Consider the following 57,417-nt stretch of genomic DNA (forward strand, 5'->3'; position numbering starts at 1 on the left):
TTCAACGTGCTCGGACCGCTCACCAACCCGGCCCAGCCGCGCGCGGGCCTGGTGGGCTGCGCGTTCGCCGATCTGCTGCCCAAGATCGCCGGGGTGTTCGCCGCGCGCGGCAGCAGTGCGCTGGTGGTGCGCGGCAACGACGGACTCGACGAGATCACCACCTCCGACACCACCGACGTCTGGGTGGTCTCTGGTGGCCGCATGCGCGAGGCCACCATCGATCCCACCCGGCTCGGGTTCCCCCGGGTCGACCTCGATGCGTTGCGCGGCGGGGACGCGCAGGTCAATGCCGGGGTGGCGCGCGACGTACTGGCGGGAACCGCGGGACCGGTGCGTGATGCGGTGCTGGTCAACTCCGCCGCCGCCATCGTGGCCTACGACCTGTCCCAGGGCGCGGGCGATCCGGACGCCGATCTCGACGATCAGCTCGGCGCCGCCGTCGAACGCGCCGCCGAGGCCATCGACAGCGGGCGCGGCGCGGCGCTGCTGGAACGCTGGGCGAAACTCACCAACACCCTCGGCGACGCCTGATACCGCACCGCCGCCGGCCCCGCCCGGACCATGATCGGCGGGCCGGTGCGAAACGCCGTCTTGCCCGGACCGGCAAACCGTCGATCGGCGCTATACAGTTGCGCGGTCGTCCAGGCACATCGACGTGCCCTGATGCGACGACTCGGCGCATACCCATCCGGCGATCGCCGTCCCGCCCCGGCGGGGCAGCGTCATCGCCCGCGCCTCACTGACAACCGTCGATCGTGGTCTGGAGGTAGGCATGAATCACGGTGCGCCCGTGGTGTCCGGCACTCTGCTCGCCGCGTTGGTGGTGGCGCTGAGCGCGGGGCCCGCTGCCGCCGCGCGTGGTGGGCTCGTCGTCGACGGCACCGTGCACCACGATCCCGTCGGCTGTCTCGAGGTCAGCGGCGGCGCGCGCACCCTGAAGGTGGAAAACCACACCGACGTGCCGGTGACCGTGTACTACGGGCGCGGTTGCCGCGGCGATATCACCGCCACGCTCACCTCGCGCGAGATCCGCACCGTCGTCGGCACCTCGATCCAGGTCCCGTAGCTCACTCCCCCAGCGAGAATCCCGCCTCGACATCGGCGCGCGAATAGGACTTGAACGCGATGTGCGTGGTGGTCCGCACGACACCCTCGGTCTTATCGATGCGGCCGGTCACCACCTCGGCGATCTGCTCGTGGTCGCGGACCCGGACCACCGCGATGAGGTCGACATCGCCCGCGCAGGAATAGACCTCGCTGACGCCCTCGATATCGGCGACCGCCTGCGCGGTTTCCGGGATGCGGGCGTTGGCGGCGTTGATCATGACGATGGCGGTAATCATGGACTCAGCCTAGGCGGTGCCGGACCGGCCGACCCTCCGTTGGCCGCGGCACGGACTCGGGGTGTCCCAGCGGCCCCCACAGGTTCGCGGCGCGCTCAGCCCGACATGCGCTCGTAGGTGTCGGCGGCGGACTCCCCCGCCACCGCCGCCTCGGCCGCCGCCGCCCAGGCCAGCCTGCGCCCCGCGCCGTGCATCGGTTCCCGGTAGCCCTCGCTGGTGCGCACGATCCGCACCCCCGGCCGGGCCAGCCAGCGCGCCACCAGGCCCACCTCCTCGGGCGAGCCACCGCGCAACGGCGACAGATCGCCGTCGCAGACCACGGTTTCCGCCGCCGCCACGATCCGCTCCACCACCGGCATCGGTGCCACTCCCCTGACTGCCGTGCCCGCGCCGGCCAGGCGTCCGTGGCGGATCACCGCGAACTCCCACCCGCCCGCGCCATCGGGATGGGCGGCGACGAGTTCGGCGATCCGGGCGACGGCGGCCAGGCGCTGGGTGCGATACAGCGCGCGGATCACCGTCACCGTACGGTCGCGCAAACGCGCGGCGGCCTCGAAATGCTCGGCGCGGGAACAAGTTCGAATGCGTTCGAGCATCGCGCGCAGAGCCGCGTCGTCGGTGCCCGCGAACAGCGCGCGCACCGCATCGGAAGCGGGCGCGTATTCCTTACTATTACGGGTCATTCCGTCGGCCGCCGCCGGGCAGCCGCCGACCACCGCGGGCGGGCAGTCGTGAATCGCGGTGCGCGACAAACGAGTTGTGCAGGTGCGCAGGCCGCTGAATTCGGCGATGGTGGCGGCGACATCGGCGGCGTCGGCCCTGGCGCCGAACGGGCCGAGTGCGTCGACGGTGGGATTGCGCACGATGGCGAAGCGCGGAAACGGCTCCTCGGTGAGCGTGATCCACCAACCGCGTTTGGGGAATTTCGAGCGTCGGTTGTACGGCGGGGCATGCGCGACCAGCAGCCGCAGCTCGCGCACCCCGGCCTCCAGCCCGTGCGCGCATTCGACGTGATCGACGCGGGTGGCCAGCGCGACCATCTCCTTGATCCGGCCCCGGGTCTCCGAACCGGTGAAGTAGCTGCGGACGCGGCGGCGCAGATTCACCGCCGTCCCTATATAGAGGACTTCATCGGACGGCCCCCGGAACAGATACACGCCGGGCCGCGCGGGTAGATCGGCGGCAAGCCCGCGTTTGGCGCGCTGGCCCGAGCTCACATCGGGCAGGTAGTCGATCAGCTCGGTGAGGCTGTGCACGCCCTGATTGCCCACCCGCGCCATCAGCGCGTGCAGCACGTCGACGGTGGCGCGGGCGTCGGCGAGGGCGCGGTGGGTCGGCTCGGTGCTCGCCCCGAGCACCCGCGCCAGCACGCTCAATCGCACCGACGGCGCCTCGTCCCTGGCGAGCACCCGCCGCGCCAGGCGCACGGTGCACACCACCTGCGCCGCGGGCCACGGCGTGCCGCAGCGCGCCGCGGCCGCACGCAGGAACGCCATATCGAATCGGGCATTGTGCGCGACGAGCACCGCGCCCGCGGCGAACTCGAGGAACCCGGGCAGCACCGCCTCGATCGGCGGTGCTGCGCACACCATGGCGGTGGTGATACCGGTGACGTGGACGACCGCGGGCGGAATGGCGCGGCCGGGATCGACGAGGGTGGCGAATTCACCGAGCACCTCACCGCCGCGCACTTTGACCGCGCCGATCTCGGTGATGGCGTCGGTGTCCGGGCTGGTGCCGGTGGTCTCCAGGTCGACCACCACGAAGGTGGTGTCGTAGAGCGGGGTGTCGAGCTCGTCGAAGGCCAGTTGCGCGGCGCGGCGGCGCGGGACGGAGTCGGACACGGCGTGCAGCGTATGACCGGGGTCCGACAGGTTCGGCCCCGGTGCGGAGCGGGATTTTCCGTCTTCGCGCGCGCGTGAAGGCAGCGCGGAATTTCCGAATTACACGGACGAGCTTTTCGTTCTGGTACCCCCGAAACGATCTTCGATGCGCAAAAGCGGCGTAGCTCACAGCGAAAGCGCTGAGGTATCAATCTCCGGGCGTGTCGGATTCGCGCTATGCGACCAGAGGCCGGGCGGTCCCGCCCCACACCTCGAACACGCTGTCCGACGCCCCGCGACCACCCCGCTACCTCGCGCGGATAGCCCGTGAACTGCACGGAACGGCCCCCGCCTGGTGATCGGCCACTTTTACTGTTACTTCTAGTAACGCCTGGTCGGCCTTCGCGTTCCTGCGGAAATCGACGCGTCGTTATCGTTTCGTGATTGTTGTGACGCATATCGCAGGCTGCTCGCGCCGAATTGTTGACCGTCGCCGTTTCGCATGTTCGCGGCTTTACAAACCACCGTGATCGGTTCGTAACCTCATCGAGACCTCACGGAGTCCGACCCACCACCCCGGTGCGGCGTCGTGAGGCAGATTGGGAGTACCGCATCATGGCGTCCACCACCGTCAAACGACAGGCCAAGCGTGCCGTTGCGGCCGGAGCCGTCGGCGCTGCCACCATCGGCGCGTTCCTGCTTCCCGCCGCTCCCGCGGCGGCGGCACCGGTCACCGTCCCCGGTGTCGGCACCTTCGACGTGCCCGACAACATCGTGAACCAGATCCCCGGCGGCCTGCCCGCCGTGCCGGGCATCGAGATCCCCGCACCCGCGCCGCTGCCCTTCACCGCGCCGACCAAGACGCTCGGCCAGTCCGCGCTCGACGCCGCGATGAGCAAGATCGGCTCGCCGTACGTCTACGGCGCCGCAGGCCCGAACGCCTTCGACTGCTCCGGCCTCGTGCAGTGGTCCTACCGTCAGGCCGGCCGCGAGGTGCCCCGCACCAGCGGCGCCCAGCTCGCCTCGGGCACCCCGGTCTCGATGGACCAGCTCCAGCCCGGCGACGTGGTGTCGTTCTACGGCGGCGGCCACTCCGGCCTCTACGCCGGCGACGGCAACGTGGTGCACGCCTCCACCGCGGGCACCCCGGTGCAGGTCGCGCCGATCTCCTCCATGCCGGTCGCGGGCGCCGTCCGCTTCTGACCGCACGACCGGGGCCCGCATCGTCACGACGGTGCGGGCCCCGGCCGGTCCGGCGGCTGTGATCGGTTCGTGCTCTACTGGACACCGCAGGTCGCCGTTCCGTAACCTAATCGAGACCTTTCCGCGGCTTCACACGAGAACGGGGCACGGCAGGCAGTGGCAGCACATCACCGCAGTCGAGGGATGAAACGCCTGGCAGGGGCGGCGATCACGGCAGCGTTTCTCACCGTGGCGCTACCCGGCGGCGGTCCGGCGGGCGCCGATCCGGCCACCGCGCCCACCACTGCGAGCGCCGCCGTGCAGCGCATGATCGACCTGTCGCGCGAATCCGAGCAGCTCAATCAGCAGGCGCTCGGCGCTCAGGCCGATTTCGATGCCAAGCTCGCCGCGCAGCGCGATGCCGAAGCCGCGCTCGCCACGGCCACCGATGCCGTCACCGCCGCGCGTGACGAGGTCCGCAAATATCAGCCGGTGATCGACCGCACCGCCATCGCGGCCTATCAGGGCGCGCGCACCAATCGCCTGTTCTCGGTCCTGGTCAGCGATTCGCCGCAGCAGCTACTCGATCAGATGTCCACCCTCGATGTGGTGGCCACCCAGACCTCGACCCAGCTGCAGCACTACAAGAAGGCCACCGACGCGGCCACCGCGGCCGAATCGGCCGCGCGCACCGCCGCCGACAATGCCCGTACCGCCGCCGAGAAGGCCGACGCCGTGCGCGGCGATCTCGAACGCAAACGCGCCGACCTCCAGGGCGCGATCACCCAGGTCATCGAGGCCTGGGGCAGGCTGTCGGCGCAGGACAAATCGGCGCTGGCCGGATCGCCGTTCCCACCCGGCTTCGATCGCGATTCGCTGCTGCGCGGACTGGTGCCGGGCAGCGGCACCAGCGCGCTGGCCGCCGGGCTCACCCGGGTGGGCGATCCCTATGTCTGGGGCGCCACCGGCCCGGACCAGTTCGACTGCTCCGGTCTGGTGCAGTGGGCGTTCAAACAGGTCGGCAAGGATGTGCCGCGCACCAGTTCGGCGCAGGCCTCCTTCGGCACGCCGGTCGCCAAGGACGATCTACGTCCGGGTGACGTCGTCTTCTTCTACCCCGACATCTCCCATGTGGGCATCTACGCGGGCAACGGACTGATGCTGCACGCCTCCACCTTCGGCGTTCCGGTCGCCGTCGCACCCATGGGTTCCACGCCCTATCACTCGGCTCGGCGATACTGAGCACCGATGAACGGTGTGCGGCGCGTCCGTGATTGGCTGTCGCAGCGACGGCGCTTCGAGTTCTGCCTCACCACCGTCATGGTGATGCTGCTGACCGGCACCTGCGCCGCGCTGCTGCTGCTCCCCGATTCGGTGGTGGCGCCGCTGCGCGCGGCCCGCGCGGGCACGACCACCGCCCCGGTCGCCGGCCAGCACCCCACCGGTGACGCGCGACTGGCCGAAATCCAACGCATCACCGAACCATTCGGACCACTGGTGAGCAGGCAGGTGCCCACTGGCGGCGCCCTGCCCGCGCTGGTCGTCGGCCATCCGCAGCACCAGCGCGAAGTCGACCTGCTCGCCGATGAGCTCACGGCCGCGAGCACCGCCGTCACCGACCTGTGGGGCCAGGACTGGTCCCGGTCGCCCGTGGTGGTCGTGTCCGCCACGCCCGCCGAATTCGCCGCCCTGGTCCGCGCCACCACCGATCTGCCCGTCGAGATCGCCGCCGCCACGGTCTCGGATCCGTTCGCTCCGGGTTCGCAACCGACCGGCCAGCGCGTCGTCTTCGGTCCAGACGCCGGGCGCCGCCTAGACCCCGACGGTCTGCGCACCCTGCTGCGCCACGAACTCACCCACGTCGCCACCAGGGCCGCGACGGTCGACGGCTCCCCACAGTGGCTGCTGGAGGGTTTCGCCGAGTACGCCGCCCACCGCGGCCTCGGCCACTCCTTCACCGATATCGCCCCCACCCTCGCCACCCGGCTGGCCACCGGCACCGTCCCCGCCGACCTCCCCACCGACCCCGAGTTCACCGGCCCCGACGCCGCCACCGCCTACGAACTGGCCTGGTCGGTCTGCGCCTACCTCGCCGACACTCACGACGACGCCCGCCTCGTCGCCCTCTATCGCCGCCTCGCCACCGGCCCGCAGACCCCCGTCACCGAAGACGCGGCAATGCGCGAGATCCTCGGCGTCGGCCGCGCAGAACTGATCACCGCCTGGCAAACCTGGTTGCGTGCCCGCACGGCATGAGACACGCCCGCACCGCCGGGTCCTGCACCGAGCACCGACGCCAGTCGCGGAGTCCGCCAGCGTCACCGGCTGCACAACGGCGACGCGTGGTCGCCCGCGCTGCTGGACGCAGCGCCGAACAAACACAGTAGGTTGTTGGGTATGGCTCGAACTCTGCTGGTTACCAATGATTTCCCGCCGCGTCCCGGGGGTATCCAGTCGTATCTGCAGGCATTGGCCGGGCAGCTGCCGCCGGATGATCTGGTGGTCTATGCGCCGCGGTGGCGGGGCGATAGTCATGTGAAGTTCGATGCCGAGCAGAAATTCCAGGTGGTGCGCCATCCGACCACATTGATGCTGCCCACCCCGCTGGTGATGCGGCGCGCGGCGAAACTGTTGCGCAGCGAGAACTGTGACACCGTCTGGTTCGGGGCGGCGGCGCCGCTGGCGTTGATGTCGCCGGTGCTGCGCAAGGCGGGTGCCGAACGCATTCTGGCCAGCACGCACGGGCATGAGGTCGGCTGGTCGATGCTGCCCGCGGCCAGGCAGGCGTTGCGGGTGATCGGTGAGCAGACCGATGTGGTCACCTACGTCAGCAAGTACACCCGGGCCAGGTTCTCGGCGGCGTTCGGCCCGAACGCGGCGCTGGAGTATCTGCCGCCGGGTGTCGATCCGGATGTGTTCCGTCCCGATCCGGCCGCGCGCGCCGAGTTGCGGCAGCGCTACGGGCTCGGTGATCGGCCGACGATCCTGTGCCTGTCGCGGCTGGTGCCACGCAAGGGCCAGGACGCGCTGATCGTGGCGATGCTCCAGATCCGGGAGCGGGTGGACGGTGCGGTGCTCGTCATCGCGGGTGGTGGCCCGTACGAGGAGAAGCTGCGCGCGCTCGCCGAGGCGCTCGGCGTCGCCGATTCGGTCGTGTTCACCGGACGGGTGCGTTCGGACGAGCTGGCCGCCCACCACACCCTGGCCGATGTGTTCGCCATGCCCGCCCGCACCCGCGGCGCCGGCCTGGACGTGGAGGGCCTCGGCATCGTCTATCTCGAGGCTTCGGCCTCCGGTGTCCCCGTCGTGGCCGGACGTTCCGGCGGCGCACCGGAAACCGTCATCGAGGGCAAGACCGGCCGCGTGGTCGACGGCCGCAAGATCGACCAGATCGTCGATGCCCTCGTCGGGATCCTCGCCGATCCCGAGGCCGCGGCCCGCATGGGTGCGGCCGGCCGCCAATGGGTCGAACAGCAATGGCGCTGGGACACCCTCGGCGCACGCCTGCGCCAACTGCTGAGCTAGCGGTCCGCGGCGCGCTGTACGCTCAGGCGCGTGAGCAGTATCCAGGTCGCAGATCAGACGTTCGTCGCCGCCTCCGGCGCGGCGGTCGGTGAGTTGCTCTCGGCGCCGGGCAGATGGCGGCGCTGGTGGCCGGATCTGACGTTGGACGTGCGAGAAGACCGTGGCGACAAGGGAATCCGCTGGACCGTCGGCGGCGCGCTGACCGGCAGCATGGAGGTGTGGCTGGAACCTTCGCTGGACGGGGTGATCCTGCACTATTTCCTGCATGCCGAGCCGACGCGCCCGATCGAGCCGCGCAAACTGGCCGCGGCCAACCATGCGCGCCGGGTCGCGGGTAAGAAGATGTCGTTCGAGGTGAAGTCCCGGTTGGAGGCCGATCGCCCGGCCGGGGTCGCCCCGCAGCTCACGTCCTGACGTTTCACCGCCAGCATCGTCGCCGGAAAGGAACCGTTCACCGTCATGGCCGACCGGACCCAGAGATCGATCGTCATCGCGGCCCCGTCGCAGCAGGTGATGTCCGTCATCGCCGATCTGGCCTCCTACCCGGAGTGGGTGTCGGCGGCGAAGTCGGTGGAGGTGCTCGAATCCGGTCCCGACGGTCGCGCCCGCACCGCGCGCTTCGTGCTCGACGCCGGCGTCGTCAAGGACACCTACGTGCTGTCCTACACCTGGCGGCCGGACGGTAAGGCCGTCACCTGGACCCTGCTCAGCGGTGACCTGCAGAAAGCCCAGGACGGCAGCTACGAATTGGTCGATCTGCCCGACGGCGGCACCGAGGTGATCTATCAGCTCACGGTGGACCTGAACATCCCGATGATCGGCATGTTCAAACGCAAAGCCGAGAAGGTGATCACCGACACCGCGTTGAAGGAGCTGAAGAAACGGGTCGAAGGCTGACCGGGCACGGCGCCGGCCGGGGCGGAGGCCACCGCACTCGCGTCGAGCTGTTCATCGGCAAGGGCGGCGTCGGCAAGACCACGCTGGCCTGTGCGACCGCGATGTCCTACGCGCGGGCGGGCGCGCGGGTGCTGGTCGCATCGCTGGATCAGGCCCATTCGCTCGGCGACGCCCTGGGTTTCCGTTTCCCGCACGATCCGGGCACCGTCGCCGGCATCACCACGGTGGTGCCCGGTCTCGAAGTGATCGAGATCGATTCGCTGGCTCTGCTCGAGGACCGGTTCCGTGAGATCACCCGGCTGTTGTCGGCCGATACCGGCCACGATCACGGCATCGATCTCGGTGCGCTGGATCCGGCCGAACTCACCGGATTGCCCGGCGTGCAGGAACTGCTGATGCTGGTGGAGATCACCGAGTACGCCGGCGAGGACGAGTGGGACGTCATCGTGGTGGACTGCCCGCCCTCGGCCGACATGCTCCGCATCGTCACCGCGCCCGACACCCTGCTCGGCTATCTGGACCGGGTGTGGCCACCGCACGCGCGGGCCATGAGCAGTATCGGCACCGATCTGCGGCGGGTGGTGCTGGCGACGACCGTGCAGCGCATCGTCGCGGCGGTGACCGAGGTGCGTGATCTGCTGGCCGATCACGAGCGCACCGGCGCACGCCTGATCACCGTCGCCGAGCGGGTGGCGGTGGCCGAATCGGCGCGGGTGCGTTCGGCGGCGGCGCTGCTGGGCTTGCGACTGGATGCCGTGGTGGTGAACAAGGTGCTGCCCGCGGTGCCCGAACCGAGCGGCCCGGCCGACGCCGCGCATCCCGCGGTGCACTGGTATCAGAACCGGCGCGCCGAGCAGCACGATGTGATCGCCGGGCTGCGCCGGGCGATGCCCGAGGTCCCGGTGCTGGTGGCCGCGCACACCGGGCCGGAACCGGTGGGTGTCGGTTCGCTGGCGGCGCTGTCGTACGCGGTGGATGAGGCCGCGCCGGCCGCCGCCCCCACCGGCGGCGCGGCGCGCGGCGAGGCCGCGGAACTCGACACGGGCCCGGTCCTGGGCAACAATCCGGCGGAGGGCGGCACACGTTCGGGCGAACCGATGGTTCGGTTGGAATCGGGGGCCGGGCTGCATTCGGTGTACGCGATGCGGATGCATCTGCCGGTCGCCGACCCGGCGACGTTGCGGCTGGGACGAGTGGAGGACGATTTGATCGTGGGAGCGGACGGGGTCAGGCGCCGGGTGCGGCTGGCGCCGGTCTTGCGGCGGTGCACGGTCGCCGCCGCCGAACTCGACGGCGGATATCTCATCGTCCGCTTCCAGCCCGACCCGGAGGTGTGGCCGCTGTGACCGCCACCGCCGAACCCGACGGTCTCGCCGAATTCGCCGCCGAACTCAAACTGCTCGCCGAAGCCGTCCTGGAACGGGTCGAACCGGTACTGCGCCGGGCCGCGGCCGACGGCAAACCCGAATGGGACAACTGCAGCTGGTGCCCGGTGTGCGCGGCGGCGGCCCTGGTGCGCGGCGAACAGCACGATGTGCTCTCGGCCATCGCCGATCACGGCACCGCGATCGTCACGGTGTTGCGGGAGGCGCTGGCGGGTGTGCCGGTGGAGCCGGTGATGCCCGACGGCACGGAACCCGGTGTGCGGCATCGTCATCACGCCGATGCCGTCCGCGACGACATCCGCAGCGGCGGAACGCCCGCGGGCAGTGCGCCGAGCACACCCGCCGGCGCCGACGAGACCGGCGGCACCAGCGGCCGTTCCGGCGCACCACAGCCCGCGACCGGTCCGAGTTCTGCCGTATCCGGGTCCGACGCCGATCAGCGCGCGAGCACCGCGGACGCGGGCGGGGGCAAGCGCACTCGATCCCGCTACGTCGGCATCCCAGTGACGATCAAGACATGACCGGACCGGCGGCGGGTTCGCACCCACTGACCGTCGGAATCGACGTCGGCGGCACCAATATTCGTGCCTCGGTGGTCGACAGCGAGGGTTCGGTGCTCGACACCGTGCAGGCCCCCACCCCGCATTCGGCGCGCGCGCTCGAGGAGGCGATCGACCGCGCGGTGCGGGAACTCGCCGGCCGCCATCGCATCGACGCGGTGGGCCTCGCGGTGGCCGGATTCGTCAACGGCGATCACACCACCGTCCGGTTCGCGCCGCATCTGCCCTGGCAGGACGCGCCCGTCGCGCAGCGGCTCACCGACCGGCTCGGCCTCCCGGTGCTGCTGGAACACGACGCCAATGCCGCGATGTGGGCCGAATACCGGTTCGGTGCGGCGGCGGGCGGACACAACGTGGTGCTTGTCGCGATCGGCACCGGCATCGGCGCCGCTCTGCTGATCGACGGCAAGCTCTATCGCGGGACGCACGGCATCGCGCCCGAACTCGGGCATCTGCAGGTGGTTCCGGCCGGCCGCGCCTGCGCGTGCGGCAAACGCGGCTGCTGGGAGCGCTACTGCAGCGGGACGGCGCTGGCCGATACCGCGATCGAATTGCTCGCCACCGATCCGGGCCCGTCGTTGCTGGCCAGAGAGGTGCTGCGGGATCCGGGTTCGCTCACCGGCCGTCGGGTCGCGGGCGCGGCCCAGGACGGTGATCCGCTCGCACTGCGCGCCATGACCGATTTCGCCCGCTGGCTCGGCCTCGGCCTGGCCTTCGTCGCCGACATCTTCGACCCGGACCTGGTCGTCATCGCGGGCGGGGTGAGCAGTTCGGCGCCGCTGTTCCTCGACGACGCCCGCGAGGAGTACGCCGCCGCGCTCACCGGCCGCGGGCACCGGCCACTCGCCCGTATCCGCACCACCCAGCTCGGGGAAGCCGCGGGCATGATCGGCGTCGCGGAGATGGCTCGCGCCGCCCTCGCCGCACCCGGCGGGGACATCTCCTCGGTCGCGCACATCAGCCGCTGAGCATTCGCCGAGCACCGCGGCGGGCACACCCGCAGCAAACCGCGTCGGTGGCTCCCCGCGCGCACCGCCGGACTCGGCCCGGTGTCACGGAAGGCCCGTCAGCACCCTGCACCAGGCCGCACCGCGCCGACGCGGTGTGGTGAGATTCGCCTCTGCGCTTGGATGTGATCTGCGTCCAGCGGTAAAGTCGGCAACCGAGAGGTGCCCGCCTACGATCCCGCTCCCGGGGGTAAGGACGTCATGTTCTACTGGCTGCTGAAGTACGTGCTGATCGGCCCGCTCATCCACATCTACAACCGGCCAACGGTAGAAGGCGTGGAGAACATTCCCGCCGACGGCGCAGCCATCCTCGCCGGTAACCACCTCTCCTTCGCGGACTGGTTGTTCGCGCCGCTGATGAGCCCGCGCCGGATCAACTACCTGGCCAAGGCCGAATACTTCAACACCCCCGGATTCAAGGGCAGGCTGCAGAAGTTCTTCTTCAGCGGCACCGGCCAGTACCCGATCGACCGCAGCGGGGCCAGCGCCGCCGAGGACGCTCTCAACGCCGCCCGCAAACTCATCGATCAGGGTCGGCTGGTCGGCCTCTACCCGGAAGGCACCCGCTCCCCGGACGGCCGCCTCTACAAAGGCAAGACCGGTATGGCGCGCCTGGCGCTGGAGACCGGTGTCCCCGTCATCCCGGTCGCGGTGATCGGCACCGACGAGGTGAGCCCGCCCGGACCGTTCCGCTGGCGCCGCCGCAAGGTCACCGTCAAGTTCGGTGCCCCCATCGATTTCTCCCGCTACGAAGGCATGGGCGGCAACCGCTTCGTCGAACGCGCCGTCACCGACGAGGTCATGTACGAACTCATGCGGCTGAGCGGCCAGGAGTACGTCGACGTCTACGCCGCCAGCCTGAAGAAGGGCGTCCCGTCCGGCTCGGCGCCCGAAGCCACCCGCATCCCCGAAACCGCCGCGAGCTGAGTCCAACCCGCTACCCCTCGGTGTCGTGCTAGCGCCGAAAAGGCCGACGTGCCCGGCCTTTTCGCCGAATGAGCTCGGTCACAGCCCAGCCGCAGGAACGGCATCGACGTCGTGCTCGAAGCCGATGAACGCGGCAACTTCCATGCGGCCGCCGGGCACCGGCTGAATACGCTTCGCCTTGCGCGGAAGTCGTTGACCCAGCCGACGACGCGCGTTCACATTGCGTTGCCCCGGCTGCGTCATGGTCGACGCCATGGTTGTTCTCCGCCCTGGCAACGGATTCCCTCGGCGCGCACTGCTGCGCACCTCCGCGCTCGGCCTGGTCGCCGCACCGGCGCTGGCGGCCTGTTCGAACGACGCGGGGCCAGGGCTGGTCCGGCAGCGGCCGACGCTCACCCATGGCGTCGCCGTCGGTGATCCGCGCAGCGACGGCGCCCTTATCTGGGCACGGTCGGACCGCCCGGCGACGCTGATCGTGGAAACGGCCGCCACCGAATCGTTCACCGACGCCAGACGATTCACCGGACCGCTGCTCACCCCCGACTCCGACGGCACCGGCCGCCTGCGCGTCTCCGGGCTGCCCGCGGGCGAACTCGTGCACTACCGCGTCACCCTGGAAGGCGAGGACGGCGCCACCTCCGAACCACTCGCCGGCGTCTTCCGCACCGCCCCGCTCGCACCTGCCGATATCCGGCTGCACTGGTCCGGTGACGTCGCGGGCCAGGGCTACGGCATCAACCCCGATCTCGGCGGCATGCGGATCTTCTCGACCATGGCCGCCCGCGACCCACACCTGTTCCTGCATTCCGGCGACGTCGTCTACGCCGACGGGCCGTTGCAGGAAACCGTGGCCCTGCCCGACGGCCGGACCTGGAAGAACATCGTCACCGAGGCCAAGAGCGCGGTCGCGGAAACGCTCGATCAATTCCGCGGCCAGTACGCCTACAACCTCTCCGACGACAACGTCCGCCGCTTCAACTCCTCGGTCGCCCAACTGGTCCAATGGGACGACCACGAAACCACCAACAACTGGTCACCCGGCGGCACGGTCGCCGCCGACAAGGGTTACACCGAGCGCGATATGAACACCCTCGCCGCCCGCGCCTGGCAGGCCTTCCACGAGTGGAACCCGCTCGACCCGCACGAGGCCGCCGACGGCAGGCTCTACCGCTCGATCTCCTACGGCCCACTGCTGGACGTGTTCGTGCTCGATATGCGCACCTACAAAGACGCCAACGGCGCCAACACCGCTCCCGACGGCCGCATCTTCGGCCCGCAACAGACCCGCTGGCTCATCGACGGCCTGCGCGCCTCCACCGCCACCTGGAAGATCATCGCCAACGATCTGCCGCTCGGGGTCGTGGTGCCCGATGGCAAGACCGCGTTCGAAGGCCCGGCCAACGGTAAACCGGGCGCACCCGCCGGCCGCGAATCCGAGATCGCCCAGGTGCTCTCGGCGATCAAACGCGATCGGGTGACCGGCGTGGTGTGGCTGACCGCCGACGTCCACTACACCGCCGCCCACCGCTACTCGCCGGACCGGGCGGCGTTCACCGATTTCGACGAGTTCTGGGAATTCGTCTCCGGACCCCTCAACGCGGGTGCGTTCGGACCCAACACCCTCGACCCGACCTTCGGCCCGGAAGCGGTGTTCGTGCACGCCCCGCCGCAGCCCGACACCTCCCCGCTCGACGGCGCCTACCAGCATTTCGGCGAGGTGCTGATCGACGGCCGGTCAAGGGAACTGACGGTGAATTTGTGCGATGCGAGCGGATCGGTGCTGTTCAGTCGGCGGCTGCCGGCGCCGGGCCGATGAAGGGGGTGGATCGGGCGCGCACGAGGGGACGCGCTGTGGTTAGCTTGCGTGCCATGAGCACGCCGCACACTGTCGCCGCCGAAGAACATCTCCCTCGTGACACCGCGGATGTCGTTCGCACCGTGCGCGATTCGCGTCAGCGCGCCGAGCCGCTCACCGTTTGCGGTGGTGAGCTGGCCGATGACGGCGTGTCGGTGCCCGATCAGCGTGCCGTGGTGTCGATGCGCCGGATGAACTCGGTGCTCGATATCAACCTCGGCCGCGGCACGGTCCGGGTGCAGGCCGGTGCCCGCCTGTCCGAGATCGACCGGCGCCTGGGTGCGCACGGACTCGGCCTGCCGATCGTCGGCGACCACCGCGATATCACCGCGGGCGGATTCGCCTCGGTCGGCGGGGTGAGCACGGCCTCGCACAAGTACGGCATGTTCATCGATCAGATCGTCGACCTCGAGTACGTCGACCCGGACGGGCGCATCGGCACCTGCGGGCGCGACCATCACACCGAGCGTTTCCACCGCATCCTGGGCGCAGGCGGGCGCGCGGGCATCATCACCGCGCTGACCCTCGACACCGTCGAGGTCGACAAGGACCACAGCTGGCTCAGCACCACCGCACACCGCTTCCTGGATTTTGATTCCTTCGTCGAGTACGCCCACGGTCAGGTCGCGCGGCCCGGTGAGGCGGTGTTGCAGGTGGGCCGCTGGGTCGATACCGCGCCGCTGAAGGTGTCGCGGCCGGTGGGCACCGGGCACGTGCAGTTGGGCACCGTGCGGTTCGGGCAGTGGTCGAGCCTCTACCCCACCGCCCCCACTCGTTCGCTGCGCGCACGCCGCGAGGTGGGCACCAGGGCCCGCAAATCGCTCGGCGTGATCGCCTCGGCCGCCGGCGGGCGCGCGGGCATGCCGGTGCGCAACGCCGCCGCAGGCGCGGTCATGCTCACCCCGAAGGTGCTCACCCTGCGTGACGCCGAATACCTCGCCGACACCGTCATCAGCTCCTCCGAACGCGGCCCCGCCTACCGGGTCGGCGTGTTCGCCCCGCTGTCGAGCTACACCTCGGTCTTCTACCGCCTGCACGACCTGTTCGCCGGCCACCGCGAACGCACCGGCTGCTTCACCGTCATCTCCGCCATGACCTACGGCGTGCGCTCGGCGTTCCTGCGCGCCGAATCGGCCGCTCGCGGCCTGTCTCCCGAAGACCACGGCCTCATCACCTTCACCTGCCGGCTGCGCCCCGCGTCCCTGCCCTCCGAACAACTCCGCGACATCGTCACCACCATCGACGAAATCTGCCGCTCCGAACACGCGTTGCGCTACGAATCGGCGGAGTAGCCCGGACGACCTCGCGGCGGCAGCCGAGACGGTCCCGCCCCGGATATGCCTATCGTGGCGGGGTGGATGTGTTCGACGAACTGCTGCGCAATGTCCGGGGTAACGGGTCGGTGTTCGGGCAGCCACAGGTGGCGCCGATGGGGTCGTTGCGGCTGGGGGAATCGGCGTACCTGACGTTGTGCGCGCCGATGCGTGGCAGCGGGGTGCTGGACGCCGGTGCGGGGCAGCCGCGGCGAATCGTGGCCGGGCAGACGGCGATCGTGTGCGGGCCCGAACCGTTCACCTTCACCGACGCACCCGAACCCGGCGCGGACAGCTCCGAGCCGACCGTGCTGATGGTCGGCTCCTACGACATCCGGGCCGAGGTGCCGCACCGGCTGTTGCGGGTGCTGCCGCGGGTCGCCGTCGTCACCGATGCCGAGGACTGTGGGCCACTACGCGACTACCTGCAGGCGCAGCTGTCGCTGTCGGGGCCGGGCAGGCAGATCGTGCTCGACCGCCTGCTGGACTGGCTGCTGGTGTGCACCTTGCGCGACTGGTTCGACCGGCCGGAGGCCGAGCCGCCCAGCTGGTACCGGGCGCTCGGCGACGCTGTGGTCGGCCCCGCGCTGGCCGCGATGCACGCCGACCCGGCGCGAGCCTGGTCGACCGCCGAACTCGCGGCGACGGCGGGCGTCGCGCGCACCACGTTCACCTCCCGCTTCACCGCCGCGGTGGGCCAGAGCCCGGCCGCCTACCTCACCGAATGGCGGCTCACGCTGGCCGCCGACCTGCTCGCGCACACCGAGTTGACGGTGGCCGCGATCGCCCGCCGGGTGGGATACGCGGACGCGTTCGGGTTCTCCAGCGCGTTCAAGCGGGTGCGCGGGATCAGCCCGAGCGCCTATCGGCGCAGCACGAGCGGCGCGTCCGATATCCCGGTCGCCCCAGGCGATTACCCGCGCCAGGCGTCGGCCTCCGCCGCGGCGAACGCGGCGAAGGTCCGCGGGTCACGCCCGAGCGCGCGGCGTACACCGTCGGCGACCACCGCGTCCGAGCTGGTGCGAATCGAGCTCAACGCACCCGACCAGAGTTCGATTTCCGCCGCGGAGACGCCCTGCCCGGCCAATTCCCGCTCGAAATCGGCGACCTCCACCGGGAGATAGTTCGCACGCCGCCCCGAGGCGGTCGCGATCTGGGCGAGGGCCTCCTCGATGCTCAGCGGCGCGGGCCCGGTCAGGTCGTAGACCTGACCGTCATGCCCGGTCCCGGTGAGCGCGGCCACGGCGACGTCGGCGATATCGGCGGCATCGACGAAGGCGGACTTCCCGTCGGCCGCGGGCAGGGCGAGCTCGCCCGAGAGCACGCCGCCGAGGAAGGCCCCCTCGGAGAAGTTCTGCATGAACCAGCTCGGCCGCAGCACCGTCCAGGCCAGGCCGGATTCGCGCAGCGCCTGCTCCCCCTCCAGATGGGACCGCCCACCCGCGTAGTCGGCGCCGAAATATCCGGGTGTGTCGACGCCACGGGCAGACAACAGCACCATCCGTTCGACTCCCGCGGCGGCGGCGGCACGCACGAGCGACGGTGTCGGCGAGGGCGACACATCCAGCGGCACCACGAACACCGCCCGCACCCCGTCGAGCGCGGCTTCCCAGGTCTGCGGATCGGTCCAGTCGAAGCGGGTCGCACCGGATCGGGAGGCGACGCGGACGTCGTCTCCGCGCGCCCGCAGCCGCGCCGCGACGCGCCGCCCCACTTTGCCGGTTCCACCGATGACGAGCACTGTGCTGTTTTCCATACCCTGATCCTCACCCGCCCCGAGGGACGCGGGCCATGTCCGAGGCGCCGGAACAGATAGGCGCCTGACGGCGATCGACATTCCCCGGAAATGGCGAACGCCCCACCGGCCGGAACCTGGTGGGGCGTTCGCTACGAGGCAGTGTCAGTGCTTCTCGGGACCCATGTGGTACTCGAACACCAGCCCGCCCGCGGCGATGAGGATGCAGACGACGCCGATGCCGATCAGCCAGAACTGGAAGAAGGCCAGTCCGAGGGCGGTGATGGAGCCCGCGGCCGCCAGGGTGATGGGCCAGAAGCTGCCGGGCGAGAAGAAGCCGAGGTCGCCGGCGCCGTCGACGATCTCGGCGTCCTCGTAGTCCTCCGGGCGCAGGTCGAGGCGCCGGGCGACGAAGCGGAAGTAGGTGCCGATGATCAGCGACAGACCCGCGGTCAGCACGATGGCGGTGGTGCCCGCCCATTCGACGCCGGTGCGCGACTGTGCCGTGAAGAAGCCGTAGACGATACCGACGATGACGAAGAACACCGTCAGCAGTTCGAAAATCCGCGCTTCGATCTTCATGTCAGATCAGTCCTCAGTTGCTCTCGGCCGCGCTCTTGACGGTGCGGTCGGTGTTGAACGGCCGGGTGGAGGTGGCCACCGGCGATTCACCGATGGACTCGAGCGCCTGGGCGTTGGTCATGCCCTTGTCGCGCGCTTCGATGTAGGCCTGGAACTTCTCCGGCGAGACCGCGCGGACCTCGAAGTTCATCATCGAGTGGTAGGTACCGCACATCTCGGCGCAGCGGCCGACGAACGCGCCTTCCTTCTCGATCTCGGTGATCTGGAAGACGTTGTCGGAGTGGTTTTCCTTCGGGTTCGGCATCACGTCGCGCTTGAACAGGAACTCCGGCACCCAGAAGGCGTGGATGACGTCGGCGGCGGCGAGCTGGAACTCGATGGTCTTGCCGGTCGGCAGCACGAGCACCGGGATCTCGTTGCTGGAGCCGATGGTCTCGATCTTGTCGTAGTGCAGGTAGGACAGGATGTCGTTCTCGGGCTTACCGTGCACCGGGCCCGGCTGCGGGTGGCCGTGCTCGGGGTCGATGCGCTCCTCGTAGGCCTTCAGCTGCTCCTCGTTGAGGGCCTCACGCTCGGTGTCGATGCCGTTGTAGGTGAAACCGTTCTTCAGGTCCACGGTGCGGTAGCCGAACTTCCAGTTCCACTGGAAGGCGGTCACGTCCACGACGACGTCGGGGTTGTCGACCTTTTCGTGCACGTAGTTCTGCACGACGACGGTGAAGTAGAACAGCACCGCGATGATGACGAACGGGATCGCCGTGTAGGTCAGCTCCAGCGGCACGTTGTAGCCGGTCTGGCGCGGGAACTCCGGCGAGTCCTTCTTCTTGCGGTGGAAGGCGATGGTCCAGAAGGTCAGGCCCCACACCAGCACACCCATCAGCAGGGCGGCGACGACCGACCAGGTCCACAGCTCGCGCATGCGGGTGGCCTGCGGCGTGATGCCCGATGGCCAGCCGAACCGCAGCCAGACATTGTCGATCGAGCAGCCCGAGACGAGCATCGCGGTGATCCCCAAGGACACCGCCAGCCCGGCCCGCCGAAGGACACGGCCCTGCCGCCCCCGGGCGGGGTGTGCCCCGATCTCGTCGCTCGCCTTGTGCGCCACGCTCACGCCTTCCTGGTCGCCACACATTCCGACACTGCACCGTCCGCTGGGGACGGCACGTCAACAGCTTGTCCGAACCTCACCGCGGATACCGGCGCTTTCGCGCACGGAGCACCACGGGACGGCCCGAGTACTACGCAGCGTAGACCAAACCTGGTCTTGGTTCCGCGTCGGGTCGGCTTCGACACTCCGTGGTGCGGTGCGCATCCGCGCCCGTACGCGCATCTGCCCAGCACGCGGGCGTTCGGCGACACCGCGACCCGTTGCGCACCCGCTACATCGCCGTGTTCGTCACCGGCGACATCACCGGACGCGCCGCCGGTCCGGCGCCGGAGTCGCACCGCGGCGCGGCGGCCGATTCCCGGGGTCGGCGCCGTCCGCGTCCGAGCCCTGAACAACGCGATCGGCGGCCGAGTGGGGCATACTCGGTCACTAGATTTTCGCCAGGGAATCCCCCGCCGCGCGCGAACCGAATCGGCGCGGTCCCGACCACAGGAAAGAGGTTGCCGGCACCGTGTGTGGACTGCTCGGATTTCTGACGTCTGACAAAGCAGCGCCCGACACGGTGGAGCAGGTGTACGACGCCCTGCACTGCGGCCGCCACCGCGGCCCGGACGAGCGCGGGACCTGGCACGACGAGCACGTGATCTTCGGTTTCAACCGGCTGTCGATCATCGATATCGAGCATTCGCATCAGCCGCTGCGCTGGGGCCCGGCCGACAACCCGCAGCGTTATGCCCTCACCTTCAACGGTGAGATCTACAACTACCTGGAGTTGCGCGAGGAGCTGGCGCGCGAGCACGCCGCCGAGTTCCCCGACGGCGCCATGTTCGCCACCGAGGGCGACAGCGAATCCATCGTCGCGGCCTTCCACTATTGGGGCCCGGACGCGGTGCGCAGGCTGCGCGGCATGTTCGCGTTCGCGATCTGGGATACCGAGACCGAGCAGCTGTTCCTGGCCCGCGACCCGTTCGGCATCAAGCCGCTGTTCCTGGCCACCGGCCCCGGCGGCACCGCGTTCAGCAGCGAGAAGAAGAGCTTGCTGGAGTTGCTGCCTGCGATCGGCACGGGCGATGAGCTGGATCCGCGCGCGCTCGAGCACTACACGGTGCTGCAATATGTGCCCGAGCCGGAGACGCTGCACGCGGCCATCCGCAGGCTGGAGTCCGGTAGTTACGCGATGGTCCAGCCCGGCGAGGAGCCGAAGACGGTCCGCTACTTCGAGCCGAAGTTCCGGGTGAAGCCGTTCGCGGCCGGCTCCGAGCAAGCGCGGTACCGGGAGATCGCCGCGGCGCTGGAGGACTCGGTCGCCAAGCACATGCGTGCCGATGTGACCGTCGGTTCGTTCCTGTCCGGCGGCATCGACTCCACCGCCATCGCCGCGCTGGCCATGCGGCACAACCCGAATCTGATCACCTTCACCACCGGGTTCGAGCGGGAGGGCTATTCGGAGGTCGATGTCGCCGCCGAGAGCGCCGCAGCGATCGGGGCCCGCCATATCGTCAAGGTGGTCTCCCCCGCCGAGTTCGCCGCCGCCATCCCCGAGATCGTCTGGTATCTCGACGATCCGGTGGCCGACCCAGCACTGGTGCCGCTGTATTTCGTGGCCAAGGAGGCCCGCAAGCACGTCAAGGTGGTGCTCTCCGGCGAGGGCGCCGACGAGCTGTTCGGCGGCTACACCATCTACCGGGAACCGTTGTCGCTGAAGCCGTTCGAGCGACTGCCGCGCGGGCTGCGCAAGCTCGCCGGCAAGCTGTCGGACCGGATTCCGGAAGGCACCCGCGGCAAGAGCCTGCTGCACCGCGGATCGCTGACGTTGGAAGAGCGCTACTACGGCAATGCCCGCAGCTTCAACGACGCCCAATTGCGTGCGGTGCTGCGCGATTTCCGGCCCGAATGGACCCATCAGGACGTCACCGCGCCGATCTACGCGAAATCGCGCGGCTGGGATCCGGTGGCCCGGATGCAGCATCTGGACCTGTTCACCTGGCTGCGCGGCGACATCCTGGTCAAGGCCGACAAGATGACGATGGCGAACTCGCTGGAGCTGCGCGTGCCGTTCCTGGATTCGGAGGTCTTCGCGGTCGCCGAGCGGATCCCGTTCGAGCAGAAGATCACCAAGGACACCACCAAGTACGCGCTGCGCCAGGCCCTCGAAGGCATCGTGCCCCCGCATGTGCTGCACCGCGCGAAGCTGGGTTTCCCTGTGCCGCTGCGGCATTGGCTGCGCGGCACCGAACTCTACGACTGGGCCCGGCAGCAGATCGCCGAATCGCAGACCGATCACCTGCTGGACAAGGCCGCGATCACGAAGATGCTCGAGGCGCACCGGGCAGGTACCTCCGACCACAGCCGCAGGCTCTGGACGCTGCTGGTGTTCATGGTGTGGCACGGGATCTTCGTCGAGGATCGGATCAAGCCGGAGATCCAGGAGCCGACGTATCCGGTGTCGTTGTAGTCGCCGACCGCTGAAATCGCCGAATGCCCCGCTCTGTTCGAGCGGGGCATTCGTGTGTCAGAAGTTCCGGTGGGACCGAATCCCGCCGCCACAGCGGGGCGATTTCGATCCCTCGATCGCGCCGACGCGGCGATCGCGCGAACCGCATTGCGAGCTGGTGCGGACATCGACGACACGCTCATGCGAGAGTCGGCGTCTCGAGCTGGCGTGGCGGGAGCCGTCTCTCAGCGCAGCAGCGGTTCCAGTTCGGCGGCCGATTCGGGGCCGTAGGCCTGGGTCAGGCGCTTGAGGGCGTCATCGGGGTCGAGGCTCCATTCCTGGGTGCCGACGGTCTCCAGCACCAGGACCGCCACCAGCGAGCCCAGCTGGGCGGCGCGTTCCAGGCTCAGGCCTGCGGTGTGGCCGGTCAGGAAGCCGGCGCGGAAGGCGTCACCGACACCGGTCGGGTCGACCTTGGCGTTCTCCGGCACCACACCGACACGAACCTCGGTGCCGTCGCGGTCGACAACGAGCACCCCGTTCTTGCCGAGGGTGGTGACCCGGATGCCGACGCGCGCGGCCACTTCCTCCTCGGTGAGCCCGGACTTCTGCTTCAGCAAGCCCCACTCGTATTCGTTGGTGAACAGGTAGGCGGCGCCGTCGATGAGCTGAACGGTTTGATCGCCGTCGAGGCGGGCCAGCTGCTGGGAGGGGTCCGCGGCGAAAGGAATGTCGAGTTCACGGCATTCGGCGGTGTGCCGCAGCATCGCCTCGGGGTCGTTCGCGCCGACCAGCACCAGGTCGAGAGTGCGGTCCTCGACCAGACCCGCGATGGAGATGTCCCGGGCCTCGCTCATCGCGCCCGGGTAGAAGGAGGCGATCTGGGCCATGTCCTCGTCGGTGGTGCAGACGAAGCGCGCGGTGTGCGCGGAATCGGAGATACGCACGGCCGAGCAGTCGACACCGTGGGATTCCAGCCACTGCCGGTACTCGCTGAAATCGGCACCGACGGCGCCGAGCAGCAGCGGGTTCCGGCCGAGCAGGCCCATGGCATAGGCGATGTTGCCGCCGACCCCGCCGCGACGGATCACCAGATCGTCGACGAGGAAGCTCAGCGACACATGGTCGAGCTGATCGGCCAGCAGGACGTCGGCGAACCGCCCGGGAAAGCGCATGAGATGGTCGGTCGCAATGGACGCGGATACGGCAATGGACACGTAGCTGAACCCCTCTGGAGGCGGCAAAAGGCGAAGACCTGGACCGGAGTCCGGGTCTTCACCGTATCAACTACGTGTCCGTTGAAGGAACAACTGAGATCAGTTGAACGAATCGCCGCAGGCGCAGGAACCGGTGGCGTTGGGGTTGTCGATGGTGAAACCCTGCTTCTCGATGGTGTCGACGAAGTCGATCGAGGCACCCTGCACGTACGGGGCACTCATCCGGTCGACCGCGAGGGTGACGCCACCGAAATCGACGGTCAGATCGCCGTCGAGCGAACGGTCGTCGAAGAACAGCTGGTAGCGCAGGCCCGCGCAACCACCCGGCTGCACGGCGATCCGCAGTGCCAGGTCGTCACGACCCTCCTGGTCCAGCAGCGCCTTCGCCTTCGCGGCGGCTGCGTCGGTGAGCGTCACACCGTGGACTTCGGTCTCGTTCTGCACTGTCATGAACTCTCCTAAGGACAGCTGTGGTCATCCCGTGAACAGCGCACGGCTCGTCGGGAGTCAACACCACCGGGCGGGCTGCTATTCCCATCTTGCCACCTTCTCCGCCTGCACTGGACTCGACCCGGGTGACCCCGCCCACGTGTGTCGGGCAGACCGCATTTCCGGCCGTGGCATATATCGAATAGCCTGGTTGCTGTGAAATTGTTCCGCCGCGGCGACTCCAGCACCACCGACGAGCCCGCCGACCGCACGACCGCGGACGGCGATCCCGCCGCGAGTTCCGCGCGGCAGGCCGCCACCGCCACCGCGGGTAAGGGCCGTCCCACCCCGAAACGTCGTGATGCCGAAGGCAGGCGTCGCGGCCCGGTCGCACCCGCCCCGCTCACCGCGAAAGAGGCCCGTGCCCGGCGCAAAGCCACCAGGGGCAACAAGGCCGAGCGCAAGTCGGCCGCCGCCGAGCGCCGCGCCGCCGCCCAGGACCGGCGCGCCCGCATGCTGGCCGGCGAGGACAAGTACCTGCTGCCGCGCGATCAGGGCCCGGTGCGCGCGTTCGTCCGCGATATCGTCGACGCCCGCCGCAACCTCGTCGGCCTGTTCATGCCGATGGCGCTGGTGCTGATCCTGTCGATGTTCGCCGCACCTGCGCTGCAATCGATCGTGACCTTGGCCATGCTGGTCATGATGCTGTTCATGGCCATCGAGGGCGTGATGCTCGGCCGTATCGTCAACAACCGGGTCCGCGAGCGGTTCCCCGATTCCACCGACACCGGGTTCCGGCTCGGGTGGTACGCGTTCGTGCGCGCCTCACAGATCCGCAAGATGCGGGCACCGAAGCCCCGGGTGGGTCCGGGCGACGCGGTCTGAGGATTCGCCATACCGTCAGCGGTGCGGCGCTCGTGATCGCATTGCCGCGAGTTCCTCGCGTGCCCGTTGGACATCACGATCGATGACGTCCGTCGAGCCCACTCGCCCGAAGCCGAGCCATCCGATCGCCGCTACGAACGCTGCCAATGCCACCAGGGTTATCACCAATCCAGCCATGGCAGTAATTGTTCGCCCGCCGATATACGGCCGAAAGTGGCAGTACTGACATCCTTCATCAATATTCGGCCAGATAAACTGACGGCATGCTGTCGAAGGTCGCCGTCGTGCTCTCCGAACGGCTGGCCATGTTCGAGTTCGGGGTGATCTGCGAGGTCTTCGGCCTCGACCGCACCGCCGACGGCCTGCCCGGATTCGACTTCCGGGTGTGCGGGCGGGATCCCGGTACACCGCTGCCCGCCACCTCGCCGGGCATCACGGTCACGCCGGAATACGGACTCGGCGAACTCGCCGCCGCCGATCTGGTGGCGATTCCGGCCTTTCCCGCCACCACCCACCATGACCCCGTCGTCGTCGACGCCGTGCGCGCGGCCGCCGACGCCGGCGCCATCGTGCTCACCGTCTGCTCCGGCGCCTTCCTGGCGGGTGCCGCGGGTTTGCTCGACGGACGCAAATGCACCACCCACTGGCGCTACGTCGACCAACTCGCCGCGCAATTCCCGGAAGCGACCGTCGACCCGGACGTACTGTTCGTCGACGAAGGCAACCTCATCACCAGCGCGGGCACCGCCGCCGGCATCGACGCCTGCCTGCATCTGGTGCGCCGCGAAATCGGCAGCGCCGCGGCCAATGGCATCGCCCGCCGCATGGTCGTGCCGCCCCAGCGCGACGGCGGCCAACGCCAATTCATCGAACGCCCCGTCCCCGAATGCGCCTCCGACAGCCTGCGCGAGACGCTGGAATGGATGCAGCACAACCTCGACCACCCGCACACCGTGGAGTCCCTCGCTGCTCGCTCGACCATGTCCACCCGTACGTTCGCCCGCCGCTTCGCCGCCGAAACCGGCACCACACCGGTCAAATGGCTGACGACGCAGCGCGTCCAGCTCGCCGAACATCTCCTCGAGGACACCGACCTCGGGCTCGAGCAGATCGCCACCCGCGCCGGATTCGGTTCGGCCGCCCTGCTGCGTCACCACTTCCAGCGCGTGGTCGGGATCGCGCCGACGGAGTACCGGCGCCGGTTCGGTGGTGGGACGCGGTAGTGCTGCGGTTCGCGCCGCGTCGGCAGCCGCGCCGGACCGCACCCGTGATCACCGAAGTGTCCGGGACCACGACATCGGCGCGCCGAATCGACGCTGTTGCTGAACTGAGCCCCTGTCGAGCAGGAGGCTTCCGAGCGGCGTTCGCGGCGTTCACGCCCTCATACGAGTTGGTAGCGTGCACGGGTGTCACCCACGCCGCAATCGTCTCCCGCGCGGCGCACCCTCGTACTCGGGGGCGCGCGATCGGGGAAATCGGCATACGCGGAATCGCTGGTTGGGGGTGGTCCGGTGCGCTATATCGCGACAGCGATCCCTGACCCCTCGGATGCCGACTTCGCCGAGCGCATCGCCGAGCATCGCGAGCGACGCCCCGCCGACTGGCTGACCATCGAAAATGCCGACGCCGCAACAGTTCTCGCCGACCCCTTCCCCGGCGCCACGCTGATCGACGACATCGGCACCTGGCTCACCGCGCGCCTCGACGCCCGCAGCGCCTGGGAGCAGCCGCGCGGTACGGTCTCCCCCGACACCGACGCCCTCGTCGCCGCCGTCGCCGCGTACCGGGACCGGCTCGTCATAGTCAGCCCGGAAGTCGGCATGGGCGTCATTCCGGCCACGCGTTCCGGGCGCCTGTTCCGCGATGAGATCGGCACCCTCAACCAGCGCCTCGCCCAGGTGTGTGACGAAGCGGTCCTCATCGTCGCGGGGCTGCCGCTGCGTTTGGGATGAGCCGCCTCGTCGCCGCCGGCCTGGTGCCGCCGCATGTTCGGCGATTATCAGCACCCACCGGCTAGTGGCTCAGGTGTGCGACGACGTAGTTCCCACCGTCTCGGAGCTGCCACTGCCATTGGGGCGAGGGAGCGCCGTCCCGGTAGCCGCTCCGGTCAGGCTCGGCCAGATGGGATCGGCGCTCTCGATCAGCAGTCGGCAAGGCCTGCGACGAGGCCGTAGTCGACGCCGCTGGGCGCGACCCCCGCACCGCAACGGGCGGTGGGCGACAGATGATCACCGCCGGGCAAGATGGTGCGCAGTGATGGATGCGCGACCGGAGGAGCTCGGCACAGTGGAACAGGGATTCGGAGTGGTTGCGGCGCCGGACGCACAGGTTCGGGCGGCGGCGCAGCTGCGGCAGACCCGGCTCACCAAACCCGGTGGGGCGCTGGGACGGTTGGAAACCCTGGGCAACTGGGTCGCCGCATGCCAGGGCGTCTGCCCGCCGAAGCAGTTCGAGCGCGCGCGGGTCGTGGTGTTCGCCGGGGATCACGGGATCGCACGGCACGGCGTTTCGGCGTACCCGAGCGAGGTGACCGCGCAGATGGTCGCCAACTTCCTCGGCGGCGGGGCCGCGGTGAACGCGGTGGCGCGGGTGGCCGACGCGACGGTGCGGGTGGTCGATATGGCGGTGGACGCCGACACCGATCCGGGCATCTCCCAGCACAAGGTGCGCCGGTCCAGCGGCAGCATCGACCGCGAGGACGCCCTCACCGCCGACGAGGTCACCGCCGCCCTGGCCGCGGGGCGCGCCATCGCCGACGAGGAGATCGATGCGGGCGCCGACCTGCTCATCGCCGGCGATATGGGCATCGGCAACACCACCCCGGCGACCGTGCTGATCGCCACCCTCACCACGACCGAGCCGGTGGCGGCGGTCGGGCGCGGCACCGGCGTCGACGACGCGGGCTGGATCCGCAAGGTCGCCGCCATCCGCGATGCCATGCGCCGCGCGCGGCCGGTCGCCAAGGATCCGGTCGATCTGCTGCGGGTCGCGGCGGGGGCCGATATCGCGGCCATGGCGGGTTTCCTGGCGCGGGCCGCCGCCCGCCGCACCCCCGTCATCCTCGACGGACTCGTCGTCACCGCCGCCGCGCTGGTCGCCGAAGACCTCGCCGCCGGCGCACGCGAGTGGTGGCTGGCCGGGCACCGCTCCACCGAACCCGCCCACGCCCTCGCCCTCACCAACCTGCGCCTGGAGCCGCTGATCGATCTCGAGATGCGCCTCGGCGAAGGTTCCGGCGCCCTCACCGCCCTGCCGATCCTGCGCGCCGCGGTGGCCGCTCTCGCCGACATGGCCACCTTCGACGAGGCCGGGGTAAGCACCTCGGATGCCGCATCCACCGTCGACCTGCATAAATGACGAGCCGACCGCGCCCCCACACGCTGAAACGGCCGCCGCCGCGCCGATGGGCCGCCACCGCCAACCTTCTTCGCGTGGGCTCGCCTCATCCCCCGGCGGCAACCTTGTCGGGCACCGGTGATCACCGACCATTCCGCAGTCACCTGAGCACCCGGCTCTCGACGGAGCCGACCCCATGATCGGGCCGCGCCTGGCGTTCTCCTGGCTGACGGTTCTCCCGGTGCGCGGACCCGACACCGTCGACCGGAAGGCCGCCGGTATCGCCATCGCCTGGGCCCCGGTCGTCGGGGTCGTGCTCGGTTCGCTGGCGTGTGCGGTGCTGTGGCTGGGCACGACCGCCGGCGCGAGCGCGCCGGTTGCCGGGCTGCTCGCCGTCGGAGTGCTCGCGCTGAGCACCCGGGGCATGCATCTGGACGGGCTCGCCGACACCGCCGACGGACTCGGCAGCTACGGCCCGCCCGAGCGGGCCCGCGAGATCATGAAGAGCGGCAGTGCCGGACCGTTCGGCGTCACCGCCATCGTGTTCGCCATTGGCCTGCAAGCCTTCTCCTTCGCCGCGCTCGCCGACGCGCAGCGCTGGTTCGCGGTGGTCCTGGCCGTCGCGCTCGGCCGGGTCGCGGTGGTCGCCGCCTGCCGCACGGGAATCACCGCCGCGCCGGGCACCGGGTTCGGTGCACTGGTCGCGGGCACCCAATCACCGATCACCGTGGGGCTCTGGGCGCTGGTCGCGGTGCTCGCCACCTACTTCGCCGTCCCCGATCACCGCTGGCTCGGCCCGCTCGTCGTGCTGCTCATCGCGCCGGCGGTACTGCTCCTCGTCCGTCACTGCCTGCGCCGGTTCGGCGGGCTCTCCGGCGACGTCCTCGGCACCGCGATCGAAACCACCACCGCCCTCACCGCCCTCGGCTTCTCGCTGGGAACCTGATCGGTCCGAGCGCACCGCCCACGAGGCCCGACCGTCCCAGTCACTCAACCGCCGTCTACCTGCGCCGATCGCGCCAACTGAGGTCGCGGCACGTCAAAACGACCCACTGACCCGACACCGTCGGCACCCTTGGCCCTACAGTGACGGGTATGTCAGCCGAGCGCCTGTACTTTCGTCAGCTGTTGTCCGGACGGGATTTCGCCGTCGGTGATCCCATCGCGACACAGATGCGCAATTTCGCCTATCTGATCGGCGACCGGGAGACCGGTGAGTGCGTGGTGGTCGATCCGGCGTATGCCGCCGGTGAGCTGGCCGATATCGCCGAGAACGATGGACTGCGGCTGACCGGGGTACTCGCCACCCACCATCATCCCGATCACGTCGGCGGCACCATGCTCGGCTTCACCCTGCGCGGGGTGCGTGAGTTACTCGAAAAGACCAGCGTCGCAGTGCATGTCAACAACCAGGAACTTCCGTGGGTCGCCAATGTCACCGGGATCGCGCCCAGCGAGCTCACCGGTCACGACCACGGCGACAAGGTGAGCGTCGGCGCGTTCGACATCGAGTTGCTGCACACCCCCGGCCACACGCCCGGCAGCCAGTGCTTCCTGTTCGACAACCGCTTGATCGCCGGCGACACGCTGTTCGTGGACGGGTGCGGGCGCACCGACTTCCCGGGCGGTGATTCCGAGGCGATGTTCCGCAGCCTGCGCTACCTGTCCGAGCTGGACGGCAATCCCACGGTCTACCCCGGCCACTGGTACAGCCAGGACCCGAGCGCCGCACTCGACACGATCCGCGCGAACAATTACGTGCTGCGGCCGACGTCGCTGGCCGAGTGGCAGGCGCTCATGCCCGGCTGAGCAGCGCTCCGGCCGGTGCCGCACGCAGCGCTCCGGCCGGATTCGGCCGCACCGTCACAGACGGCGCATCCACTGGTGGATATCGGCGAAGGTACCGCGCTGGATTCCGGTGAGGGTCTCGCGCAGCGCCATGGTGACCTCGCCCGGCTCACCGCCGCCGATGGCGAACTCCTCGTCACCGGAACGCACCCAGCCGACCGGCGTGATGACGGCGGCCGTGCCACAGGCGAAAACCTCGGTGATTTCACCGGATTCGGCGCCCTTACGCCATTCCTCCACCGAGATCTTGCGCTCTTCGACCTGGTAGCCGGAGTCTGCGGCGAGGGTCAGCAGCGAGTCGCGGGTGATGCCCGGCAGCAGCGAACCGGACAGTTCCGGCGTCACCAGACGAGCCTCCGAGCCGGACCCGAAGACGAAGAACAGGTTGTTGGTGCCCATCTCCTCGACATAGCGGCGCTCGCAGGCATCCAGCCACACCACCTGGTCGCAGCCCTTCTCGGTGGCCTCGGCCTGGGCCAGCAGCGAGGCCGCGTAGTTGCCCGCCACCTTCGCCTCGCCGGTGCCACCGGGCGCGGCGCGCACGTATTCGGTGGACAGCCACACCCGCACCGGCTTCACACCGCGCGGGAAGTAGGCGCCGGCGGGCGAGCCGAGCAGCAGGTACTTGTAGGCCGCGGCGGGCTTCACGCCGAGGCCGGACTCGGTGGCGAACATGAACGGCCGCAGATACAGCGACTCCTCGCCGCCTGCCGCGGGCACCCAGCGCTCGTCGACCTCGAGCAGCTGGCGCACCGATTCGATGAACAGCTCCTCCGGCAGTTCCGCCATCGCCATCCGGCGCGCGGAGCGACGGAAGCGGGCGGCGTTGGCGTCGATCCGGAAGCAGGAGACGCCGCCGTCGGGCTGCCGGTAGGCCTTCAACCCTTCGAAGATGGCCTGCCCGTAGTGGAACACCATGGTCGCCGGATCCATCGACAGTGGGCCGTAGGGCTCGACGCGGGCGTTGGTCCAGCCCGCGGCCTCGGTGTAGTCGATGGAGACCATGTGATCGGTGAAGTACCGGCCGAACCCCGGTGCCGTCAGTATCTCCTGTACCCGCTGCTCCGGAAGCGGCGCCGGATGCGGAATACGGGTGAACTGTGCAGCAGCGGTCATACCGCGATCTTATCGGTCGAGGTTTCGCCGCTTTTCGGCGCGTTTGTTTGCGCCTTGCGGCAGTCGGTCGGAGCCCGCTATTTCGCCTTGACTTCGACGAACGGCGGTCGGACCACCTCGCACCGCAGCCTGCGCCCGCGCACGTCCACCTCGACCTCGGCGCCCGGTTCGAGCGCGGCCTCGGTATCGAGCAGGGCGAGCGCGATACCCACCTTCAGCGACGGCGAGAACGTTCCCGAGGTGGTCTCGCCCACGACCGCGTCCCCGAGCAGCACCTGCTGGCCCTGCCGGAGCACCCCACGATCGAGTGCCTTCAGCCCCAACAGGATTCGCTTCGGCCCGGCCGCCTTCTCCTGCTCCAGCGCCGCCTTGCCCCAGAACTGCGGCTTCTTCCAGCCGACCGCCCAGCCGACGCGCGCCTGCACCGGGGTGATCTCGGTGGACAGCTCGTGCCCGTGCAGCGGGTAGCCCATCTCGGTGCGCAGCGTGTCGCGGGCGCCGAGCCCGGCGACCTGACCGCCGGCGGCCTGGACCTCGCGCACCAGTACGCGGAACAGCGGTTCGGCGTCGGCCCAGCGCGGCAGCAGCTCGTAGCCGTGTTCGCCGGTGTAGCCGGTGCGGCAGACCCGTACCGGCCGCCCGTCCCACTCGGCGTCGGCGTAGGCCATGTATTCGAGGTCGGTCGGCAGGCCGAGCGCGGTGAGCACCTCGGTGGAGCGCGGGCCCTGCACCGCGAACACCGCGTAGTCGCGGTGCTCGTCGGTCACCGTGATGGCGTCGGGAGCCACCTTCCGCATCTCGGCGACCACCGTCGCGGTGTTGGCGGCATTGGGGACCAGGAAGATCTCGTCGTCGCCGACGTAGTAAGCGATCAGATCGTCGATGACGCCGCCGTCCTCGGTGCAGCACAGGGTGTACTGCGCCTTGCCCGGCTGGATCCGCCCCAGATCGTTGGTCAGGGTCGCGTTGACGAACTCCGCGGCGCCCGGCCCGCGCACCGTCGCCTTGCCCAGATGGCTGACGTCGAACAGCCCGACCGTGGTCCGCACCGCCTGATGCTCGGCCACCGTCCCCGCATACGACACCGGCATCTGCCACCCACCGAACGGCGCGAAACTCGCCCCGAGTTCGACGTGGAGATCATGGATCGGCCCTTGCAACAGGTCAGCGTCGCTCACCCGGCGAGCTTAACCCGCGCGAGATGCCCGCCCGCCCGGTGCATCGGCACGGCCGTTCGGACACCCCCATCCGTTCGACAAGAGCCAGGCCGCAGTCCGCCAGATCGCCCACCGCACGCTCGGTGCGGCCATCGTGATGATCGAGGCGCTGCCGTGACCGACGCCCGCGCGGGCAGAGCGGGCAGAGCGGGCAGAACAGCGACCGGCAGGCACCGGCCGAGCCGCAGCCCCCGGCCGTCCGGCTGCGCGATCAGGGGCGGAACCACATCGGGATCAGCGTCGGCCCGTTCTCCGGCAGCGGATGGGTGGTGCCGGTGGCCTCGAATCCGCAGCGCTTGTACAGCCGCGACGAGCGTTCGGTGCTGGCCTCCAGGAAGGCTGGCACCTGCTCGGGCGAGTACACCGTCAACCGATCGCCGATGATCGCGGCGCCTGCACCTTTACCGCGATGTTCGGGCACGGTGACGATCACCTGGAGGTACCGATGCGGGAATTCCCGCGGGTGTTCTTCGGCGAGCAGCGCCGTCAGCGTTTCCAACCGGCGCGCGATGCTGAGGTCCGGCGCCTGCTGCCGCATCGCCCGCGCCTCCTCCGCATCGGCCAGGAACCGCTCCGGCGAGGTGACGTGCTGCCAGATCGACACCGCCCAGATGTCGTCGCCGGAGCCCGCGATCCAGATCTCGTCCTCTTTCAGGCCGCGGTCGATGATCATCGGCACGTGCTGGTCGATGAACGGTTCGATCGGATGCCCCTCCAACACCCACGCGGTCACCGCCTCGTCCGAGCACTTGCCGAACGCCTCGATCACCGGATCCCGATCCGCCTCGGTCGCCCGACGCACCGTCAGCGTGTCACTCATGACTACTTCCTCCCGCTGTGAACAGTGTCTTCGGTTGCCAAAGTAGAGCGACACCAACGCCCTTGCCATCATTTCGTCACACTGCCTACTGTGTGGAAATGGCGGCTTCGACGACATCCGACGCCGGCACGCACATAACGCGCAGGCCCGGCCGCGCACCATCCGCGCGCGGCCGAACCGATCGGACGACGGCAAGCGGCCCGCTCCCGAGGGCATCGGGCGGCGTTGCCGGGGCGATCACGGAACACGCCGACCGTGCGCCCTCGGACGCGTGCGTGACCTGCGGAGCTGCCCTCGCCCATCCGGCCCGCGGTCGCCGTCGCCGCTATTGCTCGCGCGCCTGCCAAGCCCGCGCCTACCGGGCGCGACGTGACGCGCTCACGCCGGCGCATCGCGCCGCACCCACCCGCCGCCGCGCCTCGGGCACACCGCTGACCGCCGTCACCATCGCCCGGACCGCGGTCGATCTGGCCGACCGGTTCGGCCTCGACGGCCTGTCCACTCGCCGGCTGGCCGGCGAACTCGGCGTTGCCACCGCCGCGCTGTACCGCCACTACGCCGACCGCGAGGCCCTCCTGGCCGCGATGACCGAACTGGTCTTGGCCGAGGTACCGCCCCCGCCACCGGAGCTGACCGGATGGCGCGAGCTCGTCGCTCATGAAGCACACCAGGAATGGCAGCTCTACCAGCGTCATCCATGGTTGCTTCCGGTACTGGCGCGCACCAGGCCACCGGTCGGTCCCGCCCTGTTCGACATGCTGGAGCGCACGTTCAGCGCGCTGGACCAGCCGTCCATGACGCCGCACGAGATCCTGTCGATCTACCTCGCCCTATCCGGCGTGGTGCAGGGCATCGCGCTGATGTGGAGTGCGGAGTACGTCGAACGCGCGCTGGACCCGGATGCCCATCCCGCTGAGCAGGTGCACGCCGACGTGGCCGAGCTGCTCGATCCGGCCGCACGCCCGGTGATGCACAAGCTGTTCGGCGACACGGGTCCCCCCGATATCGATTTCGACGGCGTGATCGAGGCGGGCATCGACCTGCTGCTCGATGGTGTCGCCGCCCGGTACCGGCGAAACTCCGCGCCCTGATCACCCGCGGCGCTGCCGTGGATTCGCCCGAGGTCGCGCTCGCCGATCGAGGCGCCGCCGCTAGCCTGAGGCCATGACCGCTGTCGCTGATCGCCCGCTGGGCCCCGAACTGCATCGCACCGAATCCATCGGCCCCGACACCGATGTCCTCGTCATCGGGCTGACGTCCTCCGAGGATGGTCCGGCCATCGTGCCCGAGGACCTGTTCAGTGACGTGCTCGGTCCCGAGGTGCGCGCGGAACTGCTCGACCAGCTCGGCGCCGTCGGCGCCAAGGGCAAGGCCGAGGAGCTCACCCGCATTCCCGCGCCCGCCGCGCTCGACAACGTCGCCAGCGTGCTCGCCGTCGGTCTCGGCAGCCCCGACAAGCTCGACGCCGAGCAGATCCGCCGCTCGGCCGGTGTCGCCGCGCGTTCGCTGTCGGGCACCGAACTGGTGTCGACCACCCTGTCCGGGCTCGACCTCGCCGCCGCGGCGGAGGGCTTCTACCTGGGCGCCTACTCGTTCACCCCGTTCCGCTCGGACAAGACGGCACCCAAGCCCGACGAACGTCCGGTGGTGCGCGTCGAATTGCTGGTGCCCGACCCGGGTTTCGGCATCACCGAGTTGTTGCGCGCGCAGCTGGTGGCCGAAGCGGTCGCCACCGCACGCGATTTCGTCAACACCCCGCCCAGCCACCTCTACCCCGCCGAGTTCGCCGCGCGCGCCCAGGTGCTGGCCGAAGCCGCCGGGCTCGAGGTCGAGGTGCTCGACGAGAAGGCTTTGGAGGCAGGCGGTTACGGCGGCATCATCGGCGTCGGCAAGGGCTCCTCGCGCCCGCCGCGCCTGGTGCGGCTCACCTACGAGGGCGGCCCGAAGAAGGTCGCGCTGGTCGGTAAGGGCATCACCTTCGACACCGGCGGTATCTCCATCAAGCCGGCGCAGAACATGGAGAACATGACCTCGGACATGGCCGGCGCGGCCGCGGTCGTGGCCACCGCGCTGCTCGCGGCGCGGCTGAGCCTGCCGATCACCGTCACCGCGACCGTGCCGATGGCCGAGAACATGCCATCGGCCACCGCCCAGCGTCCCGGCGATGTGCTCACCCAGTACGGCGGCACCACGGTCGAGGTGATCAATACCGACGCCGAGGGCAGGCTCATCCTGGCCGACGCCATCGTCCGCGCCGGCGAGGACGAGCCGGACTACCTCATCGACGTCGCCACCCTCACCGGTGCGCAAATGGTCGCCCTCGGAACCCGCACCCCCGGCGTGATGGGCACCGACGATTTCCGCGATCGCGTCGCCCGCATCTCCCGCGAGGTCGGCGAGAACGGCTGGGCCATGCCGCTGCCCGCCGAACTGCGCTCGGACCTCAACTCCAAGGTCGCCGATCTGGCCAACGTCACCCCGCATCGGTGGGGCGGCATGCTCGCGGCCGGGCTGTACCTGAAGGAGTTCGTGCCGGAGGGGGTGCAGTGGGCGCACGTCGACATCGCGGGCCCGGCCTACAACACCGGAGGCCCCTTCGGCTACATCGATAAGGGCGGCACCGGCGTTCCGGTCCGCACGCTCATCGCGGTGCTCGAGGACATCGCCGCGGAGTAGTGGGCACGACCTGCCGGGGCGGCGTCCCAGACGCGCACGCCGCCCCGGCAGGTATGCCTTTCGCCCGCATTGGAGCGACAATTCAGCGACTTCGAGCGACAGTCGCGCGAGTTGTCGCTCCAATGCGGGCGAAACCTACTTCCTGTCCCCGGCCGCGCGCAGCTCCCGGGCCGCCGATGCGGTGATCATGCTGGGACAGCACGGGAATCCTGGTTGCGTCGGTCCCCGGGAGCTACGTGGATCGACGGCCCCGCGCCCTGCCGGCGCCCGGGCGACAGCCGGCCCCGCGACCAGTCGGCCCCTCGGACAACAGCCGATCCCACACCCTCCCGGCCCCTCGGACAACAGCCGATCCCACACCCTCCCGGCCCATCGGACAACAGCCGATCCCACGCCGTATCGGCCCCTCGGACACCAGCCGGTCCCGTGACCCACGCCCGTCGGCCATGCACTCCGCTAGAGATCCTCGAGATCCCGTTCGATCTGACGTTTCCGCTCGATCCGCCGCCGCGCGTCGTAATCACGCATCCGCTGCGGGTAACCGGTCTTGTGCACGTCGTAGACGGGAATACGCAGGTCGCGGGCGAGATTCCGGGCGCCGCGCTCACCGATGGCCCGGCGCGTCCATTCGCCGTCGGCGGCCACCAGCACCACGGTCACGTCGGTGATCGTCGTCTTCGGTTCGATGAAGCCCTCGACGCCGGTGTGAGTGCGTACCCACTCGGCCAGATAGCGGGCGTCATTTCCGTACCCGCGAGTAGCTTTCACCTGCTTGCGCGCACCCCGGCGGAAACGATCGAGCAAACCCACGCGCGCTGACCTCCTCGTCCCCCGCCGGAACCGTCGTTGTTACCGGTAAGTCCATATTGCCAGTTCCCGGCTGAGGGACGCCCTCTGCGACGTCGCGAGCCCATAAGTGCAAGGATGGTTCCCGGTACAAGAACCACACGGACCCCCGGAGCCACGCGCGGCCGGTATTTCGCCACGACCCGCGGCGAGCTACCACCGGGGTACGAACTGTTGTAGACCCGTCGAGCAGTCAGAGGAGTCAACGGACATGGCCTTCTCCGTCCAGATGCCCGCTCTTGGTGAGAGCGTCACCGAGGGAACGGTGACCAGGTGGCTGAAGCAGGAAGGAGACACGGTCGAGGTCGACGAGCCGCTGCTCGAAGTCTCCACCGATAAGGTCGACACCGAGATCCCGTCCCCCACGGCGGGTGTGCTGTCGAAGATCGTCGCCCAGGAAGATGATGTCGTCGAGGTCGGTGGCGAACTCGGCATCATCAGCGATGCGGGCGAGGCCGCCGCTCCGGCACCGGCCGAGGCCCCCGAACCCGCCGCCGCCCCGGAACCGGCCCCCGAACCCGCCGCGCAGGCGCCGGCCGAGCAGGCTCCGGCCGAAGAGGCCCCGGCTCCCGCCGAACAGGCTCCCGCCGCGCAGACGTCCGGCGACGCCGCCTCCGGCACCCCGGTGAACATGCCCGAACTCGGCGAATCCGTCACCGAGGGCACCGTCACCCGCTGGCTCAAGGCCGTCGGTGACGAGGTCGCCGTCGACGAGCCGCTGCTCGAGGTCTCCACCGACAAGGTCGACACCGAGATCCCGTCCCCGGTCGCGGGCACGCTGCTGGAGATCACCGCGCAGGAAGACGACACCGTCTCCGTCGGCGGACAGCTCGGCGTCATCGGCAGCGGTTCGCCCGCCGCCGCGCCGGCTCCGGCACCTGAGCCCAAGCCCGAACCCAAGCCCGAGCCTGCTCCGGCGGCTGCCGCCCCGCAGCCCGCACCGGCCCCGGCTCCGGCTCCCGAACCCAAGCCCGCACCGGCCCCGCAGCCCGCGCCGGCTCCGCAGCCCGCACCCGCCGCACAGCCCGCGCCCGCCCAGGCTCCCGCCGCCACGGCACCCGCCCCCGCCGGCAACGGCGCCACGCCGTACGTCACTCCGCTGGTGCGCAAGCTGGCCGAGGAGAACGGCGTGGACCTGTCCACGCTCACCGGTTCCGGTGTCGGTGGCCGCATCCGCAAGCAGGACGTGCTCGCCGCCGCCGAGGCGAAGAAGGCTCCGGCTCCGGCCGCCGCCGCACCCGCCAAGGCTGCTCCGGCCGCGAAGGCGCCGGCCGCCGCGAAGCCGGAACTGGCGCATCTGCGTGGCACCACTCAGAAGGCCAACCGGATCCGGCAGATCACCGCGACCAAGACGCGGGAATCGTTGCAGACCACCGCGCAGCTGACCCAGGTGCACGAGGCCGACGTCACCAAGATCGCGGCCCTGCGGGCGCAAGCCAAGGCCGCGTTCAAGGAGCGCGAAGGCGTCAACCTGACGTTCCTGCCGTTCTTCGCCAAGGCCGTGGTCGAGGCGCTCGGTGTGCACCCGAACGTCAACGCCAGCTATGACGAGGGCACCAAGGAGATCACCTACCACGCCGCGGTGCACCTCGGCATCGCCGTGGACACCGAGCAGGGCCTGCTCTCCCCGGTGATCCACAACGCCAGCGACCTCTCGCTGGCGGGCCTCGCGCGCGCGATCGCCGATATCGCCGATCGTGCCCGCAACGGTGGTCTCAAGCCCGATGAGCTGGCCGGCGGCACCTTCACCATCACCAACATCGGCAGCCAGGGCGCGCTGTTCGACACCCCGATCCTGGTTCCGCCGCAGGCGGCCATGCTCGGCACGGGTGCGATCGTCAAGCGTCCGGTCGTGGTCACCGACGAGACCGGCAACGAGTCGATCGGCGTGCGCTCCATGTGCTACCTGCCGCTGACCTACGATCACCGCCTCATCGACGGTGCCGACGCGGGCCGATTCCTCACCACCATCCGGCATCGGCTCGAAGAGGCGGCGTTCGAGGCTGACCTCGGCCTGTAACCGGGAAGGTCACGCATGAAGGTCGTGATCGCCGGCTCGTCCGGATTGATCGGGACGGCGCTCGTCGCGGCATTGCGCCGCGACGGGCACCAGGTCGTCCGCTTGGTGCGCCGTCCGGCCGCCGCGGCGGACGAGTACGTGTGGGATCCAGCCCGCGCCGATCTGGACGAGCAGGCGTTGCGCGGCGCCGATGCCGTGGTGAACCTGTGCGGGGCGAGCATCGGCACCCGCCGCTGGACCGGCAGCTACAAACAGGAGCTGCGCGACAGCCGGATCACCCCGACCGACGTGCTGGCCGCCGCCATCGCCTCCGCCGGGGTGCCGGTGCTGATCAACGCCAGCGGCGTGCACATCTACGGTGGCGAGACCGGCGACCGCGTGGTGGAGGAATCCACCCCGCCGGGCACCGGTTTCCTGGCCACCCTGTGCCGGGATTGGGAAGCCGCGACGCTGCCGGCCAGCGCCGCGGGCACCCGCACCGTGCTGTTGCGCAGCGCCGTGGTGCTGGCCCGCAACGGCGGCATGCTCGGCATGCTGAAACCGCTGTACCAGCTCGGGCTGGGTGGGCGGCTCGGTAACGGGCGCCAGTACACGCCGTGGATCTCGCTGGACGACGAGATCGGCGCGATCCTGTTCGCACTGACCAACGACGCGATCTCGGGGCCGATCAACTCCGTGGGCCCCGCGCCGGTAACCAATGCCGAGTTCAATCGCGCGTTCGGCCGCGCGGTGCACCGGCCCACGCCGCTGGTGGTCCCCGCGTTCGCGCTGCGCGCGGTCCTCGGCGAATTCGCGCAAGAGGGAATCCTGCACGGCCCGCGCGCGATTCCCACCGTGTTGGAGGCGGCGGGATATCAGTTCCAGCACCCCACCATCGGTGCGGCGCTCGCGGCGGCGGTAGGCGGTAACCACCGATGACGCTGGACACGCGCTCTGCCACCGTCATCCGCGACGCCACCGACGGTGACCTGCTGGCGATCCTCGATATCCACAATCGCGCCATCGCCGAAACCACCGCGATCTGGGACGAGGAACTGGTCGGCCTCGACAACCGGCGGGCCTGGCTGCGCGAGCGCACCGAGGCCGGGCGTCCGGTGCTGATCGCCGAGGTCGACGGCGAACTGGCCGGTTACGCCAGTTACGGAACGTGGCGGCCGAAGTCCGGATACCGGCACACCGTGGAGAATTCGGTGTACGTCGCCGACCGTTTTCATCGCCGCGGTATCGCTTCGGCGCTGCTCACCGAGCTGATCGCGCGAGCGCGCGCCGCGGGCGACGTACACGTCATGGTGGCGGCCATCGAGGCGGGCAACACCGGGTCGATCGCGCTGCACGAGCGTTTCGGCTTCCGTACCGTCGGCGTGCTGCCCCAGGTCGGCATCAAGTTCGGCCGCTGGCTGGACCTCACCCTCATGCAACTGACGATCGGTCTCGGCGATCCCGCGTCGTGGCCCGCCGGCAGCGACGACACGCCCGCGTCCGACCCACAGCGACTGGCGTAACGTCGTGACCGTGAACCACACGCGCTCCGTCACCCGGTCGGCTCGCTTCGACACCACACCCGTCGTCGTCGAAAACCTGGGACTCATCGACTACCACCAGGCCTGGGATCGCCAACGCGAGATCGCCGCCCAGCGCGCCGAGGGAATCGGCGCCGATCATCTGCTGCTGCTGGAACACCCGTCGGTGTTCACCGCGGGCCGCCGCACCGAAGCCGAGGACCTGCCCATCGACGGCAGCCCGGTGGTCGAGGTGGACCGCGGCGGCAAGATCACCTGGCACGGGCCCGGACAGCTGGTCGGTTATCCGATCATCCGGCTCGCCGAACCCGTCGACGTCGTCGACTACGTGCGTCGCCTGGAAGAAGCGCTCATCACCGTGTGCACCGGTCTCGGCGTCACCTGCGGCCGCGTCGAGGGCCGCTCCGGGGTCTGGTTGCCGGCCGCGGGCCCGCTCGCCGAACGCAAGATCGCCGCCATCGGTGTGCGCGTGCAGCGGGGCGTGGCCCTGCACGGCATCTCGCTCAACTGCAATTCCGGGATGGAAGGGTTCAGCGCGATCATCCCGTGCGGCATCCGCGACGCCGGCGTCACCACCCTCTCGCGCGAGCTCGGCCGCGACGTCACGGTCGACGAGGTGCGCCCGCTGGTGGCCGAGGCGATTGTTGCCGCGTTGAACGGAGAAATTCCCGTTCACCCGCACGATATCGAACATCTCACACCCGGGGATACGGCAGGCGCATCCGCCGATCCCACCGGCGTAAGGTCGAACTCGTGACCTCAGCACAAGCACCGGCAGGCCGAAAGCTGCTGCGCATCGAGGCGCGCAACGCGGAGACCCCGATCGAGCGCAAGCCCAAATGGATCCGCACCCGCGCCACCATGGGCCCCGAATACTCCGAGCTCAAGGGCTTGGTGAAACGCGAAGGCCTGCACACCGTCTGCGAAGAAGCCGGCTGTCCGAACATCTTCGAATGCTGGGAAGATCGCGAAGCCACCTTCCTCATCGGCGGTGAACAGTGCACCCGCCGCTGCGATTTCTGCCAGATCGATACCGGCAAGCCGGCCGCACTGGACCGCGACGAGCCCCGCCGCGTCGCCGAGAGCGTGCAGGCCATGGGTCTGCGCTACTCCACCATCACCGGCGTCGCCCGCGACGACCTCGACGACGGCGGCGCCTGGCTCTACGCCGAAACCGTGCGCGCCATCAAGGCGTTGAACCCCAACACCGGCGTCGAACTGCTGATCCCCGATTTCAACGCCAAGCCCGATCAGCTCGCCGAGGTCTTCTCCTCGCGCCCGGAGGTGCTGGCGCACAACCTGGAAACCGTGCCACGCGTGTTCAAGCGCATCCGCCCGGCCTTCCGCTACGAGCGTTCGCTGGAAGTGCTCACCGCTGCCCGCGAGGCCGGCCTGGTCACCAAGTCCAACCTGATCCTCGGCATGGGCGAGACCCCCGACGAGGTCACCCAGGCCATGCGCGACCTGCACGAAGCCGGCTGCGACATCCTCACCATCACCCAGTACCTGCGCCCCTCCCCTCGGCACCATCCCGTCGACCGGTGGGTGAAGCCGGAAGAGTTCGTGGAGCACTCGAAGGTGGCCGAGGAGATCGGTTTCGCCGGCGTGATGGCGGGGCCGCTGGTGCGCTCGTCGTACCGGGCCGGGCGCCTGTACGCGCAGGCCATGGCGCATCACGGACGCGACATCGCGCCCGCGATGGCCCATCTCGCCGACGAAGGTACGGCCTCGCAGGAAGCCAGCTCCGTGCTGGCGCGCTTCGGCAGCTGACCAGCTCCGCGAACTGCGAAAACTCCGTCGAGCGCGGGTGCCCTGTGATGGGATGTCCCCATGAAGACACTCGCAGCGGGTATGGCAATCGTCTCGGCCGCGATGTTCTCCACTCTCGCGGCAGGGAGCGCGCAGGCGGCGCCGATCTGTCCCGGCGCCGGGCAACCGACGTCGATAGCGGCCTCGGTCTCTGGCGCACTGGAGGGCTTGACGGTCGACGATCGCGGCCGTGCGTTCACCACAGACCTCAACACCGGGCGCGTCTACCGGATCGACACTCCGGGCGCCCCGGCCGTCCCGATCGCGACCGTGCCCAGCGGCGGAGCGGGCGCTTTGGCCTGGACCCCGCGCGGCACCCTGCTCGTGGGCTACGGCGCTGACGCTCGAGTCGCGCTCGGCGATACCCTCCGCCACGCAGGCATCGTCGAAATGGACCCGAACACCGGCGCATTCACCCCGTTCGCCGCGGGCCTCAGCGCCGCCAACGGCATGGCCACCGCACGCGACGGCAGCGTCTACGCCACCAACGACTTCGGCTCGCTGATCGGCAAAGTCCATCCGAACCGCGCGGTCCAACCCGACTGGGCCTCCTTCCCGAGCGCGAACGGCGCAGTCCTCGGCCGCAACGACGAATTCCTCTACGTCGGGCGCACTTTCGCCAACCCCGGCGTCAGCCGGATCCCGGTCGCCAACCCCGCGGCCCCGCAATCCCTGCTCGACCTCACCGGCGCGGACGCGCTCTCCGCTCCCGATGGGCTGACCCTGGATTCGGCCGACCGTCCGGTCGTCCCGCTGAACACCGCGGGCCAGGTCATCCGCATCGATGCCCCGAACCAGTACTGCCTCCTGAGCACCGGCAACCCCCTCACCAGCGTCGTCACCTACGGCCGCGGCAGCCAAGGCTTCTCCGCCGGCCGCCTCTTCGCCGCAACCTTCACCGGCGTGATCTACGAAATCCCCGGCGGCTTCGACCCGAATGCCCGCACCGCGGCTCCCTAACGGGCCTGGCCAGACTTCCAGCGCCGGGTCCACCGGATCCACCCAGTACTCTCGAATTCGGAGTTCGTAGCGCCACAACCGGACGACGAAGTGGGGATCCCAGATGCTGGAAGTCGCACACCTGGTGCGCAGATTCGGCGACAACACCGCCGTAGACGACGTCTCTTTCGCCGTCGCCCCCGGAACGATGACCGGCTTCGTCGGCGCCAACGGCGCGGGCAAAACGACCACGATGCGGATGATCATGGGCGTCCTCGCGGCGCATGGCGGCGAGATCACCTGGAACGGCCGCCCGGTCACCGCCGATGATCGCCGTACGTTCGGCTACATGCCGGAGGAACGCGGCCTCTACCCGAAACAGCCGGTGCGCGATCAACTCGTCTACCTGGCCCGGCTGCGCGGCCTTTCCCCCTCCGAAGCCAGACACCAGGCCACCGACCTGCTGGAACGGTTCTCCCTCCAGGATCGCGGCACCGACAAACTCGAATCGCTGTCACTCGGCAACCAGCAGCGCGTCCAGATCGCGGCCGCCCTCATCGCCCATCCCACCACGCTGATCCTCGACGAACCGTTCTCCGGTTTGGATCCGGTCGCCGTCGACGCCATGGCCGACCTGCTGGGACAGTACGCGTCACGCGGCGTGCCGGTGCTGTTCTCCTCACACCAACTCGACCTGGTGGAGCGGCTCTGCGACCACCTGGTCATCCTCGCGAAAGGCCGCGTCGTCGCCGACGGTTCGGCCGAGCAGCTGCGCGCCGCCGGTCCGGTCCGGCATCGGCTGCGGATCAGCGGCGACACCGGCTGGCTGCACGAATTCGGCGGCGTCCGAGTGGTGGAGAGCAACGCCTCGACCGCCCTGCTGGAGCTGGACGGCATCAGCACCGACGCGCTGCTCACCGAAGCCCTCACCCGCGGCTCGGTGCACGAACTGGCCGAGGTCCGACCGTCCGTTGCCGAGATCTTCCGCGAGGTGACCGCATGAGTACCGCACCCCGACGCGCCTGGCTGATCGTCGCGCAGCGCGAGATCGCGGTGAAACTGCGCGACCGGAACTTCCTGATCTCCACCGTCATCACCATCGTGGCGATCGTCGCATCGCTGGCCGTCAGCGGTTTCCTGTCCAGCCGCACCGACAAGATCGATGTGGCGATCCTCGATCCCGCTGCCGGCCAGGTGATCAGCACCGCCGATGTCATCGCCGAACACGCCGACGCCGACGTCGACTTCACCGCGCACCGCGTCGCCGACGAGGCCGCGCTCGAACAGCAGGTGCGCGACGGCACTGTCGACGCGGGCCTGGTGGCCGATCCCGGCGGCTGGCGACTGATCGGCGACACCTCCGAAAACGACGACGTCAAGACCTACGTCACCGCCGCCGCCCAGCAGATCGCGTTGGAGCACAACGCCACCGCCGCCGGGGTCACGCTCGAACAACTCGCCCGCGGCAGCGCCGTCAGCTACGACCTACTCGACGAGGCGGCCGTCGATGCCGGGCTCGCCACCATCGTCGCGATCGTGTTCGCGTTCCTGTTCTATCTGTCATCGATCCTGTTCGGCATGTCCATCGCGCAGAGTGTGGTGGAGGAGAAGCAGAATCGCATCGTCGAGATCCTCGCCAGCGCTATCCCGGTCCGCCAGTTACTGATCGGCAAGGTCGCGGGCAACACCGTGCTGGCGTTCGCTCAGCTCACCCTGTTCGTCGTCGCCGGCCTGATCGGTTTGGCCGCCACCGGCCGGGCCGGTCAGGTGGGGCAGATCGCCGGTGCCGCGGGCTGGTTCGTCGTCTTCTTCGTCGTCGGATTCCTCGCACTGGCCGGACTGTGGGCGGTGGCCGGCTCGTTGGCCACCCGCAGTGAGGATCTCCAGTCCACGGCCACGCCGATGACCATGTTCGTCATGATCGTGTTGTTTGCTGGAATTTTCCTGTCTGGTACAGCGCGTGTCGTGGCGTCCTATGTGCCCATCGTGTCGATCGTCGCGATGCCCGCCCGGCTCGCCGAGGGCACCGCCTCGTGGTGGGAACCCATGGTCGCTTTGGCCCTGATGGCAGTCGCCACCTACGGCATCGTGCTCGTCGCCGAGAAGGTCTACCGACGCTCCCTGATGCAGACCCAGCGCCGCCTCACCTTCCGTCAGGCCCTCGCCGTCGAGGACTGATCCCCTTCGCCGCCCCCAATTCCAGGGGCGTGACCTGCGCTTCAGCTGGCTGAGCGGCCTTCACATCCCATGACCCGACAAAGTGTGAAACAACCCCTTGTCAACACAAACGGTCGCTTGCTATGTTGCCCACGTCACAGTAGAGGCCCTTACGTGACCTACCTCTCGGTTCCGTTCGTCCTGCCCGAGAGGTTTCGCACCAAGTCTCAAAGAAGGAGATTCGCTATGGGTTCGCTCAGCGACCTGCTCGGCGCATTGATTCCCGCACTCGGCTCGGCCGTGGCCGGCGACGGCCTGCTCGACGTCTTCCTCGGTTCGCTCGAGGGCCTCAAGACCTTCATCGCCTGACAACCGGGCATCTCACCCCCCGGGTCCATTGGACTCGACCTTTACGAACGCTAGGAGAAGACCATGGGATCGCTCATCGACATTCTGGGCATGGGTACCGCGAGCCTCGGCGAGCACGGCACCAATATCGTGAACGCGCTGATCACCCTGAGCGGTGGCACGCCCGCCCCCGGCAAGTAATCCCCAGGCAACGATCCGGGGGCGCCCGCATACGCGGGTGCCCCCGATCTTCATGTGATCGGTAGTTGACGATGAATCTTGGCAGTTTGCGCGGAATCACCTCGGCCGCTTGCGCTTTCGCATTGATGTCGATGACCGTCGGTGCGACGACGGCGTCCGCCGATCCGGGCGCGGTGGTGGTGAGTCAATCCGCCGGCGTCGGTCAGCTGGTCGAGATCAAGGTCTTCGCACCGTCCATGCAGCGCTCGATCGCGCTGAAAGTGCTGCGCCCCCGCGACACTCACACTCCCGCACCGACCCTCTACCTGCTCAACGGCGCGGGCGGCGGCGAGGACGCGGCGAACTGGTTCGGCCAAACCGACGCCGTCGAATTCTTCGCCGACAAGCACGTCAACGTCGTCATCCCGATGGAAGGCGCGTTCAGCTACTACACCGATTGGCTGAACCCCGACGAGGGCCTGGCCGAAACCCTGGAGAACAACGGCCGCAACATGTGGGCCACCTTCCTCACCGAAGAGCTTCCCCCCGTGATCGATTCGACCTTCGGCACCACCGGCGTCAACGCCCTCGCCGGCATCTCCATGGCAGGCACCTCGGTCCTCGACCTCACCATCCAATCGCCCACCCTCTACCGCAGCGCCGCGGCCTACAGCGGCTGCGCGATGACCAGCGACCCCATCGGCCAGGCCTTCGTCAAAACCGTGATCGACATGGGCGGCGGCGAGGCCGAGAACATGTGGGGCCCCTTCGACAGCGACCAGTGGCGCGAGCACGACCCCTACCTGCAAGCCCACCGCCTGCCGAACATCCCCATGTACATCTCCAGCGGCAGCGGCTTCCCCGGCATCCACGACACCCTCGCCAACGCCCGCCTCGACAACGACACCCGCAAACTCCTCAACCAAACCCTCGTCGGCGGAACCATCGAAGCCGCAACCAACTTCTGCACCACCCGCCTGGCCCAGCGGACTGCCGAACTGGGCCGCACCAACATCACCTACAACATCCGGCCGATGGGCACGCACTCCTGGGGTTACTGGCAGGACGACCTGCACGATTCTTGGCCGATGATCGCGGGGTCGCTCGGAATATGAGGCATCTGGTTCGACACGCGCTCACCGGCTCGCGGCAGTCGGAGAGCGCCGAATTGCGGTTGGGCCCCGAGCAATTGGCGCCCCGCGATGCGGTCTTCGTCTATGACGAAACCGACCGCCACCTATCCAACATCATCGCCGTCTACGCCTTCACCGCCGCGGCGCCACTGACCTATGACCAGGTCACCGAATGGATGCGTGCCCGGCTCGGGCTGTCGAAGCTCTTCCACCGCCGGCTGCAACGTCTGCCCATGGATCTCGACCTGCCCTACTGGGTTCCCGACCCGATCCTCGACCTGAACGACCACGTCTTCCTCAGCACCCCGGAGACCTGGGCCGACGCCCGTCGCGCCATCGCCGACCTGACCTCCACCCGCATGGATCTCGCTCGCCCTCCGTGGGAGCTCCATGTCCTGGATCAAGTCCGCGACGTCCCCGGCCTATCCGGCGCGACCACCTTCGTCGTCCTGAAGTTCCACCACAGCGTCGGCGACGGCGTCGCCACCCGGGAACTCGAACTGAAACTCTTCGGCACCACACCCCCACCCCAGCGCGTCACTCTCAACCCCGGCTGGCCCACCCCCACCACCGCCCTACGCACCGCCACCGCCCTCACCCTCGGCACCGCCCGCTTCGCCACCGGCATCCTGCGCACCCGCACCGCCGCCGCCGAAACCGCGGCCAGAGCCGAGTCCGGCGACCTCCACCAGCCCCTCCCCCTCCGCCCCGCCACCCGCTTCAACCGCAGCATCCACCACCCCCTCGTCTTCGACCTGGTCACCATCCCCCTAGCCGAAGTCCAGGCAGCCAAAGCAGCCTCCCCCACCCGCATCACGATCAACGACCTGATGCTCACCGCCGTGTCCCTGGCCCTCTCGACCTACCTGGCCGAAAAAGGCGAACCCCCAACCGATTCCCTCGCCGCCATGGTCCCGATGTCCATGCGCAACACCACCACATGGACCTCCGCCAACAAACTCTGCCAAATGTACGTCGACCTCCACACCGACATCCCCGACCCCCTCCCCCGCCTCCAAGCCATCCACCACTCCGCAACCCTAGAAAAACAACGCACCACCACCCCCACCGTCCTCCGCACCGAATCCCGAGTAGAAACCTCCCCCGCCTGGCTCCTCCGCCTAGCCGGCTGGGCCCGAGCCCAACGCACCTTCGAGACAGCCACAACGGTTCCCCTGATGAACACCACCATCAGCAACGTCCCGCCAGTCGCGACCGACCTCGAATTCCTCGGGAGACCGATAGCCAGGATCTTCGGCGTGCTACCGACGATGGACGGGGACGGATTGCGTCACCTGATCACGTCGCAGGGCGAGGAGATCGCCATCTCGTTCAGCACGGATGCGTCGATGATGCCGGACCCGGAACGCTACGGGTCGCTGATCCTGAGCTCGTTCCGCACCCTGGCCGGATCGCTCGCATCGGTCCCCACGAAGTAGATCGAACGCCATCGCTCCGGGAACCTCAGCCCAAGGTTCAGACGAGAATATTCACCGACGCCTGAGAAGTTTGTCCACGAGGGACGTCCATTCCGACTGGGCGCCGATTGATTCCTCCCGTGCGAAACATCAAACCGACGGCAGCCGACATAACGACCGTGGCGCCCGGACGAGGACGGCAATACTGGCAAATACTGGCTTTTACTGGATTTCCCGGATAAGGTCGCCGCGTGACTCACTCAGCAGAGGAGTTGGAGGCGCAGATCGCGACGTTGCGGGCCGAAGTCCGGCGCGCGGCGGCCACCGGCGATCGCGCAACCGCACGACAGCTTCGCGCCGAGCTACGCCGCGCGGAAGACTCCTGGGACGCGCTCGTCCTCGGCGCCGGTCAGGCGACCACAGCTCCACCGGCGCCCGCGACCGTTCCGGTCCGCGAGCACGTCCATCGTGCCCTCACGCTGCTATCGGTGCCCGCCGCGCCGAAGCTCGTCCTGGCCGTGCACACCGGGTTCTTCTCCGGCGAACTGGTGCCTGCTCGGCTGACGAGCCTGCGCCGCGACGAGGAGCGCTCCTTCCGCGCCGCACCGTTCGCCCGCCCGTACTACCTCTGCTCGGCGTTGACAACTGACCTTCTGGCCCCCGCACGAGGGCTGCTCGCTGTGAGCACCTGGCCGCTGGCCCAGCGGATGGTCGGGCCGCTGAGTCCCCGGGTCGATCTCCTCACCGCCGCGATCCGCTTGGCCGAACATGTTGCCGCACAACAGCACACCGAGCCGTCCGGTCAGCGTGTGCTCTGCCAGATATCCACGTCGATCCCCGGCATCGGCGGCCCCCCGGACCGCCTCGATCCCGCCGCCGTCATCGAGGCGGCCCGAGGCGAACTCGCGGTGCACGCCGAGGCCGACGCCCACGATCGTGCCCAGGCCGCCGAACGCGCGGCCCGTCAGCTCGACGACCCGGCCGCGCAGTTGTTCGGCGCCCGGCTCGGTGTCGCCGCCCGTCGAAGCGAGGCCGGATGAACCCTCTCACAGCACGTCTCGACCAGTTGCGCGGTTCTGCGCCCACCACCAGACACAACGCCAGGACCATCGCCGCGCTGACGGCCAACCCCGGCTGCGCCCGCCGTGCCCTGCTCGATGCCGCAGCGGTCGACAAGGCCGCCATCGCACAGGCCCTCGGCTACCCGCCTCAGTTCGGTCAGTCGCAGTTCGCCATCACCCGGGGTAACGCCTTCGAGGCGATGGTGAAGGCGAACGGCTGCGCCGAGCTGCTCGCCCTGCTGCGCGATACGCTCGGACTCACCATCCCCGAGGTCGCCTACCACGATCTCGGCACCGTCGGAGACAACGCCGGCAATGCCGTCCGCTATCAGCGCACCCGCCAACTGCTCGCCGACGCCCTCCGGTCCGGCACCGGCACTCTGTTCGACCACCCTATGTTGCGCTTGGAGATCGCCGGTGTTCCCGCATATCTGGAGCCGGACGTTGTTGCGTTGCAGATCGCGGGCAAGTTCCACGTCGTGGAGATCAAGTCGTTCCCAGTGGTGGACGGCAGGGCCGATCCCGTCCAGGTCGCCTCGGCGGCCCGGCAGTCCGCGGTCTACGTGCTGGCATTGCGCGAGCTGATGACCGCGATCGGTGAGTCGCCGGATCTGGTCGCACACAACGCGATCCTGGTGTGCACCAAGGATTTCAGTAACCGCCCCACCGCCGAACTGGTGGATCTGCGCAAACAGCTGGCCGTCATCTCCCGCCAGCTCTCCCGGCTCACCGCCATCACCGCCCTCGCCGACACCCTTCCACCCCATGCGTCCTTCGAACCCGGCGAACAGCTGAGCAGCACTTTCGCCGCGATCCCGGCCCGCTATGCGCCCGAGTGCATGTCGACCTGCGATCTGGCCTTCGCTTGCCGCGCCGAAGCCCGAGCGAACGGTTCGGTCGATGTGCTCGGGCGCGGCGTCTGCGATGACGTCGGCGGTATCGACCAGATGGGCACGGTGCTCGGCCTGGCCGACGGAACACTCACCCCGGGCCCAGAGCACACCGATATCGCCGAGAAGCTGCGCATCGCGCACCGCCTGCGGCGGGAGATCGCCGGATGAGCGTGCTCACCGCCCTCGCGAGGATCGAGGCGGCGCAGGCGGGACGCGCCGAGCTGATCGCCGACGTTCGTCACCATCATCTGTCGGCGCGGCCCATGGTCATCGTCCCGCTGCGGTTGGCCGGTGAAGCCGCGGCGCCGCTGGCCATGCTGGCGGGCACGGCCCCGGATGACGTCGAGTTCCTCATCGTCCCGCAGCCCCGCGACCGGGTCCTGCGATTGCGGTTCGTCGCCGAGCTGGCCGACCGTGTCCTGCCGTACATCTCGTCCTTCACCGACGAGTCCGGCGACGCCGATGCGGACGGCACGGCCGTCACCTTCGAATGGGTGCAACGAAAAGCGCGCTCCACGAATGAGTCCGAGGATAAACCCGAAGAGTGGAAGCGCTACAACGACGCACCCCAAATCGTGGTACCCAACCCCGGTGGCGTCGAGTTCTTGCGGCTGCTCGGCCGCGCCGTCCGTTTCCAACCCACCGAAGGCCCCCATGCCGTGTCCGCGTCGGTGCCGCTGCTGGGCCGCTGGCTCACCTGGTTCGCCGACCGTGCCGAACACCCCGGCGCGAACGCCCTGCTACCTCTGACCAGTGTGCTCGCCATGCACTGGGCCACCGGCCAATCCGCGCTCGAGGATGCCAATCTCGCCGCCCTGCTCGGCTGGATCGACCCACCCGACGGCCTCACCGGCCCGCAAGCTGCCGCCCGCGCCGAGGATCCGCTCCAGTCCCCGCCCGCGGGCCCCGCCACCGATCCGGGCTTCGACAACGAAGAGCTCGCCCCACTCATCGCCGCCTACGACAACGCCCACGGCGACGAAGCGAAAACCGTTGCCGCGCATCGCCTCGAAAGCGCGCTCCGCGCCCAGCTCGACCCCACCTGGCGGCTCATGTGGCAGGGCATCGACCTACTGCGCGCCCTCCCCGAAGGTGCGAGCGTGGCCCGCCGCTGGCTCAACGACCGCTCCGCCTTCTCCCACTTCGCCGCCGACATCCCCGACGGTGTGCCCCAGGCCCGCCGCGATTCCGCCGTCCCCGCGGTGCGCCGCCTGCTCGACCGTGAACGCGCCCTCGACATCTTCGAAGCCGAACGCGCCTTCGACGACCCGCTCGTCATGATCGAACGCCGTCTCGCCGGCGAAGCCTTCCGCGGCCAGGTGCTCGATAGCGAACCAGACCGCATCGACACCACCGGCTCCCGCCGCAAACTCCGCCCCCACATCCGCGTCCACACCGACGACCCCTTCCGTCCGGCCCTGGACGAAACGCTGTTCAGCGTCGACCGGGTGAAACAGAAGGGGAGGGTGGTCGCCATCGAGGAAGACGGCGTCGTGCTCGAACTCGAAGGCGGCATGGGCCGCGCCCTCACCGCACCACCCGGTTCGGTTCCCGAGGTCGGCGAGGTGGTGAGCTTCGCCCGGTTCTCCCCCGCGAGCTTCAACGCTCCCGCTAAACTCCCTGCGCGCGAGGAGACTCCGTGGACGCACGGCGGCCCGCCACCGGAGTACACACCCAGCACGGACGAGCCTGCCGAGGACTGGTCGTGAGGTACGCCGTTACATCCAAGCCGTCGGTTCATCTCAGGGAGACGCGCCCATGACCACCCCTGACCAGGTCGTCACCAATATCCTCGACGACCTCCGCGACCCACCCCACCGCGCCCTCGTCGTCGACTCCCCACCTGGTGCGGGCAAATCCACCCTCGTCGTCCGCGCCGCCCGCCAGCTCGCCGAAGACGATGCCCAGAAGATGATCGTCGCCCAAACCAACGAGCAGGTCGACGACCTCATCGACCGCCTCGCCACCGCCGACCCCGCCCTGCGCATCGGCCGCCTCTCCGCTGCCAACTACACCGAATCCGAACGCGTCCAACGCCCCAACGTCCGGATCGCCCAGAAACACACCGACCTCACCGACCGCGCCATCGTCATCGGCACCGCCGCCAAATGGGCCACCATCGACGACGGCACCTGGTCCTGGGCCATCGTCGACGAGGCCTACCAAATGCGCTCCGACATGCTGTTACGCATAGCCAACCGCTTCGATCGCGCGCTGTTCGTCGGCGATCCCGGCCAGCTGGATCCGTTCGCTACCGTCGAGGTGGACCGCTGGGCCGGCCTGTCGTGGGATCCGACCATGAGCGCGGTGAGCGTCATGCTCGCCAACAACCCCGACCTCCCCGAACCCCACCGCCTCCCCGTCTCCTGGCGCCTCCCCGCTTCCGCGGCCTCGGTCGTCTCCGCCGCCTTCTACCCCTTCACCCCATTCCGCGCCGGCACCGAACCCAACCAACGCCTCCTCGAATACGCCACCCGCGGCCTCCGCAGCCCCCTCGACGAAGCACTCGACATGGCCGCCGAAACCGGCTGGGCCTGGTACGAACTCCCCGCCCGCCACGCGTTGCGCACCGACCGCGAAGCCGTCACCGCCATCGCCGCCCTGGCCTGCCGCCTCCTCGAACGCGGCGCCACCGCCCACTCCGAACAGGGCAGCCGCGCGGTAACCACCGAACGGATCGCCATCGGTACCGCTCATCGCGATCAGGCAGACGCAATCCGAGCGGCATTGCGCGGGACACCTGGCGAACCGATCACCGTCGACACAGCCAACCGCCTGCAAGGCCGCGAATACGACGTGACGATCGTCCTGCACCCGCTCTCGGGCCGCCGCGACGCCAGCGCTTTCCACCTCGAAGCCGGCCGCTTGTGCGTGCTCACCTCCCGGCATCGTCACGCCTGCATCGTCGTGGGTCGGGCTGGGATTCCCGAACTGCTCGATGCACATCCCTCGGCGGAGCCGGTGCATCTGGGGGTGCCGGTGAAGTTCCCGGATGGGTGGGAGGCGAATCAGTCGGTGCTGAGTCACCTTGCCGCTCATCGGGTTTCCGCATCCAGCAGTTGATCGACGCCCGCCCGCACCCGACCCTTCGCACACGTTACGAACGAGGACTTCATGGACCTGCACACCGCCCTCGCTACCTTCGACCGCGCCGCGATCGCCGACCGCGTCGCGGCAGCGGAAAGCCAGCGGCTCCAGATCGTCGAGCGGTTTCCGCTCGAGCACTGGCCTGCCATGCGGCTGGATGAGTATGCGCTGGGCGCCGGCACCGATGGCGAGCCGACGTATTGCCGAATGCTCGAGTTCGTGGCGACCGAGTTCGGCAGCATCGGCGGAGGCAGCGCCGGGAAGCACATCATCTACCGGCACAATTCCGGTGAGTGGCGGCTCGCTCCGCCACTGATGGGGTTGGGCGTCGACGAGGCCTGGCATCGATTGCGCGGTGAGTTCATCGCCGCCTTCGATGCCGTTGAACGGGAAGCCTTCGCCGAGCTCGACGACCTCGAGATCCTGACCTCAGGACAAGCCCTCGTCACCAAATCGTTGACCGCCTACTACCCGCAGCATTTTCTGCCCATCTACTCACGCAACCACCTCCGATCGTTCATCACCAGGCTCGGAGGCACACCGGATCGGCACGCCCCCGCTTGGCGGGCCAACCGGCAACTGCGCGCGCTGGTCGAGGAGTATTCCGATCTGCGTGCGCTATCACCGGCTGAAGTCATGTGGTTCCTGTACGCGAACTTCGACCCGCGCGAACAGAAGCGGGCCGTGTGGAAGATCGCCCCCGGTGAGAATGCCCGGCATTGGCCGGATTGCCTGGCAGGCAACTACATCTGTGTCGGCTGGGACGAGGTCGGCGATCTCGCCCAATACACCAGCGATACCGAATTGAAGCAGGCATTGGACTCCCACCGGCCGCAGGCTGCCGGTGGAAGCCTGCGGCAAGCACGGGAACTGCTGGCCTTCCGCGACCTCGAACCGGGTGATCGGATCGTGGCCAATCACGGCCTGAAGCGCGTCCTTGCCGTCGGCACTGTGTCCGGAACCTACCGATATGACCCGACACGACCGGACTCACATCACATCGTCCCCGTCGATTGGGACACCTCGTACGCACGCGATCTGGACGAACCCCAACGCGGATGGTTGCGCACGCTGGTCAAAGTGCCCGAAACACGGTTCGCGATGATTACCGACGGCTCGACCGATCCGAACCGATCACCTTCCGCTCCCAAAGCGGAGGCCCCCGAGAACATCAGCCAGGTGCTCGCGGCGCTCGATCGGAAAGGCCAGGTCATCCTGCACGGTCCACCGGGCACCGGGAAGACACGGCTCGCCTTGCACACCGCCCTGGCCGCCACCGGGCGCGGGGCGGCCATCGGCACGGCGGATGAGTCACCCGCGATCAAAGAAATGCTCGGCTCCGATCGGGTCGAGCTCGTGACATTCCATCCGTCATACGGATACGAGGACTTCGTCGAGGGATACAAGCCGGTGGACGATCCCGCTGCGTACGGCCTGCGGCTGGAGCTGACCGACGGCCTGTTCCACACCTTGTGCACCACGGCAGCGGGCGATGATGAGCCCGTCTTTCTCATCATCGACGAGATCAACCGCGGCGACCTGCCCAGAATCTTCGGCGAACTCATCACCCTGCTCGAGACCGACAAGCGCGGGATCCCACTACGCTTGCCGATCAGCAAGCGAACCTTCACAGTTCCACCGAACCTGCGCATCATCGGGACGATGAACACCGCCGACCGCAGCGTCAGTCATCTCGATGCCGCGATCCGCCGCCGTTTCGCCTTCGTTGACGTCGGTCCCGATCCCGACGCCCTGTCCGGCACCGTCGGCCCGCTGGACCTCGCAGCCTTCCTCACCTCCCTCAACACCCGCATCGCCGCCGGCCTCGACTCCGATCACCAGATCGGTCACGCCTATCTGCTCGCCGACAGCGAACCCGTCGCCACCGATGAAGAACTGGCTGCCGCCTTCTACCACGACATCGTCCCGCTGGTCGAGGACTACTGTGTCGGCCGGGTAGAGCTGCTCCACGAGCTGTTGGGCAACCTCGTGGATCAAGCCAGTGGCCGACCGGCACAAATCGCCGTCGCGGATCTGGCGGCGGCCCTGGCCACCGAGTTCACCGCCGGCACCAGCCGTGACCTCGATGCTTGATCGCGCCGAAATCCGGCTGGCCGAATACGAATCCGCATCGCTGAGCCTCGACCAGCTCAGCGATGCCGATCTCGACCGCCTCCGTGCCCTCGCTGCCCAGCGCCGCTGCACCATCACCCCCAACCGCACCGGCTGGACCTTCACCGCCGGCGCCACCGTCGGCGTCCTCGCCCTCGACCGAATCCGCCTGATGATCGCCCCCAAGGTGGCCTTCACCGGTAACTCCCTGCTGCGCTGGCTCAGCTACGCCACCGCCACACCGGTCCCCCACGACACCACCCTGCGCAACTGGCAACTCGACCGCCACGGCCTCCCCGACCTCGTCGCCGCCGCCTTACTCGCCGAATGCCAGACCCTGCTCCGCGACGGCCTCCGACGCGACTACGTCCGCCACGACGTAATCGAGCCGGTGCTGCGCGGCCGCCTGGACATCGTCGCCCAAGCCACGAAGCGCTATGGCCTGCTCGACCAGCTTCACAGCCGCACCTTCGACCGCGCGGTCGACATTTGGGAGAACCAACTGTGCGGGTTGGCCCTCCGGGCCGCACGCATGATGGTCTCCGATCCCCACCTGGCTCGCCAACTCGCCCTCACCGCAACCGAATTCCCCACCACGAGCGCGAGAGGCAGCGCACTTCGCAGGCTGGACCGCACCACCTACACCCGCCTCAACCGCCGCTACCGCACCGCACATCTCTGGTCCGGCCTCATTCTGCGTGGTGGCGGTGTCGCCGACCTACTCGTCGACACCGGAGCCGCCGCCGACACCCTACTGCTGGATATGCCGATCCTCTGGGAGTCGGTGGTCCGCCGGGTCGTGCACGACGCCGCACCACCCGGCACCGAAATCGTCCCTTCCACCGGCTCGACCGCCATCACAGTGCGCGGCGATGCTGCTCCGCGCACCCCCTTCCGCCCCGACGTGCTCCTCCGCCACACAAACGACGCAGGCCAACTCACCTACTTCCCGGTCGACGCGAAGTACAAGACATACGGGCACGATTCGATCTCCGCCGCCGACATCCACCAACTGCTGACCTACATATCCGGCTATGCGCCCCCGCCAACGCCCGTATCAGCCATCGTGCACCCGAGCCCGAGCGCATTCACCCACCGAAAACTCGAGATCGGCGGCAACGGACGTCATCTGGGCATCATCCACGTCCACGGCATCAACACGAATACGACACCGGACGAGGCCACCGCTCATCTCCGGGCGACGATGTTCGCGTAATCAGGGGCGGAACTACCGCTGGCCCGTTCTGAATTTACCGGGAAGCCAATGATGTCGCGGCTCGACCGCGGTCGCGACACGTCCATCCGTTCGACCGCCATCGCTTTAGAGCTCGCCGCGTTTCTCGGACGCATCGTCGGCGGTCTTGTCAGTGTCGACGGGATCCAACCATGCGGCGACACCGCCGGCGCCACGGGCAAGTTGACGACGGCCCGCGGTCACCAGGGCCGCTGTCCTAGCTTTCGCCGCGTTCAACGCATCGGCAATCGTGGCGTGGTCGCCACCTTCCCACCTGGCCACCTGCAAATTGCGCGCCTGAACAAACTGGTCGAGCATTGCGTCGAGTTCCCGGCGGTGCTTGGTCAACGATCGCGAGACGAGCTTGTGATGCGCTTCGGAGGTTTTCAGCACCGCGTGGGTGGTCAGGATCTCGCGCAGTCCGTCTACCAGTTCGGTGTCAGCACGGTACTGGTCACGCAGAATGGCGCGAGCGCTCGTGATGGTTTGTTCGAGATGCTCGGGCTCGGCCACCCGCACCTGCTCGAGCCGCAACCGCTGCCACAAGAACAACGACTTCTGCGCAACGACCAGCAACTGCAACGTTTCGCCCAGGCGATTCTTGCGGATCATCGCATCGAGTTGCTCGGCACGCTTCCCGGGCCCGGCGCCACCCTCCAGCATCTCGGTTTGTTTCATCGCATGCATTCGCAACCGTTCGACCCCGACCTCCAAATCCGGTCCGAGTCCAGCGAGTGACGACCAGTCGGTAGCGGTCAACGCATCACCGTTGGCGAGCTCCTGAGCCTTCCGAGCCAGTAACCGGTGATGGCCGAATACATCGCCGATCCGTTCGGCCGACGCGAGCCGCAGCACCTCGTCGACCTTGTCCTCGATCACGTCGAGATGTTCATGAATCTGGTCGAATTGCGCGGAGATCGCTGCTTCCAGCGCCATTATGGCGGCCATCTGCGGTCCCATGGCGATGCCGGTAGGTGCGGGGATCCGAGTGTTCGACCTGATCGTTCCACCGCTGTCGCGCACCATCCGGTGATAGGTGACTGTGGCACCAGAGGGGCGCCGCGCCGCCAGAGCTGCGCGACCACGGTCGATCAGAAAGGCCGAACCTACGGCACGATCCCCGAATATCCGCGGCGCCAACTTGGACAGCGCCGGGCCGGTCTCCACCGGCACGACTGGTAGCTGCCCGCCCTCGAGACGGGCGAACTCGGCGATCGCTTCAGCGTCTCCGACCAGCGCCGTACCGAAATCGTCCGCAATGACCACCAGGTCCATCGCTTGCTCTCCGGCCGCACCCTCTGCCGTCGTCGGAACCTGCTCGTCTTCCACGCTCGACCCTTTCCGAAGCCCACAGCAGACAGCCGGGGGTCCTGATAGTCCACTCGACCAGAATTGTGCCGCAGACCTCCGACACCTGGAGCACCAGTCGAGCATCGACAG

53 protein-coding genes and 1 pseudogene (1 of these 54 running past the window's edge) are annotated in these 57,417 nt (G+C 69.0%); 41 read left to right on the forward strand and 13 right to left on the reverse strand.

Annotation, left to right across the window (positions count from 1 at the left end; all coding sequences use genetic code 11):
• Positions 1–531: the 3' portion of an anthranilate phosphoribosyltransferase gene (gene trpD / locus AC5W7N_RS23340; protein ID WP_495922146.1), read on the forward strand. The gene continues 531 nt to the left of window position 1, outside the view; the window shows 531 of its 1,062 coding nt (coding positions 532–1,062); the start codon falls outside the window, past its left edge; the stop codon is at positions 529–531.
• Positions 532–772: 241 nt separating this feature from the next.
• The gene (locus tag AC5W7N_RS23345; RefSeq protein ID WP_194991999.1) at positions 773–1,066 is read left to right on the forward strand and encodes a hypothetical protein; all 294 of its coding nucleotides are present in this window, start codon (positions 773–775) and stop codon (positions 1,064–1,066) included.
• Position 1,067: 1 nt separating this feature from the next.
• Here the strand turns inward: AC5W7N_RS23345 and AC5W7N_RS23350 are convergent, their stop codons facing one another.
• Both AC5W7N_RS23350 and AC5W7N_RS23355 read right to left on the reverse strand, forming a co-directional pair.
• Positions 1,068–1,343: an Lrp/AsnC family transcriptional regulator gene (locus AC5W7N_RS23350; protein ID WP_138446635.1), complete on the reverse strand. Its 276-nt coding sequence runs from the start codon at positions 1,341–1,343 to the stop codon at positions 1,068–1,070.
• Between the two features lie 95 nt (positions 1,344–1,438).
• Positions 1,439–3,187 (reverse strand): DEDD exonuclease domain-containing protein, encoded by a 1,749-nt coding sequence (locus AC5W7N_RS23355; RefSeq protein WP_495922147.1) that lies wholly within the window; start codon positions 3,185–3,187, stop codon positions 1,439–1,441.
• 594 nt (positions 3,188–3,781) lie between these two features.
• On the opposite strand from AC5W7N_RS23355, the gene AC5W7N_RS23360 reads away from it, so the two are divergent.
• The 10 genes from AC5W7N_RS23360 (at position 3,782) to AC5W7N_RS23405 (ending at position 12,649) form a co-directional block, all read left to right on the forward strand.
• The gene (locus AC5W7N_RS23360; protein WP_163815648.1) at positions 3,782–4,369 is read left to right on the forward strand and encodes a C40 family peptidase; all 588 of its coding nucleotides are present in this window, start codon (positions 3,782–3,784) and stop codon (positions 4,367–4,369) included.
• Between the two features lie 183 nt (positions 4,370–4,552).
• Positions 4,553–5,590, forward strand: coding sequence for an NlpC/P60 family protein (locus AC5W7N_RS23365; protein ID WP_194991134.1), 1,038 nt, complete (start codon positions 4,553–4,555; stop codon positions 5,588–5,590).
• Between the two features lie 6 nt (positions 5,591–5,596).
• Positions 5,597–6,604 carry a hypothetical protein gene (locus AC5W7N_RS23370; RefSeq protein ID WP_280212594.1) on the forward strand — a complete coding sequence of 336 codons (1,008 nt, stop codon included), beginning with the start codon at positions 5,597–5,599 and terminating at the stop codon, positions 6,602–6,604.
• 141 nt (positions 6,605–6,745) lie between these two features.
• Positions 6,746–7,873, forward strand: coding sequence for a glycosyltransferase family 4 protein (locus tag AC5W7N_RS23375; protein WP_194991132.1), 1,128 nt, complete (start codon positions 6,746–6,748; stop codon positions 7,871–7,873).
• A gap of 30 nt (positions 7,874–7,903) precedes the next feature.
• Entirely contained in the window at positions 7,904–8,287 is a 384-nt protein-coding gene (locus tag AC5W7N_RS23380) for a polyketide cyclase / dehydrase and lipid transport (RefSeq protein WP_163816735.1), read from the forward strand.
• Positions 8,288–8,332: 45 nt separating this feature from the next.
• Positions 8,333–8,770 carry an SRPBCC family protein gene (locus AC5W7N_RS23385; RefSeq protein WP_138446629.1) on the forward strand — a complete coding sequence of 146 codons (438 nt, stop codon included), beginning with the start codon at positions 8,333–8,335 and terminating at the stop codon, positions 8,768–8,770.
• A 47-nt stretch (positions 8,771–8,817) separates the two neighbouring features.
• Positions 8,818–10,116 carry an ArsA family ATPase gene (locus tag AC5W7N_RS23390; protein ID WP_495924186.1) on the forward strand — a complete coding sequence of 433 codons (1,299 nt, stop codon included), beginning with the start codon at positions 8,818–8,820 and terminating at the stop codon, positions 10,114–10,116.
• Positions 10,113–10,676, forward strand: coding sequence for a hypothetical protein (locus tag AC5W7N_RS23395; RefSeq protein WP_256673517.1), 564 nt, complete (start codon positions 10,113–10,115; stop codon positions 10,674–10,676). The genes AC5W7N_RS23390 and AC5W7N_RS23395 overlap by 4 nt, the downstream gene beginning before the upstream one ends.
• Positions 10,673–11,683, forward strand: a complete 1,011-nt coding sequence (locus AC5W7N_RS23400) for an ROK family protein (protein ID WP_495922148.1) — start codon at positions 10,673–10,675, stop codon at positions 11,681–11,683. The genes AC5W7N_RS23395 and AC5W7N_RS23400 overlap by 4 nt, the downstream gene beginning before the upstream one ends.
• 240 nt (positions 11,684–11,923) lie before the next feature.
• Entirely contained in the window at positions 11,924–12,649 is a 726-nt protein-coding gene (locus tag AC5W7N_RS23405) for a lysophospholipid acyltransferase family protein (RefSeq protein WP_163816794.1), read from the forward strand.
• 78 nt (positions 12,650–12,727) lie between these two features.
• Here the strand turns inward: AC5W7N_RS23405 and AC5W7N_RS23410 are convergent, their stop codons facing one another.
• Complete coding sequence (locus AC5W7N_RS23410; RefSeq protein WP_163816739.1) at positions 12,728–12,904, reverse strand: hypothetical protein; 177 nt, start codon at positions 12,902–12,904, stop codon at positions 12,728–12,730.
• Here AC5W7N_RS23410 and AC5W7N_RS23415 point away from each other — a divergent pair.
• From AC5W7N_RS23415 to AC5W7N_RS23425, 3 genes are all read left to right on the forward strand, one after another.
• Positions 12,903–14,465, forward strand: coding sequence for an alkaline phosphatase D family protein (locus AC5W7N_RS23415; protein WP_495922149.1), 1,563 nt, complete (start codon positions 12,903–12,905; stop codon positions 14,463–14,465). The genes AC5W7N_RS23410 and AC5W7N_RS23415 overlap by 2 nt on opposite strands.
• A gap of 53 nt (positions 14,466–14,518) precedes the next feature.
• Positions 14,519–15,796 carry an FAD-binding oxidoreductase gene (locus AC5W7N_RS23420; RefSeq protein ID WP_194991129.1) on the forward strand — a complete coding sequence of 426 codons (1,278 nt, stop codon included), beginning with the start codon at positions 14,519–14,521 and terminating at the stop codon, positions 15,794–15,796.
• Between the two features lie 62 nt (positions 15,797–15,858).
• Positions 15,859–16,941 carry an AraC family transcriptional regulator gene (locus AC5W7N_RS23425; protein ID WP_175586005.1) on the forward strand — a complete coding sequence of 361 codons (1,083 nt, stop codon included), beginning with the start codon at positions 15,859–15,861 and terminating at the stop codon, positions 16,939–16,941.
• A gap of 26 nt (positions 16,942–16,967) precedes the next feature.
• Here AC5W7N_RS23425 and AC5W7N_RS23430 read toward each other — a convergent pair.
• The 3 genes and pseudogenes from AC5W7N_RS23430 to ctaC all read right to left on the reverse strand — a co-directional run.
• A pseudogene (locus tag AC5W7N_RS23430) lies at positions 16,968–17,654 on the reverse strand (SDR family oxidoreductase); the annotation flags it as partial.
• A gap of 63 nt (positions 17,655–17,717) precedes the next feature.
• The gene (locus AC5W7N_RS23435) at positions 17,718–18,134 is read right to left on the reverse strand and encodes a cytochrome c oxidase subunit 4 (RefSeq protein ID WP_163816748.1); all 417 of its coding nucleotides are present in this window, start codon (positions 18,132–18,134) and stop codon (positions 17,718–17,720) included.
• A gap of 13 nt (positions 18,135–18,147) precedes the next feature.
• A complete protein-coding gene (ctaC, locus tag AC5W7N_RS23440; RefSeq protein ID WP_228794279.1) occupies positions 18,148–19,134 on the reverse strand; it encodes an aa3-type cytochrome oxidase subunit II in 987 nt (328 codons plus the stop codon).
• Between the two features lie 619 nt (positions 19,135–19,753).
• Here ctaC and asnB point away from each other — a divergent pair.
• Positions 19,754–21,697, forward strand: a complete 1,944-nt coding sequence (gene asnB / locus AC5W7N_RS23445; RefSeq protein ID WP_495922150.1) for an asparagine synthase (glutamine-hydrolyzing) — start codon at positions 19,754–19,756, stop codon at positions 21,695–21,697.
• A 224-nt stretch (positions 21,698–21,921) separates the two neighbouring features.
• Here the strand turns inward: asnB and AC5W7N_RS23450 are convergent, their stop codons facing one another.
• Complete coding sequence (locus AC5W7N_RS23450; protein WP_163816751.1) at positions 21,922–22,893, reverse strand: carbohydrate kinase family protein; 972 nt, start codon at positions 22,891–22,893, stop codon at positions 21,922–21,924.
• Between the two features lie 99 nt (positions 22,894–22,992).
• Positions 22,993–23,343, reverse strand: a complete 351-nt coding sequence (locus AC5W7N_RS23455; protein ID WP_014350070.1) for a HesB/IscA family protein — start codon at positions 23,341–23,343, stop codon at positions 22,993–22,995.
• A gap of 195 nt (positions 23,344–23,538) precedes the next feature.
• Here AC5W7N_RS23455 and AC5W7N_RS23460 point away from each other — a divergent pair, with 195 nt between their 5' ends.
• The 6 genes from AC5W7N_RS23460 to AC5W7N_RS23485 all read left to right on the forward strand — a co-directional run bounded on the left by AC5W7N_RS23460 (position 23,539) and on the right by AC5W7N_RS23485 (position 29,352).
• Positions 23,539–24,207: a DUF3043 domain-containing protein gene (locus AC5W7N_RS23460; RefSeq protein ID WP_495922151.1), complete on the forward strand. Its 669-nt coding sequence runs from the start codon at positions 23,539–23,541 to the stop codon at positions 24,205–24,207.
• A gap of 263 nt (positions 24,208–24,470) precedes the next feature.
• Positions 24,471–25,430 (forward strand): helix-turn-helix domain-containing protein, encoded by a 960-nt coding sequence (locus tag AC5W7N_RS23465; protein WP_495922152.1) that lies wholly within the window; start codon positions 24,471–24,473, stop codon positions 25,428–25,430.
• A gap of 183 nt (positions 25,431–25,613) precedes the next feature.
• Entirely contained in the window at positions 25,614–26,159 is a 546-nt protein-coding gene (locus AC5W7N_RS23470; RefSeq protein ID WP_495922153.1) for a bifunctional adenosylcobinamide kinase/adenosylcobinamide-phosphate guanylyltransferase, read from the forward strand.
• Between the two features lie 304 nt (positions 26,160–26,463).
• Positions 26,464–27,564: a nicotinate-nucleotide--dimethylbenzimidazole phosphoribosyltransferase gene (gene cobT / locus AC5W7N_RS23475; protein WP_495922154.1), complete on the forward strand. Its 1,101-nt coding sequence runs from the start codon at positions 26,464–26,466 to the stop codon at positions 27,562–27,564.
• Positions 27,565–27,739: 175 nt separating this feature from the next.
• Positions 27,740–28,489, forward strand: a complete 750-nt coding sequence (locus tag AC5W7N_RS23480) for an adenosylcobinamide-GDP ribazoletransferase (protein WP_490724950.1) — start codon at positions 27,740–27,742, stop codon at positions 28,487–28,489.
• Between the two features lie 149 nt (positions 28,490–28,638).
• Positions 28,639–29,352, forward strand: a complete 714-nt coding sequence (locus tag AC5W7N_RS23485; RefSeq protein ID WP_163816764.1) for an MBL fold metallo-hydrolase — start codon at positions 28,639–28,641, stop codon at positions 29,350–29,352.
• A 54-nt stretch (positions 29,353–29,406) separates the two neighbouring features.
• Here AC5W7N_RS23485 and AC5W7N_RS23490 read toward each other — a convergent pair whose 3' ends face one another.
• The 3 genes from AC5W7N_RS23490 to AC5W7N_RS23500 form a co-directional block, all read right to left on the reverse strand.
• Complete coding sequence (locus AC5W7N_RS23490) at positions 29,407–30,507, reverse strand: branched-chain amino acid aminotransferase (protein ID WP_495922155.1); 1,101 nt, start codon at positions 30,505–30,507, stop codon at positions 29,407–29,409.
• 77 nt (positions 30,508–30,584) lie between these two features.
• Positions 30,585–31,685 carry a glycine cleavage system aminomethyltransferase GcvT gene (gene gcvT / locus AC5W7N_RS23495; protein WP_163816767.1) on the reverse strand — a complete coding sequence of 367 codons (1,101 nt, stop codon included), beginning with the start codon at positions 31,683–31,685 and terminating at the stop codon, positions 30,585–30,587.
• A gap of 250 nt (positions 31,686–31,935) precedes the next feature.
• The gene (locus AC5W7N_RS23500; protein WP_495922156.1) at positions 31,936–32,544 is read right to left on the reverse strand and encodes a GNAT family N-acetyltransferase; all 609 of its coding nucleotides are present in this window, start codon (positions 32,542–32,544) and stop codon (positions 31,936–31,938) included.
• 275 nt (positions 32,545–32,819) lie between these two features.
• Here AC5W7N_RS23500 and AC5W7N_RS23505 point away from each other — a divergent pair, with 275 nt between their 5' ends.
• Both AC5W7N_RS23505 and AC5W7N_RS23510 read left to right on the forward strand, forming a co-directional pair.
• Positions 32,820–33,635: a TetR/AcrR family transcriptional regulator gene (locus AC5W7N_RS23505; RefSeq protein WP_495922157.1), complete on the forward strand. Its 816-nt coding sequence runs from the start codon at positions 32,820–32,822 to the stop codon at positions 33,633–33,635.
• A 73-nt stretch (positions 33,636–33,708) separates the two neighbouring features.
• On the forward strand, positions 33,709–35,220 hold the full coding sequence (locus tag AC5W7N_RS23510; protein WP_495922158.1) for a leucyl aminopeptidase: 1,512 nt from the start codon (positions 33,709–33,711) through the stop codon (positions 35,218–35,220).
• 456 nt (positions 35,221–35,676) lie between these two features.
• On the opposite strand, the gene AC5W7N_RS23515 is transcribed toward AC5W7N_RS23510, so the two are convergent.
• On the reverse strand, positions 35,677–36,030 hold the full coding sequence (locus AC5W7N_RS23515; protein WP_375139424.1) for an oxidoreductase: 354 nt from the start codon (positions 36,028–36,030) through the stop codon (positions 35,677–35,679).
• 247 nt (positions 36,031–36,277) lie between these two features.
• On the opposite strand from AC5W7N_RS23515, the gene sucB reads away from it, so the two are divergent.
• From sucB to AC5W7N_RS23600, 17 genes are all read left to right on the forward strand, one after another.
• Positions 36,278–38,086, forward strand: coding sequence for a 2-oxoglutarate dehydrogenase, E2 component, dihydrolipoamide succinyltransferase (gene sucB, locus AC5W7N_RS23520; RefSeq protein WP_495922159.1), 1,809 nt, complete (start codon positions 36,278–36,280; stop codon positions 38,084–38,086).
• 15 nt (positions 38,087–38,101) lie between these two features.
• Complete coding sequence (locus AC5W7N_RS23525) at positions 38,102–39,004, forward strand: TIGR01777 family oxidoreductase (RefSeq protein ID WP_163816777.1); 903 nt, start codon at positions 38,102–38,104, stop codon at positions 39,002–39,004.
• The gene (locus AC5W7N_RS23530) at positions 39,001–39,588 is read left to right on the forward strand and encodes a GNAT family N-acetyltransferase (RefSeq protein ID WP_163816779.1); all 588 of its coding nucleotides are present in this window, start codon (positions 39,001–39,003) and stop codon (positions 39,586–39,588) included. The genes AC5W7N_RS23525 and AC5W7N_RS23530 overlap by 4 nt, the downstream gene beginning before the upstream one ends.
• A 10-nt stretch (positions 39,589–39,598) precedes the next feature.
• The gene (gene lipB / locus AC5W7N_RS23535; protein ID WP_495922160.1) at positions 39,599–40,363 is read left to right on the forward strand and encodes a lipoyl(octanoyl) transferase LipB; all 765 of its coding nucleotides are present in this window, start codon (positions 39,599–39,601) and stop codon (positions 40,361–40,363) included.
• Positions 40,360–41,376 carry a lipoyl synthase gene (gene lipA / locus AC5W7N_RS23540; RefSeq protein WP_163816783.1) on the forward strand — a complete coding sequence of 339 codons (1,017 nt, stop codon included), beginning with the start codon at positions 40,360–40,362 and terminating at the stop codon, positions 41,374–41,376. The genes lipB and lipA overlap by 4 nt, the downstream gene beginning before the upstream one ends.
• Positions 41,377–41,436: 60 nt before the next feature.
• The gene (locus AC5W7N_RS23545) at positions 41,437–42,375 is read left to right on the forward strand and encodes an SMP-30/gluconolactonase/LRE family protein (RefSeq protein ID WP_495922161.1); all 939 of its coding nucleotides are present in this window, start codon (positions 41,437–41,439) and stop codon (positions 42,373–42,375) included.
• 103 nt (positions 42,376–42,478) lie between these two features.
• Positions 42,479–43,357: an ABC transporter ATP-binding protein gene (locus tag AC5W7N_RS23550; protein ID WP_495922162.1), complete on the forward strand. Its 879-nt coding sequence runs from the start codon at positions 42,479–42,481 to the stop codon at positions 43,355–43,357.
• Positions 43,354–44,532 carry an ABC transporter permease gene (locus tag AC5W7N_RS23555; protein ID WP_163816790.1) on the forward strand — a complete coding sequence of 393 codons (1,179 nt, stop codon included), beginning with the start codon at positions 43,354–43,356 and terminating at the stop codon, positions 44,530–44,532. Before AC5W7N_RS23550 ends, AC5W7N_RS23555 begins: the two co-directional genes overlap by 4 nt.
• 225 nt (positions 44,533–44,757) lie before the next feature.
• Complete coding sequence (locus tag AC5W7N_RS23560) at positions 44,758–44,880, forward strand: hypothetical protein (protein ID WP_014350045.1); 123 nt, start codon at positions 44,758–44,760, stop codon at positions 44,878–44,880.
• Between the two features lie 311 nt (positions 44,881–45,191).
• Entirely contained in the window at positions 45,192–46,154 is a 963-nt protein-coding gene (locus tag AC5W7N_RS23565) for an alpha/beta hydrolase (RefSeq protein WP_256673520.1), read from the forward strand.
• Positions 46,151–47,611 (forward strand): wax ester/triacylglycerol synthase family O-acyltransferase, encoded by a 1,461-nt coding sequence (locus tag AC5W7N_RS23570; protein ID WP_495922163.1) that lies wholly within the window; start codon positions 46,151–46,153, stop codon positions 47,609–47,611. Before AC5W7N_RS23565 ends, AC5W7N_RS23570 begins: the two co-directional genes overlap by 4 nt.
• 230 nt (positions 47,612–47,841) lie before the next feature.
• Positions 47,842–48,630, forward strand: a complete 789-nt coding sequence (locus AC5W7N_RS23575; RefSeq protein ID WP_495922164.1) for a hypothetical protein — start codon at positions 47,842–47,844, stop codon at positions 48,628–48,630.
• Positions 48,627–49,712, forward strand: a complete 1,086-nt coding sequence (locus AC5W7N_RS23580; RefSeq protein WP_495922165.1) for a hypothetical protein — start codon at positions 48,627–48,629, stop codon at positions 49,710–49,712. Before AC5W7N_RS23575 ends, AC5W7N_RS23580 begins: the two co-directional genes overlap by 4 nt.
• Positions 49,709–51,253 (forward strand): hypothetical protein, encoded by a 1,545-nt coding sequence (locus tag AC5W7N_RS23585; RefSeq protein WP_495922166.1) that lies wholly within the window; start codon positions 49,709–49,711, stop codon positions 51,251–51,253. Before AC5W7N_RS23580 ends, AC5W7N_RS23585 begins: the two co-directional genes overlap by 4 nt.
• Positions 51,254–51,302: 49 nt before the next feature.
• Positions 51,303–52,607 (forward strand): AAA domain-containing protein, encoded by a 1,305-nt coding sequence (locus AC5W7N_RS23590; protein WP_495922167.1) that lies wholly within the window; start codon positions 51,303–51,305, stop codon positions 52,605–52,607.
• 51 nt (positions 52,608–52,658) lie between these two features.
• A complete protein-coding gene (locus AC5W7N_RS23595) occupies positions 52,659–54,725 on the forward strand; it encodes an McrB family protein (protein ID WP_495922168.1) in 2,067 nt (688 codons plus the stop codon).
• A complete protein-coding gene (locus AC5W7N_RS23600) occupies positions 54,718–55,959 on the forward strand; it encodes an McrC family protein (protein ID WP_495924188.1) in 1,242 nt (413 codons plus the stop codon). Before AC5W7N_RS23595 ends, AC5W7N_RS23600 begins: the two co-directional genes overlap by 8 nt.
• Before the next feature lie 105 nt (positions 55,960–56,064).
• On the opposite strand, the gene AC5W7N_RS23605 is transcribed toward AC5W7N_RS23600, so the two are convergent.
• On the reverse strand, positions 56,065–57,306 hold the full coding sequence (locus AC5W7N_RS23605; protein WP_495922169.1) for a hypothetical protein: 1,242 nt from the start codon (positions 57,304–57,306) through the stop codon (positions 56,065–56,067).
• Between the last annotated feature and the right edge of the window lie 111 nt (positions 57,307–57,417).

It is taken from the genome of Nocardia sp. CDC519, assembly GCF_059509835.1.

Coding starts and splice junctions, on each gene's coding strand:
- AC5W7N_RS23345 (WP_194991999.1), top strand. CDS start 773: ATGAATCACGGTGCGCCCGTGGTGTCCGGCACTCTGCTCGCCGCGTTG.
- AC5W7N_RS23350 (WP_138446635.1), bottom strand. CDS start 1,343: ATGATTACCGCCATCGTCATGATCAACGCCGCCAACGCCCGCATCCCG.
- AC5W7N_RS23360 (WP_163815648.1), top strand. CDS start 3,782: ATGGCGTCCACCACCGTCAAACGACAGGCCAAGCGTGCCGTTGCGGCC.
- AC5W7N_RS23365 (WP_194991134.1), top strand. CDS start 4,553: ATGAAACGCCTGGCAGGGGCGGCGATCACGGCAGCGTTTCTCACCGTG.
- AC5W7N_RS23370 (WP_280212594.1), top strand. CDS start 5,597: ATGAACGGTGTGCGGCGCGTCCGTGATTGGCTGTCGCAGCGACGGCGC.
- AC5W7N_RS23375 (WP_194991132.1), top strand. CDS start 6,746: ATGGCTCGAACTCTGCTGGTTACCAATGATTTCCCGCCGCGTCCCGGG.
- AC5W7N_RS23385 (WP_138446629.1), top strand. CDS start 8,333: ATGGCCGACCGGACCCAGAGATCGATCGTCATCGCGGCCCCGTCGCAG.
- AC5W7N_RS23400 (WP_495922148.1), top strand. CDS start 10,673: ATGACCGGACCGGCGGCGGGTTCGCACCCACTGACCGTCGGAATCGAC.
- AC5W7N_RS23405 (WP_163816794.1), top strand. CDS start 11,924: ATGTTCTACTGGCTGCTGAAGTACGTGCTGATCGGCCCGCTCATCCAC.
- AC5W7N_RS23415 (WP_495922149.1), top strand. CDS start 12,903: ATGGTTGTTCTCCGCCCTGGCAACGGATTCCCTCGGCGCGCACTGCTG.
- AC5W7N_RS23410 (WP_163816739.1), bottom strand. CDS start 12,904: ATGGCGTCGACCATGACGCAGCCGGGGCAACGCAATGTGAACGCGCGT.
- AC5W7N_RS23420 (WP_194991129.1), top strand. CDS start 14,519: ATGAGCACGCCGCACACTGTCGCCGCCGAAGAACATCTCCCTCGTGAC.
- AC5W7N_RS23435 (WP_163816748.1), bottom strand. CDS start 18,134: ATGAAGATCGAAGCGCGGATTTTCGAACTGCTGACGGTGTTCTTCGTC.
- ctaC (WP_228794279.1), bottom strand. CDS start 19,134: ATGCTCGTCTCGGGCTGCTCGATCGACAATGTCTGGCTGCGGTTCGGC.
- AC5W7N_RS23455 (WP_014350070.1), bottom strand. CDS start 23,343: ATGACAGTGCAGAACGAGACCGAAGTCCACGGTGTGACGCTCACCGAC.
- AC5W7N_RS23465 (WP_495922152.1), top strand. CDS start 24,471: ATGCTGTCGAAGGTCGCCGTCGTGCTCTCCGAACGGCTGGCCATGTTC.
- cobT (WP_495922154.1), top strand. CDS start 26,464: ATGGATGCGCGACCGGAGGAGCTCGGCACAGTGGAACAGGGATTCGGA.
- AC5W7N_RS23480 (WP_490724950.1), top strand. CDS start 27,740: ATGATCGGGCCGCGCCTGGCGTTCTCCTGGCTGACGGTTCTCCCGGTG.
- AC5W7N_RS23485 (WP_163816764.1), top strand. CDS start 28,639: ATGTCAGCCGAGCGCCTGTACTTTCGTCAGCTGTTGTCCGGACGGGAT.
- AC5W7N_RS23490 (WP_495922155.1), bottom strand. CDS start 30,507: ATGACCGCTGCTGCACAGTTCACCCGTATTCCGCATCCGGCGCCGCTT.
- AC5W7N_RS23500 (WP_495922156.1), bottom strand. CDS start 32,544: ATGAGTGACACGCTGACGGTGCGTCGGGCGACCGAGGCGGATCGGGAT.
- AC5W7N_RS23510 (WP_495922158.1), top strand. CDS start 33,709: ATGACCGCTGTCGCTGATCGCCCGCTGGGCCCCGAACTGCATCGCACC.
- sucB (WP_495922159.1), top strand. CDS start 36,278: ATGGCCTTCTCCGTCCAGATGCCCGCTCTTGGTGAGAGCGTCACCGAG.
- AC5W7N_RS23525 (WP_163816777.1), top strand. CDS start 38,102: ATGAAGGTCGTGATCGCCGGCTCGTCCGGATTGATCGGGACGGCGCTC.
- AC5W7N_RS23530 (WP_163816779.1), top strand. CDS start 39,001: ATGACGCTGGACACGCGCTCTGCCACCGTCATCCGCGACGCCACCGAC.
- AC5W7N_RS23545 (WP_495922161.1), top strand. CDS start 41,437: ATGAAGACACTCGCAGCGGGTATGGCAATCGTCTCGGCCGCGATGTTC.
- AC5W7N_RS23550 (WP_495922162.1), top strand. CDS start 42,479: ATGCTGGAAGTCGCACACCTGGTGCGCAGATTCGGCGACAACACCGCC.
- AC5W7N_RS23555 (WP_163816790.1), top strand. CDS start 43,354: ATGAGTACCGCACCCCGACGCGCCTGGCTGATCGTCGCGCAGCGCGAG.
- AC5W7N_RS23560 (WP_014350045.1), top strand. CDS start 44,758: ATGGGTTCGCTCAGCGACCTGCTCGGCGCATTGATTCCCGCACTCGGC.
- AC5W7N_RS23565 (WP_256673520.1), top strand. CDS start 45,192: ATGACCGTCGGTGCGACGACGGCGTCCGCCGATCCGGGCGCGGTGGTG.
- AC5W7N_RS23570 (WP_495922163.1), top strand. CDS start 46,151: ATGAGGCATCTGGTTCGACACGCGCTCACCGGCTCGCGGCAGTCGGAG.
- AC5W7N_RS23580 (WP_495922165.1), top strand. CDS start 48,627: ATGAACCCTCTCACAGCACGTCTCGACCAGTTGCGCGGTTCTGCGCCC.
- AC5W7N_RS23585 (WP_495922166.1), top strand. CDS start 49,709: ATGAGCGTGCTCACCGCCCTCGCGAGGATCGAGGCGGCGCAGGCGGGA.
- AC5W7N_RS23590 (WP_495922167.1), top strand. CDS start 51,303: ATGACCACCCCTGACCAGGTCGTCACCAATATCCTCGACGACCTCCGC.
- AC5W7N_RS23595 (WP_495922168.1), top strand. CDS start 52,659: ATGGACCTGCACACCGCCCTCGCTACCTTCGACCGCGCCGCGATCGCC.
- AC5W7N_RS23600 (WP_495924188.1), top strand. CDS start 54,718: ATGCTTGATCGCGCCGAAATCCGGCTGGCCGAATACGAATCCGCATCG.